This is a genomic window from Candidatus Desulfovibrio trichonymphae, assembly GCF_002355955.1.
In the GTDB taxonomy this organism is placed as follows: Bacteria; Desulfobacterota; Desulfovibrionia; order Desulfovibrionales; family Desulfovibrionaceae; genus Desulfovibrio; species Desulfovibrio trichonymphae.
The window spans coordinates 1005344-1062556 of sequence record NZ_AP017368.1 but is presented as its reverse complement, the minus strand read 5'-3'; the positions used below and the strand labels follow the sequence as shown (position 1 = coordinate 1062556).

Here is a 57213-nt window from a genome sequence, read left to right as displayed (position 1 = left end):
GGCGTGAGTAAAGCCTGTATGGGCCATATCGTCCCAATGACTGTCGTCCTTGGTGATGGCCAAAAATTTGCAGAACGGCAGAGACGCGGCTTTGGCCTGTTCCGTAAACTGCTGCAGCAGGCTGGGCGCCGCGTTGACAAACTGGCCCTGAGCAATCAGCAAAAGCGCGGGATTCGTTTGATGTATCTGAAGCGCTTCGTGTAGACCGCGCACTTCGCTGCTTCTGCAGGGGAGTGATTTCAGCATGTGGGCCAGAAGTTGCCTGTCAACAGCGCCTTCCGCCGTGATAATGACATGGGGCAAATTCTCCCAGGCGAGCTCGGATCCCTCCATTTCAAGATAGTTGAGGTGGAGTGTGAAGGCTATTGTTGTGCCCTGCGGGCCGCATTCCAAGCCAAGAAAGCCGTTGTGCGCGCCGGCCAGTTCCCAAGTGCGCGTCAGGGCAAGACTTGAGCGGTTTTGCGGCGGCATCCCCGCCCCTGTGTCTTGAACGGTAAACAGCAGATGTCCAGCATCTGCGCTTTCCGGGACACGCCGCACGGAAAACTGTACAGCACCGCGCTGTGTGGCGTGGACCGCACTTTCCAGCAGCAGAGAGAGGGTTTCGCTGATCGCCTCCGCCTCACCTTCGTAGGTATGTCCAAGATGCGGAGGCATGTACCAGGCAAGGCCTATGCCAGCGGCTTGCGCCATTGAAGACGTGCTGTCGTGCACTTCACGCATCAGCTGCTGCAGGTTGAACACCCTACGGTCAGTTTGTTGCGCTGTCTGCGGGGTGGCGCTGATAATGCGCGTCATCTCCTTGGCGGCGTCAAGCATGTTTTTTACATATTGACGCACAGCCGGGGGCAGTGCGCAGTGCTCTAGGGCGGCGCCTTCCCGCATCAGGTATTCCAGGGGGATGCGCAGGGTGTCCGATGCGGCCGCGGCAGGGGATGCGCCGCTTTTCGGCGCATCCCCTGTTTGCGGCAGGACGAGCCGCAGATTGGGATCGTCCAGAGGCTCACCTAGATCGTAACGCGTCGTCATTGACGTTGTCGCGGCTCCCGCGCTGGTTGTGGATGCGGATTTTTCCCTGTCGCCCAGGGCGGTTGTCGTTGCAATGAGCATTGCGCCGAGCGCTGTGCCCCAAAGAGGCGCGGCGGCAAGCAGAGTTGCGGAGAATCCTCCTGCAGGAAACAGAACCCCCGCTGCTGTGAACAGCGCGGATAAGAGGCAGGCCAGCAAAAAACGTTTGCCGCCCGGAATGCCCATAATGCAGGCCCTTAGGGCGCTGGGCGCAAAGAGCAGTGTTCCTGCGGGCCAGAGATCAACATAGCGGGCAGTCCAGCTGAACCACGGCAGCAGCGGCAGTATGGCCAGCGCCGTGCCGGGCAGGGAGAGCAGCAGAAACTGTATATCCAACGCCCGGCTTTTACCTCCCAGCAGGTGACGCCCCGCGTGGGAGAGGAGCATCAGGGCTATACCCGGTAAAAGCAGAGCGGCTGCTTCGCTGATGCCCGGACGGTCGTTGCCGAAAGCCGGCATGCCTGCCACTGACTGCGCCAGCGCCGCTCCCACATAAAGGGCAGTCCAGAGGCGCCACTGGCCTTTTTCGGTTAGAGCGCGCAACAGGCAGAGCACCATGACCACGGCAAGGGCCAGCGCGGCGGCGGTGCGTGAAAAGTTGCTCCATGCCTTGTTGGCTGCGTCCTGCGGAGTGCGCAGAGCGGGCGAGAACCATGGCCCCGGCAGCCCTTCCATGCGGATAAAGCAGGTCAAGGCTTCTTTCCTCGCTTCGGGCAGCAGCACCGCAGCACGGCGCGCGATTGGCGTTTCCCCCCATTCCGGCGCGCCGTTCACCGGATTAACAATAGGAGCATACAGGACGGGCGCGCCCGGCACGCTTTCTCCCATATCAAGCAGAACGGCGGTGGGGCGGGTTTTTTCCGGCAGCGGCGCCAGCGTGAAGCGCAACCACATAACAGCGCTTTCGCGCGGGAGCTTCTGAAGGATCAGCGGGTGAAAGGCCTGAGTGTTTCCCGGCGCGGCGACTTCTTCAACGTCCATATCACCGGTGCCGTCCAGAAAATAGTCAAGGCACGGCAAAAACGGCAGATTACCCGCCTGCGGCATCTCCGGCTGCAGGGGCATTGCCGCCGCGGTTGCGCGGGGGAAGAGAAAGATGGCGCACAACAGCAGAATGGACCAATACAGTATGGGACGCATGGTGCTGGTCATATGTGCCGCCTGTAAATAACGTCCTGAAAGATTTGTTGTTCGTGTCATTTTCGTGTCGTCGGCTCCGGCTCCGCGCAGTTGTTTGTCGTCATGTTAGCCTGTTGCCGGGCGAGAAGGCAATCCCGTTTTACGTTCCCGTTACTGCAAAAGCTTGATCATTTCGGAGACGGGATGACCGTCAGGCGCACGGGCGTTGGGGTTTTTGTCCAGCAACTGACGCCAGACGCGCAATGCCTCTTCCTTGTTGTGTATATCATAAAAGAGCACAACGCCTTCGTTGAACAGGGCGTTTTCATGGCCGGCATTGAGGTCGACGGCCTTGCGAAAATTTTCTACCGCCTTGCTGTACTTCCCCGCGTCACGATACATGATACCGAGATCAGTGAGCACATCCGGATTATTCGGGAAGAAGGTCAAAGAGCGCTCATAGGCTGAAATCGCCTGCTGTGTCCGGCCTGTGTCGAAATATAGATTGCCCAGTGCTGTCCAGCTCGCGGCGTCATCAGGATTGCGCAGGATTGTCTTTTCCAGCTCAGTAATTTTGTTCGCTATGGCGGGCGGTATGGGCGGCGTGCCGGGATTCTGCGAAGTCCGCGCGGGCGACGGAATCACATTTTCAGCCTGTATTTTTTTATTTTTGTCAGAGTCGGGGAGCGGCGCTTTCTCCAGTTCCTCGCGAATGGCGCGTTTCATGTCCTCGTCGGCGTTCGCGTCATGCAGGCCGGTGCTCAGGTGCCGCACTCCCCGCGGCGTGTCGCGCAGAAAATAAAGATAGAGCACGCCGAGGCTGTAGCGCAACGCGGCCGTGTCTTTGATAGTCAGAGCTTTTTCCAGTGTTTCGGCCGCTTCCTTGTGATGGCCCAGATTGTGCATCACAATACCCAGCAGATACAGCGGACGATGGTCCTGCAGGTCAAGAGACACAGCGCGTTTGGCAAAAGTTTCCGCAGCCTCCCAGTTCTGGGCTGCAATCAGCGCTTCCACAAGGTGTATCAGCACATCCGTATTTTGCGGCTCTTTCGCGGCCTGTTGCATCAGCATGCCGATATTGTCGCCGGCTCCGTCCGCGTTGACGACTGTCGGATCGGGGGGGCGCTGTACGCTGAGCTGCGGGTTGTGGAAGTTTTCCGTCAGGGCGACAAAAAGCATGGCAGCAAAACCCAGAGCCAGCAAAAGAATCAGGACACGCGTTGAACCGTGCGGCCGTTGTGTGTCAGCCATGACGGAGCGTCTCCCATTGTGTCAGTCGCGCCGCCAGATCGTGTTGCTGCAGAGCCAGAAAAATCAGGTATGCGCCAAGGCCGATCCAGATGACGGCATTGGTTATGATAACCCATACAAGCGTATTATCCATAAATAGATAATGCCTCCGTGCGACGATGTGCCGCGGATGCTTGTTACTGTTGTGGCGCCGCAGATGCCAGCGTATCCAGTCTGTCGTACAGATCAAGCTGCCGTTTGCGCAGCCAGAGCAGCCCTGCCCAGAAAAGGCCGAAAGAAACGACGCAGCCCAGCGCCGTCAGTTTCATTTCCGGTTCCAGACCGCCGCCTTTTGCCGCGAATACAGCGGGATGAATAGACCTCCATATTCTGGCTGAAACAAAGACAAGAGGGACATCTAAAAACGCTACGATACCCACAACCGCGCAAACCAGACTTTTACGCTGCGGCGGCGGATTGAGACCGCGCAGCACCAGATAACCCGCATAAATGAACCACATGATCAGTGTGGTTGTGAGGCGGGGATCCCACGTCCACCAGACGCCCCAGGCTTTGCGGGCCCAGAGCGTGCCGGTGACAAGCGCAAGCCCGCTCAGCAGGACTCCTGTTTCCGCCGCCGCGGCGCAGAGTCTGTCCGCGCCGGGCGTGCGTTTCAAAAGATAGCTGACGGAACCGACAAACACGAGAAAGAAGCTGAATAAAGCCCACCAGGCCAGAGGCAGGTGTATGTAAAAAATTTTTTGCGCCAGGCCCATCGTCGCTTCTGTAGGTGCATAACTGTAAATCAGCCACTGGCAGCAGGCAAATGTAAGGCTGCCGGATAAAACAAGCATTGCCGGCACAATGGAAAGACTGCGCATCTATTCTTCTCCCGCGTAAATGAAGCTGAAAAGCAAAAGGCCTACAGCCAGAAAGATCGCGTCAAAGGCGCAGGCAATGCCCATCCACGCGTCGGGTCCGTTTGAAGAGTGGTTGCCGAAAGTCTGCGCGTCGACGCCTATGCCGGCCAGTAAAAGTGGGGTGAGCAGGGGGAAGAGCACGATGCTCAACAGTGATTCGCTGGCTGCCTGGCCTTGCGCCAGCGCGCCCAAAAGCGAACCCAGCGCGCACATGCCCGTGTCCACCAGCAAAAGAATCGCCACGGCTGGCGGCAGAGGGCCGTGCAGGCTCTGTCCGAGGAAAACAACAGCCGCAGGCAGAAAAAGCAATTGCGCGAACAGAAGCAGGACAAAACCCGCTATGGCCTTGCCGAGCCAGACAGCCAGTATGGGCGCCGGAGAGAGCAGAAGACCAAGGTGGGAGTTGTTGATTTCTTCCAGCGCATATAATTGATTGAAAATCAATACCTGGCAGAAGGTTGAGCTCAACCAGAAAACCGCCGCCGCGCTTTGTGGACTCAGGTTTTCGCCCACCTCCTGTGAAAGGCTGAAAACGAAAAAGAGGAGAAGCCCGAGCAAGAGCGCCTGCATAAGGCCGTTGCCCCGCCAAAGCGTTAGGGAAAGGTCCTTGCGGGCCACGGCAAGCGTCAGGCGCAGCATGTCTGCTCCGTTCCACCGGCAAGTTCTCTGAAGTGTGTGACCGGGCCGTTAAAAGCCAGTTTGCCCGCTTTTAAAAACAGAACGCGGTCAGCAAGCGGCGCGTCGTTGACCAGATCATGACTGACCAGAGTGACGCAGGCACCGCGCTTGCGGGCGGAGAGGATTTCCTGATGCAGGAGCGCCCGTGAAGCTGCATCAAGCCCAGCGCCTGGTTCGTCCAGCAGGAGAATGTCCGGTTCAAGCATGAGCACGCGCGCCAGATTGAGGCGTTGGGCCATGCCGTGGGAAAAAACGCCAGCACGTTCATGAGCATGGGCGGCAAGGTCCACGCGTTCAAGACCGGCCAACAGGTCGGCAGGGACGATGTCCAGGCCGTAAGCCTCACGCCAGAAAGTCAGGTTTTCCAGTGCGGTCAGAGTGGGATAGACAAAGGTGGCATGGGCGAGGTAGCCCACGCGCGGTGCGGGCATTGTAAAATGCGCCGTGCCTGAGCTTGGGCGTGAGAGACCGGCCATAATCCGCAGCAGGGTGCTTTTCCCGGCGCCGTTATTGCCTGCCAGCAGGGTTATGCTGCTGGCCGCGCATGTGCAGCTCACATCCCTGAAGACAACTTTATGGCCGTACAGCCGGGCGACGCGATGAAGCTCAAGCATTGTGCAGGGATCCCCTCAACAGCCGTCGCGTGATTGTCGCCGGTGTTCGTTTTTGGGGCGGCGCAGACACAGCAGGGGGACAAGACACATAATCGCGCCACCTATCCACAGCCAGTTGACCATGGGTTTCACGCTCACCTTGATAAGCGCGTTTTTGTCCTCGTCGAGACCTAGCAGAGAGGCGTAGATTTCATTGCCGAAACTCGGGATAATATCCACTTCCGAGAACTGGCTGTTGCCGAATTTGTCATATATGCGCCGTTCCGGCGCGACAATGCCGATGTTTTTGCCTTCCCTGCTTATTTGCAATTGACCTGCAATGTATTCATAGCCGGGTTGGCGGCCGTTTTTGATGTCAAGCAGGGTGGCGGTATAGCCGCTTGCCTGAGCAGATTGTCCTTTGGCGAGCAGTAAATCCGTGTCCTCGGCGTACGGGCCGGAAAATGCAATGCCCAACGTCACCAGCGCCATGCCCGCATGCGCGCCCACAGACCCAATGCTGGAGGGATGGCGAAAGCTGGCCTGATTTTTGAATATTTGTCCTGTGTTTACCAGTACGGCTATGGCGGCCGCAGCTGCGATTTGCGAGGTCGGCTGCCGGTAGCCGAGAACCCAGAGCGTCGCCGCACTCAGTATAACGCAGCCGAGCATGACATAGAATGCGTTTTTGTTGCGCAGGCCCCCGTTCCAGCCAAGCCACGGGCAGACGGCCATCATGACGATGACAAGCGCCCCCAACGGCAGACAGACACGGTTATAGAAGTTCGCGTCAGGACCACGCGGGGCGGCAGTCCAGATTTTGCTGATTTGCGGCCAGAGTGTGGCGACAAGGATGATGCCGGCAAGCGCAAGCAAGACCCAGGCGGCCAGCGTCAAAAAACCTTCGCGGCTGTCCGGTCCGGCCAGCGGCGTGCCGTTATGCCCGGCAAAAGCGGCTGTCCAGAAGGCGACAAACAGTCCGGCGAGCACAAAGACGCTCAGCGGCGTGCCAACAGTGCCGTCGCCGAAGGCGTGCACTGAATCAATGGCCCCGCTGCGCACCAGACAGGTGGCAAAAAAGGCGGACACAGTGGTCAGAACCATCATGATCACATTGACGCGGCCGAGTTTGTTGCGGCGGTCTTCGATAATCAGCGTATGCAGGGATGCGGTGCCGATAAGCCAGGGCAGCAGAGACGCGTTTTCCACAGGGTCCCATGCCCAGTATCCGCCCCAACCCAGTTCCATATAGGCCCACCATGCGCCAAGCACAATGCCGGCCGTTAAAAAGAGCCAGGCCAGAATGATGAATGGCCGTGTCAGACGAAACCAAGGGTCTTCCGACTCGCTCTTGTCCGCAAGGGCTTGCGCCAGAGCGAGGCAGGCGGGCACGTTGAAACCTCCGTAGCCCAGAAAGAGCAGCGGTGGGTGGAATATCATGCCGGGATTTTGGAGCAGCGGGTTTAAACCGCTGCCGTCCCGCGGCGCCGGGGTCTGCATGACAAAGGGATTGCTCCATGTTGTCAATATCAGTGCGAAAAACGCCATGATTGCGTAAAAAAAGACCCAGTGCCACAGGCGTGTTGACGGGGCAAGGGTTTTCCAAGATCGTGTCGCGGCAAAAAGGGTGCCGCTTATGCTGACTGCCAGCGCCCAGAATAACATGGAACCCTGCTGACCGGCCCAGAAAGCGGTGAGGCGGTAAAAAGGCGGCAGAATCAGGTCGGTGTGGTCGGCGACGTACTGTAGTTGAAAATCATGCCGGTAAAGCGCGTGCAGCAGCATGTCCGACGCCAGCAGCAGCGCGAAGGCAATGACCCCATGGCATTTTTCGATGAGAGGCAGCATGTCGCTGCGCCTCTGCCAGAGCTGGAGCAACGCGATGCCGCCGCCGCCCAGGGCACAGATCAGAACCAGAAATTGCATGGCGTAGGCAAAAACGTACATGGCAAATCCTGTGCGGGTGAAGAACCCGGAGTGATGTCAACATGGACGAAAAATTGTCAGAAAATACGAAACACCCGCAAGGCGTCAGCTTTTGCGGCTTTCCTTCTGATATTTGGACGGGCATTTTGTCATCAGGGTTTTTGCCATAAAACGGCCTTCTTGTCCCAACCCGCCCTCGACAATAACCTCCGCGCCGGCCTTGAAGGTGTCCGGCACGGCGCCGCTGTAGCTGATAACTATGGTCTGGCCGGCATTGTCCCTGTCTTCCAAGCAGAAGGTGACACCCGCACCGGTTCTATGCTTTGCAATACCTTCCTGCGCCACGGTGCCGAAGAGCCGCGCCCTCGTCAGTTTGTCCGGCGAAGCGGCTTTGGCTTCCGCCACGTTCAAAAAGTAGACGCTGTTCTCCGAAAAACCGGAATGGATGAGATAGCCGCCGCCGCCCGCAAAGAGCAGCAGCGCCACCAGATAAAGGGAAGTGTTTGGGTTGCGCGCCATGCGCGAATGCTCCAGCGTTATCCTGTTTAGAGAAGTAGGGTATGTTAGCCCATTTTGTTTTTTCCCGCAAGCTGTGAACGTATTGAAAGGCCGCGCCTGCTGAAAAAAGGAAGAAAAGACGAATATAGGGGTTTGTCAATCCGGGCAAATTGTTATATGGACGAACACCCTCCGGATTTGTCGGGAGCTTGAAGAGTTTTAAAGTGAAGATGTTTTCATGGAAACACAGTCTGTTGCAGGACGGAACTGATCGTGACTGTTCGCCGGCGTGCTGATCATCTGCTTTTTGAACAGGGTCTGACGGAAAGTCGCGAGCAGGCCGCGCGCCTGATTATGGCCGGGAAAGTCGTCATGGCTCCGGCAGTTGGTGAAGACGCGCCCCGTTTGCAGAATGCCCCCGGGCCGGCGTCTGTGGCAAAGCCGGGACATTCCTATCCTGAGGGAACGAGATTTGTGCTGCTGGAGAATGAGCCCTATGTAAGCCGCGGCGCCTATAAACTGTTGACGTTTCTTGATGCGCTGCGGCTCGACGTGCGGGGTTTTGTCTGTCTTGACGCGGGAGCCTCCACCGGGGGCTTTACCGACTGCCTGTTGCAGCGTGATGCGGCGCGTGTGTATGCCGTGGATGTCGGGTGCAATCAGCTGCACGAAAAATTGCGGCGGGACGCGAGGGTGGTCAGTCTGGAGGGCGTCAATCTGCGTTGCGCGGCGCCTGATCTGATCCCTGAACCGGTGGATATGGTGACGGTGGATCTTTCTTTTATTTCTTTAACGCTTGTTCTGCCGTCCTGTATGTTCTGGCTGAAAGACGGCGGGCGTATGGCCGTTTTGATCAAACCGCAGTTTGAACTGGGACCGGGCGAAACAGTCAGGGGCGTTGTGCGTGATGAAGCAGCAAGGCGGCGCGCGGTGGAGAAGATTGTGACATTCTGTATCACCGCGCTTGCTCTAGTCTGTGACGACGTGCTGCCCGCGGCCGTCAAGGGCGCTAAGGGCAATCAGGAATATATGGCGCTGTTTACGCGATAATACCGGCTGTCAGATCGAAAATTCGCCTTGAATGTCGCTTCAGCGCGGCAATGTACATGCGGTTGTGAAGGGCGGCTGTTTTGCTGAACGGCGTGCATGGCTCCGTACAAAGCGTAGGGCCGACTCCCTGTCCGTCACGTCTCCGGCAATCTGCGCCTGCAGCAGGGCCTCGCGGATAATGCCGACCTGCGGGCCGGGGGCCAGATTGGTTTCGTCCATGATTTCATTGCCGTTAAGGAGGGGTTCGAGCATCTGTTCCGGTGTTTCCGCTCTGTCCAGATATTTCATATTGTGATTGAAAGAGGTGCAGCCGCCGTCGCGGGCGCACATGTCCGCCCGCGTCATGGCGATCAGACGTGGGTATTCGTCAAGACTTTTGAAGCGGCGTATGCCCCTGTCCGTCAGCATAAAATGAAAGCGCATGTGATTGTTCACAAGGTGGCAGAGCAGGTCAATGTCTTCCGCATTGAAGTGCAGCCGTCGCAGAATTTTGCGCGTCACCTTGGCGCCGACCCTGTGGTGCTGATAAAACGTCCACTGTCCGTCGAAAAATTCACCCGTATAGAGTTTGCCCACGTCATGAAACAGCATGGCCATAGCGCCGAGCCAGTCGTAATGAAAATTTTCTTCCGGGTAAAGACGCACGCAGTTGAGTGTGTGATCAAAAACGCTTTCCACCTCTCCGTCGTCGTTGCGCTGCTGGCGTATGCAGGAAAGCGCGGCCACCTCGGGAATCAGACCTTGCAGTATATGCGCGTCATGGAGCAACCGCACGAAACGGTACAGAGATTCGGCGGCCACCTTGCGCCATTCGTTCATGATATCTGTCAAGGCCACATAGTCCAGCACGCGTGTCGCCGCGCGCACGATGGCAAGCCATGTGTTGGGCTCAATGGGTATGTCGAAATTGGCCGCAAAGCGTAAGGCCCGGATAGCCAGCAGGTAGTTGTGGCGCAGGGTTTCGTCCGGCAGGCCGGTAAGCTGCACCGCGCCTTCCCCGAAATTTTTAAAGCCGTCGTAGGCGTCGCCGCTCGGCGGCGGGCTGCCGAAATCCGTCAGCCGCAATTGCAGGCGGGTTTTCGGGTCCATCAGGCTTGTCATGCAGGGAGTGATACGCAGGATTGAGAGTTCCGGGTGAGCTGCGTCCGCAATTTCAAGCGGATAGAAACGAAAAGTCAGGCCGTTTTCTTCCATTTCGGCCAGAGCACGTTTTTCCGCTTCCCTGCGAATTCTTGGGAAAAGTTTGGCCAGCATGTCCGCGTCCGGCTCGCAGGCGATAGCGATATCCACAGACGACTGGCGCGTTTTCTTCAGCAGTTGTTCCTGCAGCGGAGCGTTGATCACATACGCGTCATAGCCGTTACGCAGCAGTATTTTACAAATCGCAATGGCTTCCCTGATCGCATTTTGCATGCTTCTCTCCTTGCTGAACTTTTATACTATGCACGGGAGGGGGGCGTAAGTCAATCGTCTGCCGCGTTCATTTTTTACGGGATAACTTTTGAGGGTCATATTTCTGAGAAAGATCTTGACAGGGGACAGTACAGCCATTATACAATAATTGTTTGAATGTTCAACTGTTCAATCGTTGGAGGTTATTTTGATGAGCGCGTATGCTGTTGATCTTGACAGATGTGATTGCAACACCATCCATGAAGAAGTCGTCGCCGGGGCGCGGGTGCGGATGCCGGAAGAAGAAATTCTGCTGGAATTGGCCGACCTGTTCAAGGTGTTCAGCGATTCCACGCGGGTGAAAATTCTTTGCGCTCTGCAGTATTCGGAAATGTGCGTGTGCGATATAGCCGTTCTTCTGGGAATGACGAAATCGGCAATTTCCCATCAGCTCCGGTCGCTTCGGCAAACCAGGCTCGTCAAATGTCGCCGGGACGGCAAGGTTGTTTATTACTCTCTGGACGATGAACATGTCGGCAATATTTTTGCGCAGGGGGTGCTGCATGTCCGTGAAAGACAGTCTGTTTTTTAAGGCTCCCTGCTGCTCGGACCGTGTCCCCGCGCAAGGGAGAAAGGCCAGCAGGCTGGCAGGCGTGGAGCAGGGCGCGAAGGCTTTCTCCCGGAAGCGATGGCTGCTTCGCGCTGGGTTCAGCGTCGGCGCGGCGTTTTTTGCAGTCGGAATGCTTGCTGATTTTGCGTACCCGTATAATCTTGTCATATTTCTTGCCGCGTATTTGCTGGCGGGCGGTGAAGTTCTGTTCCGTGCTGTGAAAAATATTTCCGGCGGACAGGTGTTTGATGAAAATTTTCTTATGAGCGTTGCGACCATCGGAGCTTTTGCCGTCGGGGAGTATCCGGAAGGCGTGGCTGTGATGCTATTTTATCAAGTTGGTGAGGCATTCCAGGAGATTGCTGTCAGTCGTTCACGCAAATCCATATCCGCGCTGATGGATATCCGCCCTGATTTCGCCAATCTGAAAATCGGGAGCGACGTGCGCAGGGTCACTCCGGATGAGGTCGCCGTTGGAGACTGTATCGTTGTCGGGCCGGGCGAAAAGGTTCCGCTGGATGGTGTTGTCGTGGAAGGGCGTTCCGCGCTGGATACGTCTGCGTTGACGGGCGAAGCCTTGCCGAAGGACGTTGCGCCCGGCTGCGGGGCGCTTTCCGGCTCCATCAACAAAAACGGCCTGCTGACCATTGAGGTTTCCAGAGAGTTCGGCGAATCCACTGTTTCAAAAATACTTGATCTGGCGCGAAACGCCGCCGACAGGAAATCCGCAACAGAGCATTTTATCACGAAATTCGCGCGGTATTACACGCCCGCTGTCGTATTCGCGGCTTTTGCTCTGGCGTTTGTTCCGCCATTGCTCGCGCCGGGCGCACAGTTTGCCGACTGGATAAATCGCGCGCTTGTGTTTTTTGTGGCGTCCTGTCCCTGTGCGTTGGTCATTTCCATTCCACTCACTTTTTTTGCCGGCATCGGCGGCGCGTCCCGAAGCGGCATACTCATCAAGGGCGGCAACTATCTTGAAGCCCTTACCAATGTGGACACAGTGGTGTTTGATAAAACAGGCACGCTGACAAAGGGCGTTTTTACCGTGACGCGGGCGGAAGCGCTGAACGGCTGGACAAAGGATGAACTGCTTTGCTTTGCCGCTCATGCCGAAAGCCATTCCACCCATCCCATTGCTCTCTCCATACAAAAAGCCTGGAAAGGGGAGATTGACGCGCAAAAAATCGCCGATTATGAGGAAATTGCCGGGCAGGGCGTTCGCGTTTGGATAAACGGCAAAACAGCGCTGGCCGGCAGCGGCGGGCTGCTTGACGCGGACGCTGTTGCCCGCCCTGACGTTGATGCTCTTGGGACTGTCGTGTATCTTGCCGCTGATGGAATTTGCGCCGGGTATATCGTGATTTCAGACGAGGTCAGGGCCGACAGCCGACAGGCGATCAGGGACATTGAAAGCCTCGGAGCCAGGCGTATCGTCATGCTGACAGGAGACAGCAGGTCTGCCGGCGAAACAACGGCGCGGGAGCTTGGGATTGACGCTGTTTATAGCGAATTGCTGCCTCACCAAAAGGTTGAACGGCTGGAAGTGCTGGCAAAATCTAAAATCGGCAGGGGCAAGGTGGTGTTTGTGGGTGACGGCATCAATGATGCGCCGGTTCTGGCGCGCAGCGATGTAGGCGTCGCCATGGGTGGTGTGGGCTCTGACGCGGCGATTGAAGCTGCTGACGTCGTTCTGATGACAGACGAACCGTCAAAGCTGATTTCGGCTGTCCGCATTGCCAAAAAAACGCGCTCTGTTGTCCGGCAGAATATCGTTTTTGCGCTCTGCGTCAAGGCGGTTGTTCTGGCGCTGGGCGCAATGGGCATTGCAACGATGTGGGCGGCTGTGTTCGGCGACGTCGGCGTGTCTGTCCTTGCCGTTTGCAACGCCATGCGCGCCTTGACATTTCCGCGCGGGGTTTTTCTGACACGACGCGGTGCTCAGTCGCCGAAGTTGTTGGCTTCCTGTTTGACCCCGAGAGCGATCTTCCACAACAGGGACAACACCAGAGCGCCGACTGCATAAATGCCAAATGTGACGGCTGTTTCCCTGAATGTCGGCATATAGGGAGTGATGGTTTCATACATATTCGGCGTAAAACCGCCGATCAGAAGCCCGAGGCCCTTGTCAATCCAGGTCGCCGCCACCAGCATGGCAAGCGCGAAAGGCAGCAGGGCGTGATTGTTGCGTAACGACGGGGGGATCAGCAGCGCAAGGGAAAGAAAGGCCATCGCCACCGCGGCCCACATCCAGCGGCTCACCCAAGCAAGGTGTCCGCCGTGCCCCGTAAAGAGGAAGGAGATGGGCTCCTGATGGCCCGGAATATTGCTGTAGAAGGCGGTAAATAGTTCAAGCAGATAGAAAAAAACATTTATGCACATGGCATAGACAATGATTGTGGAAAGGGTTTTGACGGCATCTTTGCCGGGGTCAAAGCCTGTGAGCCGGCGCGTAAGAAAGACCAGCAGCAGCAAAATGGCCGGGCCGGAACAGAATGCCGAGGAAAGGAAGCGCGCCGCCATGATGGCGGTAAGCCAGTAATGCCGGCCGGGTACGCCGGCATACAGGAACGCCGTAACAGTGTGGATGGAAAAAGCCCAAAGAATGGAGAGATAGATGAGGGGCTTGATCCATTTGGGCGGTTCCACGCCCAGACGTTCCGCTTCCAGGGTGACCCAGCCGATAACGATGTTCAGCATGAGATAGCCGATAAGCACCAACATATCATAAAACATGACGGAATTCGGCGCGGGATGGAGTATGACGTTCAGCAAGCGCTGTGGCTGGCCCATATCAACCACAATAAACAGGGCGCACATGACCACGGCCGCCACGGCCATAAATTCACCGAAAATAATCATGCGCTTGAATTTTACATAGTGGTGGAAATAGGCGGGCAGCACCAGCATGACGGCCGAAGCCGCCACACCGACAAAATAGGTGAATTGCGAGATATACAGCCCCCAAGACACGTCCCGGCTCATGCCGGTGATGGTCATGCCCGTCCGCAATTGCTGCAGGTAAACAAGGCCGCAGCCCGCGATAACGCAGAGCAGGAAGAGCAGCCACGCATAATAGGTCTTGGGACCGGAAAGCAGTTTTTCAAGCATGGCCTGTTCTCCCTAAATGAGGTAATAGACGCCGGGTCGTGTGCCGAGCGACGGCTTGCGGCGTATGCTGTAACCGGTGGCAAGGGCCTGACGCGCTGTTGAATCGGGGTCTTCCAGATCGCCGAAAAGAATGCGGCCCTGCGACGCTTCCACACAGGCGGGCATCTGACCAGCGGCAAGGCGTTCCGCGCAGAATGTGCATTTTTCAACAACGCCGATCATGCGTGTGGGGAATGCGGGATTCGGCACGGGATCCGGCAGGAATTTGCGGGGGTCCTTGAAGTTGAAGGAACGCGCTCCATAAGGACAGGCCGCCATGCAGAAACGGCAGCCTATGCAGCGGTGGTAATCCATCGCCACAATGCCGTCTTCCATTTGGTAGGTGGCCTGTGTCGGACAAACGCGCGCGCAGGGTGGGCGGCCGCAGTGGTTGCACAGCAACGGATAGGCCGATTCACGGACATTTTTGCTTAAATGTTCATTCATGTCATCCGGAAATCCATGTTCGTAGCTGTCAGTCCAGAACCATTTTATTTCCTGGGGGCCTTTGATGTGGGGCACATTGTGCGCCGCGCGGCATGCCTCAACCAGTGGTTCATAGTCTTGCGGTCCGCAAAATTTGCGTGTGTCGATCACCATGGCCCAGCGTTTTGCGCGCAGAGCCTTTTCCCCCTTGCCATAGCGGCCGGGCGCGATTCCGGAGCGCGCCGCGGCGGGAGAACCGGCAACGCCGGCTATCCCGCCGCTCAGGGCGCAAACAGAAAGACCAGCCGTTTTCAGAAAGCTTCGTCTGCTTTTATTCATTATTTGTTCTCCCCGGGAATGATGTGGCAAGTCCAGCAATATGGATCAACGCTGTTGGCCACATGGCATTTTTGGCAGAAATCCTTGTAGTTGCTGTGGCATTTTAAACAGGTGTTTTGCAGACTGATGGTCCATTTCTTGCCGTCGGCCGTAATATACGTGCGGTTTTCCCTGCGCAGGGCCTCGTCTCGCCATTCATTGAGCAACCGCATGTGTTGGGCGCGCATGAAAGTCACATTTTCAACGCAGTTTTTTTCATCCCCGGGCGGCACAATGCCTGTTTTTTTGTAGTCCTGCCCTGTCATAGCCGCCCAGAACGGCGATGTACACAGAACCACAAAGATGATGATGCCCGCGACAACAGCTTTGGCGTTATACATTTTTATTCGTCCTCCCCCGCGGCGCGGACGCATCCGCAGGCTCGTCCCCGTCCGCGCCGGGCAGATCTTCCTGGCGCAGATCCATGGTGCGTTTGGTTTCGCCTTTCATAACGAGGGCGTTTGCCACCAGTTCGTGCAGTCCGCCTACCGTCACGCCGGGTGCCCAGTAATTGGCGAGCGGCGGCAGCGTCGCGCGGTCAATGGCGCAGATGCAGGCCATGTGGTTGACGCCGAATTTTTGCTGCACATAGCGCAGGGCATTGCCGCGCGGCATGCCGGCGCGCATGCGCAGTTCCATAATCTCCTCGGTGTTCAGGCCTGAACCTGCCCCGCAGCAGAAGGTTTGCTCGCGAATGGTGTTTTCGGGCATTTCTATGAAATTATTGCATACGGCCTTGAGCACATAGCGCGGCTCGTCAAGAAGACCCATGCCGCGCGAGGGGTTACAGGAGTCGTGGAAGGTGGTGATAATATGGTCGTTGCGGCCAGGATCAAGCTTGAGTTTGTTGTGATAAATCAGGTCGGCCGTGAATTCCGCTATGTGCACCATTTTTGTTGACGCCGCATTGTGGAACGTCGTGCCTGTGACGGGCGACACGGGGGGAATCATGTTTGCCGGCGTCGGGCCGTTGTAGGTGTCCATATACTGGTTGAGCACGCGCCACATATGCCCGCATTCTCCGCCAAGCAGCCATTTGACGTTCAGGCGTTCGGCTTCCGCATACATCTTGGCGTTCAGTTTTTTGGCCATGTTGAATGTTGTGAACGAGCCGAAGTTGCCGCCTTCCGAGGCATAGGTGGAAAACGTATAGTCGAGGTCAAGCTCATGGAAAAGCATGAGATAGCCCATGAAGGTGTAGATGCCCGGATCCGCGAAGACGTCTCCTGAAGGCGTAATGAAGAGAATTTCCGCATTTTTTTTGTTAAAGGGCGTTTTGGGGCGGATACCGGTGATTGTTTCGCAGTCGTCCGCCAGCATTTCCACTATTTCTACAAAAGAATGCGGCTGAATGCCCAGATGGTTGCCCGTGAAGCTGCAATTTTTTACAGGGTCCATAATCCAGTGGATGCCCAGACCCACTTCATGCAAAAGTTCGCGCACGATCATGGTGATTTCGGCCGTGTCGATGCCGTAGGGGCAGAACAGCGAACAGCGGCGGCATTCAGTGCACTGATAGGCATAGTAGAACAGCTCTTTGACAATGTTTTTATCCCACTTGCGCGCGCCGGCTTTTCTGCCCAGAAGTTTGCCGAGCATGGTGTGGTCGCGGCGATAGAGCGAACGCAGAAGTTCCGCCCGCAGCACCGGCATGTTTTTGGGATCATTGGTGCCGAGAAAAAAGTGACATTTGTCCGCGCAGGCGCCGCAGCGCACGCAAATGTCCATAAAGAGCTTCAGCGAGCGATGTTTTTCAAGTCTGTCGGCAAAGGCGTCACAGAGAATTTTTTCCCAGTTTTCCGGCAGGCCCCAGTCGTCGGCCGTGGGATCCCACTCGTGCGGGTTGGGCATGTGCAGAATTTCCATGGTATCTTTTTTGGCCGGGTAACAAAAGGTGCCCGGCGTAAACTCGGGCTTTACGTCAAGCCAGCGCTGATCCGGAAAGTCCGGTCGACTGGCGATGAGCATTTGCGGCGCAGGTAATTTTGCCATGATGACGACTCCTTACCCGGCTGCCTTGTCGGGTTGTTTTTCCAGCGGCAGGCCGGCTTCGGCCATGGCGTCGCGGTAGGCATCCTCGTACTTGGCGTAAGTAAAATACTGTTTGGGCGGATTCCAGGGGTTGATGCGCCGCGTTCGGCGCGAGTCGGCCCGCAAGTTGCGTGTGGGGCTGAAAAATATGCCGGCCATGTGCGCGAGTTTGGAGAAGGGAAAATAGAGTAAAAGCGTGCAGACAAGGGTAATGTGCACAAAAAAGAGAGGGGCGATGCCTTCCGGCGAGACCGGTGAAAAATGCGTGACGCCCATGATGAAAATTTTGACCGTGGCTATGTCCGTTTTATCAAAATAACGCAGGCAGATGCCTGTGCCAGCGATGCCGATGAGCAGCCAGAGCGGAAAATAGTCATTAAGCAGTGAGAGATAGCGCAGCCGTTCGTTGAATATGCGCCGTCCGAGCAGAAAGAACAGCGCAATGAGCAGCAGGGCGCCTGTCCAGAAAAAACGCGGGGAACCTGTTTGCATAATGCCGTCAAGAGATTCCAGAAAGGAGATACAGGAAGGCGCAGGTTCCATAAAGAAACGGAAATGGCGGATAAAGACCAGCAAGAAGCAATAATGAAAAACCAGGGCGAAAAACCATAACCATTTTGATGAATAATAGACAATGCCGAGCCCGGCCGTCGCGGAGTCTCCGCCACGCACGCTTGCCTGCGTATTGCGGAAAAGAGAGCGGAAACAGGCAACTTCCAGAAACATGCGCGCGAATACGCCGGCTGATGAACTCGGGCAGTCAATTTTTGCCTGTCTGATGAATGCAAGCGACTGTTCCTGCCCCGCTGTGGTGGGAATACAGAAGGGAATCGGCGACATTGCCCAGTACGTCATGCGACGGACCATGCCGGCAATAAAGATGACAGTCGCCGTATACGGCAGCGCCGCGCCGAACAGGGAGGCGAACCCGGTGGCCGCTCCCGCCCAGGCGATGGCCCCTATGAGCAGCACCAGCAGTAATGATGAAAACATTGCCCTACCTCGCTTGACTTTTGTGAAATCCTGAACATGCGGAACGCCTTTGTTCGGGAACTTTGCCGCGACAGGCGCCGCCGACGGCGCGCAGCGCGCGGGCACAGCGCCGGTACGCTGTTGCTGGTTGGTCAGCCCGCTGCAGGCGGATGTGCCTTCAATGTCCGCGCCCAGCGCGCCAGTTGGGCGTACTGGTTGCGTATTTCTTTGATGCGTGATTCCGCGACGGTTTCGCGGGCCTCCATATACATGTCAAAGGCCAGGAGCGTCAGGCTGTCCAGCCGTGATTCCGCCGCCAGATATGCGTCAACTTCGTCCATGGCTGTCAATCGGGGCAAAAGGCGCTCACGCAGAATCGGCTTCATCAGATAAAAAACCCCTATACTCTGCCCCGGTGTTCCTTTTTGCACAGCGCGCAGTCTGACAAAGCGTTCCAGCGCGTTTTTGATGTTTTCAACTGTCACATCCTCTCCGGCGACAGCATTATACACGGCCAGCGCCGCTTCCCGCGTCATGTCTCCCGCCGGATTGCCGAAGGGGTCGTTCAGTGTCCGCGGAAACCCCGTTGTTTCCAGTGGACATGTGGCATACACCGCCTCTGTCCACAGGCGGAGTATTTCATCTTTATGACCGCGAAAACATTCCAATGCGTTCATGGATTCCGTGAAGCCGTAAAACGTGATATGCTTAAATTCATATAATAAGGAAGAAAGCCTGATCACGTCAAGCCCCTCCGGCATTGAGAGTTTCGCCGTCAAGTGCCGAATTGTTGTAAACAATATTTATTGAATATTGATACCCCATTCCAAGTCTGCCGCAGACAGCCCGCATCCACGCCATATGAACATTGGAAGTAAGAATGCCAAAAGATATAGTGTACTCTTAGGCATGAGGCGTAATTTGTTGCTGCAAAGTGTGGCTGGCGTCAGGAAGCCCAGGGGGACATATCTTCTTCGTTCAGAAGAAATTTCGGGGATGACCATATAATTGGTGTCCGGCATGTTCTCAACATGAAACCGCGTCGGCGTATCGGCAATTTTGTTGGTCGGAGCACTTTTACTGGCTTGCCGTAACGTTTATACAGCGGCTACCCGTTTGATGACCTTGGGCATTTTTCTCAATTCTGACGGTGGGCAATCACCCAACCAGAGGCAATAGCGACTGTAACCATTGATAAATTCTTCCGCTCCAAGCCACGGCCTAAAGTATTTTTCCGTGCGCGGTTCGATTTTCAGAAATTCTGTCTTTTCAATTGTTGATGCATCTATCAAATAAGGATTGATATTTTGCGCATCAATCTTCGCGCCGGTACTATCATATATAACTTTGGATTACTGTTCGGCGCGATGCTGAACCCGATGATAACGCAATGCACAGCCGCCTTGCCTTTCGCCTCATTGCTCCATTTGAATGTGCGATAAGCAAAGTCAATTTTTACATTATGATTCTCAAATAACGGCTCCCAGAGAATTGCCGGTTGCTCTCCTTGAGTTATGGAATTTGTAGAAACAAATGCTGTTCTAATAGTGGTTCCAGCCATCAGATCAGCCGCTTTTTTGTACCACGCGGTTACATAGTCCAAATTCCCGACGCCCTTTGTGCCCTTAAATACATTTATCATATTCTCCTTTTGGGCCTTGCTCATAACCCGCGCTCCATTGAAAATTGTTGCCGATTGCGTGAGAGGAAGCCGCGCATAATATGCGCCGAATTGCTCCGCCACCCGCAGGTTTATCTGGTGATCCATGAGCCACATGTCCACCCGCGCTGTTTGGCAGGGAAAATCCTCATGCTCGATACCGTGAAACTGCTCCACGGTCACTTTGAGCAGGGGCGCTATGTCAATCGCTAGGTGGTGTGTGCCGGCTTTCATTTTTAGAAGTTCCAGCTCCAAACGCCGTAATTTCCTGTAGGTGACAATGAGAAAGTTGCCGCATCACGCAGGCGGGGTCAAAAAATTTAAGGCGGCTGATTTTGTCATGGAAAAGGTCAAGCCGACGCGGGTCGGTTTTCACGCGCTCAAACTCCCGCCAAAGCCCGTCCATGAAAAGCGGGTTGATAGAGCTTCAGGATATTTTCCTCGCTTGTGTAATGCGCCCCCAGCTCCCGCCTGTGGTCTTTAGCCCATTACACCCTGGAATATGGCCCCGAATATGGCGGGTGAGATTTTGCTCCAGCCGAACTTGCAGCAATCAATCAGGACGCCGTGCATTTTGCCGTCAAAATCTGGAGACGGCAGCAATGCGGCAAAAAGCCCGCCGTTGATATAGCGAAACTGCTTCAAATCAAGGGAAAGCAGTGTGCGCTTTGCCCTGGCGTCATCCGGCATATTGAGAATTTCAAACAGGCGGCCGATGCGACCGGATAAATCGCTCCCGTCCTCTGAGGAAGCTGTCCGGCTGGAAAATGCCTGTATCATCCGCAAACAGGCAGAACAGCAAGCGGACAAGGTGCACTTCAAGGAGCCGCGCTCTTTCAGCGCATCGTGAAGTCTCGCCATTTTTTCGGCGGCCCCTGACATTCACCTCAACCGGATTTTCATAGGTTCTGGCGGCTTCGTATCCGGCGATACCGGCAAAGCGTTTGATGTGCTTCCGCAAGTCTTTTGTCTTGAATGAGGTTTTCTCGGCGGTGGCGCGGCGGTACACCACGATATTTTCAAAGTCGCTTACCATCAGCAATCCGGCATTTCCTCGGCCGGAAGGTGGATAATATACTCTTTCAACTGCTCATAGGCGCTGTTTAAATCCTTGCCTTTTGTTTTTATCTCAACGGCAATACACCCGGCCCAAAATAATCTATGTAGCCCGTGCCGCCCTCGCGCGGGACGGGCTACTCAAACCTCCCGACCGCCGCGGCGTCGGTTACGCCGAAAACGATATAGCTCTGAGACGGTCGCCCATGCCCCCCTTTGGTAGCGGATTTTGCCCGCATTGATGGAATAAATAGCGGCTCCGGCAGGTGATGAAGGGCTGCAACTCTTTGAGTATGTCCACTACCTGCCGGGCCAGCGGCACAATATGCAGCTCGCGCATTTTCATTCTGGCGGCGGGTATGCGCCACTTTGCGGCTTCAAGATCAAACTCTGTCCATTCAGCCCGGCGCAGTTCCCCGGGGCGCACAAAAATATAGGGAGCCATGCGCGCGCGGCCCGCACAATCCGGCCCTGATAGGCGTCAATGTCCCGGAGCAGGGCGCCGATGGCCTTGGGTTCTGTAATAGTGGCAAAGCCTGCGTTTTTGGCCGGGGCAAGCGCGCCCCGAAGGTCCGCAGCGGGGTCACGTTCGGCCCGGCCTGTCTATGGCATAGCGGAAGATCTGCCCGCAATTCTGCAAGGTGCGCCGCTCCGTCTCCTTGTGGCTCCCCTCGCTTCTATGCTGCGAAGGGCATCAAGAAGCGCCGGCAAGGTTGCGGTTTTCCATGTATCCAAAAGGGTGTATTTGGAAATTAGAAATCCCGAAAGCCGCTAATATCTTGGCTTTCGGGATTTCTTCGGTCATTACCGAACAATCTGATGGTGGAGGCGGGGGGAGTTGAACCCCCGTCCGAGAGCATTCCACGCGAAGCATCTACAGGCTTAGATCAGGCTTGATTTTCGCCATACCGGTAGACCCTGATCAGCCGCGGTACAGCAAGCCCGCCGGTAACATCTCACGAAAAAATCCCGGCAAGCGCCGATTTTCGCCAGCCTGAAAAGTGTCGTTGTTCGGGATTATCAGGCGTGATCCTGAACAACGTGACCGACTTGCGCGGTCATTTGCTCCGTTGCCTAGGCAGCGTAAGCGTAGTCGTAATCGTTGTTGGCAATTACTGTGTTGCCGCTTTTAACGAGGCCAGCGGCGCCTCGGCCTGCCACTCCGGATTCCACGTCCCCGTCGAAACCGGTGCGCCCCCATCTATAAAGTAAAGTTAAGAATGCTCCCTAAAGCGGTTATTGTCAAGGCGTTACTCCGGATTGACCAGGGCAGTCGAATAAAAAACTGTAACATATTTAAATAACATGACTTTTTAAAAAGCGCTTTTAAAATTTATCTTGCTATTTCAATGTGTTGCCGCGCTCGATTGCTTTCATGGGCATGATCACGGCCGCACAAGCTGTTGCTCATAATTGCCTGCCTTGATGCTGCGCTGCCTTGCCCCTTGCGCAAACAGGCGCGGTCTGAAACAATATATCTCGACATATTTGCAGGCATTGGCGGTGAATGATGGGCAGAACAACAGCAATGACAGCTTTTCTGGACGCCCTCGCCTTTTTAACACGTCTTGCGCCGGCGCGACCTTGCTCCCCGGCGGCTTTGACGCGTTGTGTGCCTTGGTTTGCGCCGGTCGGACTTATGCTGGGCTGCCTGTGCACAGCCGCGGCATCTTGCGGGCTTGCCTTTCTTGGTACACTGCCCGCGTATGCAGCGACACAGTCGTGCGGTCTTTTTGTGACAGCCCTTTTGTGGCTAGCCTTGGAGCTTTGGACCACACGCGGCCTGCACTGGGACGGCCTTGCCGATCTGGGCGACGCCGTCGGCGCTGGCGGATCGCGTTTTTGGGAAATTTTGCGCGACAGCCGCATCGGGGCATTCGGCGCTTTAAGCCTGCTCGTTGTCTTTTGCGGCCAATGGGCCGCTCTTGCCTGGCATCTTGGGGCGCTGCACCGGTTTGAACTTGTGCTGGCGCCCGTCTGGGGCCGCGCCTGCGCTATCTGGCTTGCCGCGTCCACGCCCGCGCGCACGCCGGATTCTTTAGGCGGCCTCGTGCAGGCCGGGGCAAGTCCCGCGCTTGCACACCTGCACGGTCTTGCCGCCCTGCTGCTCGCTGGTCTTTTGTGCGTGCGCGGCCTCGGCTTTTACCAATCATTTGTTCTGCTGATCGGCCAATATACCCTCACCCGCACGCTCTCAGCAGCGGCACGGCGTCAGGGCGGACTTTCCGGCGATTTTCTGGGCGCCTCCATAGAACTTGGGCAGTTGTGGTTTCTGCTTGTGACGCTCTAGATGTTTAGTCCCGATGAGTAACTGTACCTTTTTGTTGGAATTGCAGAACATCAAACTTCGCCATACACAAAGCCGCCTATAGAAGCAGCACGAGCAACAGCGAAGAAATTTTCAGGGCATCATCTCATTCTTAAGGGATTGCGACAAGTTGAGGCAGGCTTTCAGAGAAGACACGCCGCAGGAATGCACAAGGCGTACGGGAATATTGCGCGCGTTGGCCAGTTGCACCGCCTTGCGTTTTGCCTCATGTGACACCTTGTTGGTAAAAACGATCAGCGCGTCAGGATAGCCGATTTTATCTGTAAGATTGTGTTCATTCCGGCTGAAGCACTTGAGAGTATGCCCGTCCTGCTTTGCCGCCGCGATATACTTCTGCCTGAGTCTGTCCATGCCGCCGATAAGGGTGAACGACATATCGCCCTCCGTTAAGGTTATCGTTGAACAAAAAATGACGTGAAATTAAAGCTGTGAGGAAGTATATTGAAAATGAATTGCAAAGTCAATAGACATGTGGCTGATTTTTCGCTGGCATATAAAAACAGTTGACGGCGCTTGCCGTTGGGGCTAGACAGAGCGTTACCTCTGAAAATTACAGGAGCGTAGCTCAGGTGGCTAGAGCACTTCCTTGACATGGAAGGGGTCAGCAGTTCAAGTCTGCTCGTTCCTACCATATTTGTTAACCAGAGTGAAGATTGGGAACAATTTTCGTTCTGGTTAACAAGTTTTGATGAAGGAGTTTTGATGGACGTCCGTGTGGAAGGACAGATGGTGGACGCCGGTGCGGGTGAATCTGTTGAAGTTGTTTTGCGCAAAGCGCTGAGTGGCAAAAAATTCAGGGCGTTGGTGGCGGCGAGCGCCGTCTGCGATCAACAGACCGTCATGCTTGATCTCAACGCGCCTGTGCCGCCCAGCTGCGTCGAACTCACGCCCGTCTATGCGGACTCGCGGGAGGGGCTCGGCCTTATCCGCCATTCAGCAGCGCATGTCATGGCCTGCGCCGTCAAAAGGCTTTTCCCGGAGGCAAAGGTCGCTATCGGCCCGGCCATTGAAAACGGTTTTTATTATGACTTTGATGTTCCCCGCCCTTTCTCTGCTGAAGATTTCCCCGCTATTGAAGAAGAAATGCGCAAAATTACCGCCGCGCGTCTGCCTTTTTCCCGCGAAATCCTGCCACGGGATGCGGCGTTTCAGCATTTCCGCGCCGCGAAAGAAAATTATAAGACCGAAATTATTGAAAGCATTGATGCGGACACGGTTTCCTTATACTCCTGCGGTGATTTTACCGATCTGTGCCGCGGCCCGCACATTCCGCACACAGGCTTTGCCTCGACGGTCAAGCTCATCTCAGTGGCAGGAGCCTACTGGCGCGGCGACGAAAAGAACAAAATACTTTCCCGCGTTTACGGAACAGCCTTTGCTGATGAAAGAGCCCTTGCCGCCTGTCTGAAGCAGCAGGAAGAGGCCAAGCGCCGCGACCACCGCAAGTTGGGGCGGGAGCTGAAGCTCTTTGCTTTTAAAGATGCCGCTCCGGGCATGGTGTTCTGGCTGCCCAAAGGCATGTTTGTCCGCTCCATTCTGGAAGATTTCTGGCGCAAGGAGCACCTGAAACGGGACTACGACATGGTGCAGGGCCCGCAGCTTCTGCGTGTGGAAACTTGGCAGAAATCCGGCCACTACGACCATTACTGCGAAAACATGTATTTCACCGGCATTGAGGAAGGCGCCTACGGCATCAAACCCATGAACTGCATAGCGCACATGCTGATCTATAAAAACGATCTGCGCAGTTACCGGGATTTGCCGCAACGCTACTTTGAACTGGGCGTTGTGCACCGCCAGGAAAAAAGCGGCGTGCTGCACGGGCTGCTGCGCGTGCGCCAGTTCACGCAGGACGACGCCCATATTTTTTGCGCGCCGGAACAGCTTGAGGGCGAAATCCTGTCTGTCATCCATCTGATACGAAACCTGATGGGGCTTTTCGGCTTCAACTTCAAAGTGGCTGTCTCCACAAGGCCGCAAAGCAGCATCGGCACGGACGAAGCATGGGAAATGGCTACCCGCGCGCTGGAACAGGCTGTGAAAAAAGCCGGCTTGCCTTACGAAGTCAATGCGGGAGATGGAGCCTTCTACGGCCCCAAAATAGATGTGCGCCTGCTTGACTGCATCGGGCGTGAATGGCAGTGCTCCACCATTCAGGTGGATTTCACGCTGCCGGAACGTTTTGACCTGACCTACACAGCCGGGGACGGCGCGCGCCGGCGCCCGGTTATGGTGCACCGGGCCATCATGGGTTCGCTTGAACGTTTCATCGGCATTTTGATTGAACATTACGCGGGTGCCCTGCCGATATGGCTTGCCCCTGAACAGGCCCGGTTGCTTACAGTCACGGAAGCGGGCGACACGGCGGCACTGCGCATGCGCGACGAGCTTCTGGCGCTGGGCGTCAGAGCTGCGGCCGACACGCGCAATGAAAAACTGGGCTTTAAAATACGGGAAGCCCAGATGGCCAAAATGCCGTTTATGCTGGTGGTGGGAGAAAAGGAAGTACAGGCGGGCGGCGTCAACGTGCGCCTGCGCAATGGAGACAATCAGGGGTTCATGACCGTTGGGGAAGTGGCCGCATTGATACGGGCTGACGCGGAAGAGCCTTTCAAACAAGGAGGGATGCGTTATAGCTTCGCCTAATCTAAGACAACGACGTGACCTGCCGCAGGACAGCGTGCGCCGCAATGAACTGATACGAGCGCGCGAAGTGCGCGTGATCGGCCTTGATGGAGAACAACTTGGGATTTTGCAGCGCGGCGACGCCATCACCTTGGCAAAAGAGGCGGGCATGGATCTCGTCGAGGTGGCCTCAACAACGGAGCCGCCTGTCTGTCGTATTATGGACTACGGCAAGTTCAAATACGAACAGCAGAAAAAGAAGCAGGAAGCCAGAAAAAAACAGGCCGTGGTGCAGATCAAGGAAATCAAGGTGCGCCCGAAGACGGACGACCACGATTATGACACCAAGTTGCGCCATATACGCCGTTTTCTTGAAAACGGCGACCGATGCAAGATATCGGTATTTTTTCGCGGACGCGAAATTGTGCACAAGGATCGCGGCCTGATTATTCTTGAACGCGTCGTGCGGGATCTCGCGGACGTGGCAAAGGTGGATCAGGAGCCGCACGCGGAAGGCCGTATGCTGCAAATGCTTCTGGTGCCCAAAAAATAGAAATGCAGTGTGCGCTATAAGGCCGCGGCGCGGTATGAAAATTCATTTCTTGCGCCGCACGGCGTTTTAGAGCATCATGCTCTTCCCTTTCTGAAATTTGAACACAGAACGCAGTTGTTTTTATCTGTTTTTCTAAGGAGGCTGTCATGCCGAAAATTAAAACAAGGCGCGCCGCGGCCAAGCGTTTTCAACTGACCGGCAGCGGTAAATTCAAGCGCCGCCGTCAGAATCTGCGTCATATACTGACAAAAAAGGCCGCGGGCCGCAAAATGCGCCTTAGTCAGGCCACACTGGTGGACATCGCCAATGAAAAGGCCGTGCGGCGCATGCTGCCGAACGGCTGATCACGACACACCACCCGGCGGGCTTTCCTCCGCCTTGTCGGGCACAAGGAGGATACGCGCATGCGTGTAAAGAGAGGTCTTGCCGGACACCGGCGGCATAAGAAATATCTGAGCGCTGCCAAGGGATTTCGCGGAGGGCGCAGTCGTTTGTACCGCACTGCCCGCGAGGCTGTGGAACGTTCGCTGCAGTACGCCTTCGTGGGTCGCAAGCGCCGTAAGCGCGATTTTCGTGCGCTCTGGATTCTGCGCATCAACGCCGGCTCGCGTTTGAGCGGTCTTTCCTACAGCCGCTTCATGCACGGTCTGAAACTGGCGGGCATTGCCCTGAACCGCAAAATTCTGGCGGATATGGCTGTGTACCACAAAGATGATTTCGCGAGTGTGGCCGAACTCGCAAAAGCCGCATTGCGATAACGCACTCTGAATTTTTTTTCTGTCCTTTGCAGACTGCAAGACGGCGTGGCCGGCTGGAACCGTGCCGTCCGTGTTTTTGTTGAAGGAAACCCATGGATCTCGTAACAGCACTGGAAAATCTGCTCGTCGAACTGGAAGCGGGCCTTCAAAAAGCCTTTTCGCCGGAAGATATGGAGGTGCTTCGGGTGGATGTGCTGGGCCGCAAGGGACGCCTTGCGCAGATCATGTCCCGCCTGCCCTCTCTTGCTCCCGCAGACAGACCCGCCGTCGGTCAGGCTGCCAACAGCGTCAAGGAGCGCTGCAACGCGTTTTTTAAAGCGCGCAGGAGCGCGCTTTTGCTCCAGAGCGAAGCCGCCGCCCTGCAGCGTTTTGATCCTTCCCTGCCGGCGCGCGCGCCGTGGCGCGGCTCACTGCATCCCACCACCCTGGTGACAGAGGAAGTATGCGGTATTTTTACCGAGATGGGTTTTGAGGTGGCTTCCGGACCGGAAGTGGAAAACGACTACTACAACTTTGAAGCCCTGAATATGCCGCCCGACCACCCGGCAAGGGACATGCAGGACACGCTTTATATTTCGGACAAGGTGCTGCTGCGCACGCACACCTCGCCCGTGCAGGTTCGCTCCATGCTTACCCGCACGCCGCCGCTTGCCGTTATTGTGCCGGGCAAGGTGTACCGGCGCGATTCTGATTTGACCCATACCCCCATGTTTCACCAGATTGAGGGCCTGATGGTGGGCGAAAGCGTCACCATGGCGCATTTGCGCGGCACGCTGACGGCCTTTGTGCGCGGCGTGTTCGGAGCGGGCACTGAGGTGCGCTTCCGTCCGAGTTTTTTCCCCTTTACCGAACCCTCGGCAGAGGTGGATATTTCCTGCTGCATGTGCGGCGGCAGGGGCGGTCACAAAGACGAACCCTGCCGCGTCTGCAACGGTACGGGATGGGTGGAGATACTGGGCTGCGGCATGATTGATCCGGAGGTTTTTGCCGCAGTGAAGTATTCTGACGCAGTGAGCGGCTTTGCCTTCGGGCTGGGTGTGGAGCGCGTGGCCATGCTCAAGTACGGCATCGGCGACCTGCGCATGTTTTTTGAAAACGACGCACGTTTTTTACGACAATTTGCCTGAGATGACTGCTATGATGCAACGCCTGCTGTTTGCCGCGGCACTGTGCCTGAGCCTGACGCTGACGACTGCTGCGCCGCAAAACAGTTATGCGGCGTCCGCGTACAGCCCCCGCCATTCAGGCCTTGAACCCCCAGGCGGACCAAAGCCGTTGCGGGGCCTGTCGGGCAACTCCACGTCGCGTACGACGGAAGGCGGCAGGGGCTATACCGACGCCTACGGCAACACGATTGACGACGTAAAACCGGCTGAGAAAGCCCCGCGTCAGCGTCCGCGCCCCGGCGCGTACGGCGGTTACAATGCAAATGAGACAGACAGGCCGCTGCCGAACCCGGACAAAAGCTCTCCGCTGTGGACGTTTCAATAACTGCGATAGATTAACAGGAATGGCGTATGTTGCTTTCTCTTGCGTGGCTGTGCGAATTTACGCCTTACGAGGGCAGCGCCGAAGCGCTGGGCGACAGGCTGACAATGCTCGGGCTGGAACTTAAGGATATTCTGCGCCCTTATGCGGCCATCAGCGCCATTATTGTCGGCGAGGTCACGGCATGTGTGAAGCATCCTGAATCAGACCATCTGCATCTGTGCAAAGTCAACGCGGGGCAGGAAGAACTTCTGGATATCGTCTGCGGTGCGCCCAATGTTGCGGCCGGGCAAAAAGTTCCTGTTGCCCTTGTCGGCGCGCGCCTGCCTGACGGCACTGTGATCAGAAAAGCAAAACTGCGCGGCGCGCCTTCCTTCGGCATGATCTGTTCCGAGCGCGAGCTGGGCATGACGGAGGATCACAGCGGCATTATGGTGCTGCCCGAAGACGCGCTCCCCGGCGCGCGGCTTGTGGACACGCTTGATCTGGACACCGAGGTGCTCGACATTTCCATCACGCCCAACCGTTCGGATTGTCTTTCCGTGCTGGGCCTTGCGCGGGAAACGGCAAATGCGTTTCACCTGCCCGTGACCATTCAGGAACTGCCCGTCACAGAAGACAAAACTCGGCCGGAAGCCCTTGTGCCCATTGACATAGAGGATGCGGATCTCTGCCGGCTTTATTCCGGCAGGATTATTGCCGATATCAGGGCGGCGCCATCCCCCGCGCGCGTGCGCCGCCGTCTGCACGCCATGGGCGTGCGACCCATTTCAAACATTGTGGATGTGACAAACTATATTCTGCTTGAATGCGGCCAGCCTCTGCACGCTTTTGATCTGGACAAGCTCAGAGGCGGCCGCATTGCTGTCAAGACTGCTCAAAACAACGCGAAATTCACCACACTGGACGGTCAGGAACGCGTGTTGACCGACCGCGACCTCTGCATCTGCGACGCGGAACGCATTGTGGGTCTGGCCGGCGTTATGGGCGGGCTGAATACGGAAATAACTCAGACAAGTCGAACTGTCTTTCTGGAAAGCGCTATCTTCAAGCCGGAGAGCATACGCAAAACTTCACGGCGTCTGGGGCTTTCTTCTGAAGCGTCCTACCGTTTTGAGCGCGGCATTGATCAGCGGCGCACCGTCTGGGCGCTCGACCGGGCCTGCGCCATGATGGCCGCCTTCGGCGGCGGCGTGGTGCGCAGGGGGCTTTCCAGGGCGGAACCCAAACCCTTTGCGCCTGTTGCCATCGCCTTCCGGCCTGAAAAGGCCGACGCCCTGCTTGGCGTGACCTTAAACAGGGAATTTTGCGAAACAGCCCTCACGCTGCTTGGCTGCGTCGTCAATAAAGGAACTGTATGGCGGGTCACTCAGCCCAGCTGGCGACCGGACCTCACCCGTGAGGCGGATTTGATTGAAGAAGTGTGCCGCATGCACGGGCTTGACGCCATCCCCCCTGTTTTGCCGCCGATGCGCAAAAGCCTTGACCGTGCGGGCCAGTCCCGGTCAGACTACTTTTTCCGGTCGCGCGTCAAGCACTGGGGTGCCGGTCTCGGCCTTAACGAAGCCGTCAACTACAGCTTTGTCGGCCATAAGGATCTTGACCATCTCGGGCTGCCGCGGCAGGGCAGAATTTCCATAGTCAATCCGCTTTCAGCGGAACAGGACGTTCTGCGGACATCGCTCGCGCCGAGCTTGCTTCAGTCGCTGCGCAACAATCTGGCCCAGGGCGTCCAGGGCTTGCGCCTTTTTGAACTGGCGCATATTTTTGAAGAACACACGGATGCGGACGCCGCGCCAGCACAGGGGCAGTTGCCCACAGCGGCGCGTGAAACCGGCATGCTCGGCATCCTGCTTTACGGCGCGCGGCACGATGTTGCCTGGCCCCATGCCGAAGCGGACATGGATTATGCCGACATCAAGGGCATAGCGGAACATTTGCTGAACTTTTTACATCTGCCAGCCCCCGGCTGCGAGACGGTCAATGACCACCTCTGGCTGCTTCCCTGCGTGGAAATGTGCGTTGCCGGGCGGTCAGTCGGCTGCATGGGCCGCGTCAAACCGGCTCTGGTGGATGCTTTTCACGCGCGCAAGGGCGTGTGGCTTGCCGAATTCAATCTTGATGCGCTGTACGCCATGCACGACGTGGCCTGTGTGCGATTCGCGCCCCTGCCGCTTTACCCCCCGGTGCGCCGCGACATCACGGTCATAGCCGGGTCGGGCCTGCGCGTGAGCCATGTGCTTGACCATATGGCAAAACTTTCCCTGCCGCTGCTTGCCGAAGCCTTTTTAGCGGACGTGTTCGAGCCGCAGGAGGGCGCGGAGCGCCATTTGACCTTTCGTTTGACCTTCCGCCACCCCGGCCGAACTCTCAAAGACGCGGAAGTGGACAAAGAGAGGGGGAAAGTGGCACAATCACTGGTGGAGGCTCTGGGCGTACGCGTGTAAACCGCCATTCGCCCCGGCCGGAGACAAACCTGATCCTGTTTCCTTGAACGGGGAGTGCGCATGTCGGAAAAAATATATCGCATCGGCGAAGCGGCGGAACTGCTCAACCTGAAGACGCATGTCCTGCGCTTCTGGGAAACGGAATTTCCGCAGCTTGCCCCTTCGCGTACAGACAAGGGACAACGTCTTTACACCGAAGCGGATGTGACCCTTCTGCGGCGCATACAGCAATTGCTCCATGAACAGGGCATGACAATTGAGGGCGCGCGTCGCCTGCTGGAAGGCAGCGCCGTGCTGGATGAAAATCTGCCCGCACGCGTGACGGCTGTGCCTGACCCGACCTTCATGCAGATGGTGATACGTGAAATTACGGCTGTGCGGCGTTTATTGGCCGGTCGGTCATGAGGGAAAAGGAAAATGATTCTTTCTCCCTCACTGCTTTCCGCCGATCTTTCCTGTCTTGTCGCGGAACTCTCCGCCTTGGAAGACGCGGGCGTGAGATGGCTGCATCTGGACATTATGGACGGCTCTTTTGTGCCGAACATAACTTTCGGCCCTCCTTTGATCAGGGCCATACGACCTCACAGCAGACTTTTTTTCGACGTGCACCTGATGATTGAATATCCCGCCCGGTATCTGCACGACTTCAGGGACGCCGGGGCCGACATGCTGGTGCTGCATGCGGAAGCAGACCGCAACCCTCGACGCACGCTCGCGGCCATTCGCGACATGGGGCTCAAGTCGGGTCTGGCCTTTAACCCCGGCACAGATATTTCCTCCCTGCGCTGGCTTGCTCCTGACCTGGACATGTTGCTTCTGATGGGCGTCAATCCAGGATTTTCTGGGCAGTCCTTTCTTCCGGAAGCATATGACAAAATCCGCGCCGCCCGCGCGCTGCTGGCCGCCACCGGCGCACAGGACACGCCCGTTCAGGTGGACGGCGGCGTGTGCCCTGAAAATACAGCGGCCATTATGGAAGCGGGGGCGGACATACTGGTTTCCGGCTCGGCGTTTTTCGGCCATAAACCCTATGACGCGCGGCTGGCGGCGTTTATGCGCGCTGCGGAGCATCTGCCTCCGCGCCCCGCATTGGACAAGGCCTGCGGCTGGCGTCGTGAACCGCCTGCGTCATGTTAAGTCCAGGCAGAACTATGCCCACGCGAAGAGAATGCGCTAACGCCGTTCGCGCACTTGCCATTGACGCCATTGAAAAAGCCGGTTCCGGCCATCCCGGTGCGCCGCTCGGCATGGCCGACATGGCCGAAGCCCTCTGGCGGCATGGCTTCAGGCACAATCCGTCAAATCCCGCCTGGCCTGACCGGGATCGTTTTGTGCTTTCCAACGGCCACGCCTCCATGCTCTATTATGCGGTGCTGCATCTTACAGGCTATGACATCTCCCTCGCCGACATAAAGAACTTTCGCCAGTGGGGTTCAAAAACGCCGGGCCATCCGGAAAATCATGTCTGCCCCGGCGTGGAAATGACAACCGGGCCCCTCGGTCAGGGCATAGCCTCAGCCGTGGGCATGGCGCTTGCCGAACGCATGCTTGCCGCACGCTTCAATACGAACGAGCACTGTGTGGTGGATCACCGCACCTACGTCTTTTGTGGCGACGGATGCCTGATGGAAGGCGTTTCGCACGAAGCCTGTTCCCTTGCAGGGATTTGGGGTCTGGGCAAACTCATTGTGCTGTATGATTCCAACGGCATATCCATAGACGGCCGTATTGACGACTGGTACAATGAAGATGTCGCGGCGCGATTTATCGCTTACGGCTGGCAGGTCATCGGCCCGGTTGACGGGCACGATGGAGCAGCCCTGGACGCGGCGCTGGCCGCGGCACGGGCAGAAATAGCCCACCCGAGTCTTGTTGTCTGCCGCACGCACATTGGCTTCGGCTCACCCAAGGCCGACTCGGAAAAAAGCCACGGTGCCCCTCTTGGCGCGAAAGCCGCGCAGGCCGCGCGAAAAACTCTGAACTGGACAGAACCTCCCTTTGTCGTCCCCGAAACTGTCTATGCAGCCTGGAACGCCCGCGCGGCAGGACAGGAGGCTGAAGACAGATGGAATGCGACCTTTGCCTCCTACAAAAAAGTTTTTCCGGAGTCGGCTGCGGAATTTTCCCGGCGCATGGCCGGAGATCTGCCGACTGACTGGTCAGCGTTCATGCAAAATCTGCTGTGCGAAGTGCTGGACGAAAAGGAAAACGCGGCTACGCGCGCGGCTTCCCAAAAAGTGCTGGAACATCTTGTGCCGCGCATGCCGGAGTTGATCGGTGGTTCGGCGGATTTGTCCGGTTCTGTGGGTACTGCCGTAAAAGCCTCACAACGCCTCAATACAGCGACATACAAAGGCAATTATCTCTCTTATGGTGTCCGGGAGTTCGGCATGGGCACCATTATGAACGGACTTGCCCTGCACGGCGGCTTTATGCCCTACGCCGGCACGTTCATGGCTTTTTCGGATCAGGCAAAAAACGCCGTGCGTCTTGCCGCGCTCATGGGCCTTCGCTTAGTATGGGTTTTCACGCATGATTCCATCGGCGTGGGAGAAGACGGTCCCACGCATCAGCCTGTGGAGCAGATCGCGGCCCTGCGCGCCACGCCCAACCTCCTGCTCTGGCGGCCCTGCGACAGCGTTGAAACGGTCGCCGCCTGGAAGTGCGCTCTGGCAAGCCGCCATACTCCTGTCTGCCTTTCGCTTTCGCGCCAGAAACTGCAGTTTATGCCGCGTGACGCGGCGCAGCTTGCCGTTGTCGCGAAAGGCGGTTACGTGCTGCATGACTGTGAAGGCGCGCCGGAGATCATTTTGCTGGCGACAGGCTCGGAAGTCGCCCTTGCCGTGGAGACGGCCGAACGTCTTGCCGCCCCGGAGGAAGGGAGCCGACGGGCTCGCGTGGTTTCCCTGCCCTGCGCCGAAATTTTTGACGCGCAGGATGACGGCTACAAAGAAAGCGTGCTGCCGGACGCCTGCCGCGCGCGCATTGCCGTGGAAGCCGCGGCGCCGGACTACTGGCGCAAATATGTCGGTCTGGACGGCGCTGTGCTGGGCATGGCAACATTCGGCGCATCCGCTCCCGCGTCGGTTTTGTGTGAACGCTTCGGCTTCACTTCTGATCATCTGCTGAATATGGCCAAGGCTCTTCTCAGCGCCACAGACAAAAAGGTCCATCAATAGAACCACACGGAAGAGACCATGCCCATTAAACAATTACAAGAGGTTGATATCAAAAGAAAAACACTTGTTATCCGGCAGGATCTCAATGCCCCTATGAAAGACGGGCATATCACGAACGACAAGCGCATCCGCGCCGCTTTGTCCACCATAGAAACAGCGCTTGCCGGTGGTGCAGGCGTTATTGTGCTTTCGCATTTGGGCCGTCCGACAGAAGAACAGTACGAAGAGCAGTTTTCACTCAAGCCCGTAGCCGAGCGTCTGACGAAACTGTTGGGCCTTGCCGTGCCGCTTGTCGCCGGGTTTGAAGACGCCAAGGCCGCTCCGGGGCAGTGCGTGTTGATGGAAAATGTGCGTTTTCTCAAAGGCGAAAAAAAAAATGACCCGACGCTTGCCGCGAAACTCGCGGCACTTGGTGATGTGTATGTGATGGACGCCTTCGGCGCGGCCCACCGTGCGCACGCCTCTACCGAAGGGGCGGTTCACCTTGCGCCTGTAGCATGCGTCGGCCTGCTGATGGCTGCCGAGCTTGCGGCTTTCGCCAAAGTGATGGACAGGCCGCAACGGCCGCTTGTCGCCGTCATCGGAGGTTCCAAGGTTTCCACAAAACTGGGCATTCTGAAGAATTTGCTTGACAAGATAGATAGCCTGATTGTGGGCGGTGGCATTGCCAATACCTTTCTGGCCGCGGCGGGCTGCAATGTGGGGGCCTCGTTTTGCGAAAGGGATTTGATTCCCGAAGCTGAAAAAATCATGAATCAGGCAAAAACCCAGGGCAAGGAACTGCCTTTGCCGGTAGACCTGGTGACGGCCGCTGAACTGGCGCCCGGCCAAAAGGCCGTGTCACGAGAGGCCGGCGCTGTGCAGGACAAAGAGATGATTCTGGATATAGGCCCAAAAACTGTGGAACGTTATGCCGCGTTGCTGGACAAGGCGGCAACCGTTGTCTGGAACGGGCCTGTGGGCGCGTTTGAAACCGATCCCTTCGGCGCGGGCACAAAGGCTCTGGCAACTATCCTGGCGAATTCAAAAGCTTTTGTTGTCGTGGGCGGCGGCGATTCTGTGGCGGCAGTGGAAGGCTATGGCCTGGCGGACAAAATGGGGTATATTTCAACCGGCAGCGGCGCGTCGCTGGAACTTCTGGAGGGCAAAGTGCTGCCTTCCGTCGCCGCGCTGGAAGATCGCGGATAACGGTCGGGACAACATTTCGGAGGCTTACAGTGCGGCGTTTTTATCAGGAAAGCTGGCAGGGAATACCGTTTACCGCCTTTTCGCACATTTCCTTTTTTCATCTGGCGGAACCGCGCTTTTACGCCATTTTCTATGAAGAACTCTTCCGCCGCTACAAAAACTGGGACTCTTTGCCAGCTGGCTGGCGCGCCAACAAGCGCAAGGACGCCTGCTGGCTTGCCGGGCGCCTGCGCGCCATGCAGAAAAAAACCGGCCCGGTGCGTGTGCTCTCCATCGGCAGCGGCGTAGGCTATATGGAAAAAATGCTGCTGGACGAAATGCCGAAGATAGAACTGCACGTCAATGAGCCAAGCACTGTCGGCATGAAATGGCTGCGCAAGCATATCCCGGTCGAGCGCATATATATCGGCCTGCCTCCCGCCTGTTTGCCTTCTGACGTCTGCTACGACATGATATACCTTTCCGCAGTGGATTACGGCATCCCCACACGCGGAATGGCGCATCTGCTCGGTGAGCTGCGCGCACTGCTCGCCCCGGGCGGCGAGCTGATGTGTCTTTCCGCATCGTTGCTGCAGGAGGATTCCTTTATAGGCAGTCTTGTCAATACACTCAAAATAATTATACGCGGGGTACTGCACTGCCTCAGCATTCGCCGCCAGCAGTTCTGGGGTTGGCGGCGCACAAGGACGGAATACCACCGCCTTTTCCTTCAGGCTGAATTTAAAGACATCGAAGACGGCCGCCTCAACGACGGGTTTGACACATACTGGATTCGCGGCGCGTGACGGGCATTGTTATAGGCATAGAAGCCTGTGGAACGGCACACTACTGGTCTGCCAAGCTGCTTATTCCGGCGGCTCAAGCCGCTGTTCAGGGTATTGGCCGGCCATAAAGCCGGACGGCGTCCGACTCTGAATTTTTTTGTCCCGTTTAGTATGCCTTGCCAATATTTTCAATGACTTTTTGGCCCATAGCCCTGCAGCCGACCAAGGTTTTTCCCGGTTCCATAATATCGAAAGTGCGAAAACCATCGCGCAGTGCTTGGCGAACCGCGTTCTCAACAAGGGAAGCCGCTTCGGGTATGTTCAGCCCAAGGCGCAGCAGCATGGCGCCGGAAAGAATGGCGGCAAGGGGATTTGCCTTGTCCTGCCCCGCTATATCCGGTGCCGAGCCGTGTGTCGGTTCAAAAAGTCCGGGCCCGTCGTCCCCAAGTGCAGATGAAGGCAGCATACCGAGCGAGCCTGTAATCACGGCCGCCTCGTCTGAAAGGATATCGCCGAAAAGATTGCCGGTGAGGATAACGTCAAACTGTGAAGGCGCGCGCACAAGCTGCATGGCCGCGTTGTCCACATACATGTGGCTGAGTTCCACATCGCCGTAGTCTTTGTGCACGGCAATAACGACCTCACGCCACAGGCGCGAGGTTTCAAGCACGTTGCTTTTGTCGACAGAGCATACTTTTTTACGGCGTAGCCGTGCTGTTTCAAAGGCCACTTTTGCGATGCGGCGGATTCCTTCTTCCGTGTACAGCATGGTGTTGACGCCCGTGCGCAGGCCGTCGCGCATGATAATGCCGCGCGGCTCGCCAAAGTAAACATCACCCGTGAGTTCGCGCACAACGATCAGATCCAGCCCCTCGGCGGCTGTTTTGGGGTGCAACAGGCACGCGCCGGCGAGTTCGGGCATCAGCATGGCCGGGCGCAGGTTGGCGAACAGGCCAAGGCTTTTGCGTATGCCGAGCAAACCCTTCTCCGGCCTTTTCTCCGGATTTGCGGCATCCCATTTCGGGCCGCCGACGGCGGCAAGATACACTGCGTCGGCATTGCGGCATGTTTCCACTGTTTCCGAGGGCAGGGGCTCACCTGTGGCGTCCAGGGCCGCCCCGCCTATCAGCGCCTTTGCAAATGTCAGTTCATGGCCGGTCTTGCGGGCGGCTGTCGTGATGGCGTCAACGCCCTGTGCGAGAATTTCCGGGCCGATGCCGTCGCCTTCAAGCAGACATATGTGTTTTTTCATGGTTTGCTCTTCAGGATTTTTGGAGACGTTCTTTGACATAACCCACCAGCCCGCCGGCCGCCAGAATTCCTGACATGGATGCGGGCAGCGGCGGGCAAACGATCTCAAGGCCGCGTGTTATGTCGCGGACGCGCCCTTCTTCGGGGATGATTTCCAGTTCGTCGCCTTCCTGAATTTTGTTTGCCTCATCACCCGCCTCCATAAGCAAGAGGCCCATATTGAAGGCGTTGCGGTAAAAAATACGCGCAAAGCTGTGGGCAATGACCACAGGCATGCCCGCCCCCAGAATGGCTATGGGCGCGTGTTCACGCGAAGAACCGCAGCCAAAGTTGCGCCCGCCCACCAGAATGTCACCTTTGCGTACGCGCTTGACCCAGTCCGGTGCGAGACCTGACATGCATTTTACGCCAAGAATCTTTTCGTCCGTGGTAACGAGATAACGTGCAGGGATAATGGCGTCCGTGTCAATATGGTCTCCCACTGTGTGGGCTGTACCTTTGTAGTTCATGCTGTCCCCCTGATCGTCATGCTGTGGAAAATAATGCCTGCAAGGCCGGCAGATATTGTTCTCTTCGCGTCTACGCGCCTATCTGCTCCGGCCCGGCCACGCAGCCGGCCACAGCCGAGGCGGCGGCCACAACAGGGCCGGCCAGATAGACCTCAGAGGAAAGGCTGCCCATGCGGCCTTTAAAATTGCGGTTTGTGGTAGATACGGCCCGCTCGTTGTCGCCAAGAATTCCCATGTGCCCGCCAAGACAGGGGCCGCAGGTGCAGGGGCCCACAATACAACCCGCATCCATGAAAATTTCTATAAGGCCTTCTCTGAGGCATTGTTTCCACACCGTCGGCGTAGATGGCAGCACAATGCAGCGCACATTTTTGTCCACTTTCCGGCCGCGCAGCAGTTCTGCCGCATCGCGCATGTCGCTGATTCTGCCGTTGGTGCAGGAGCCTATGATGACCTGTTGTATGTGCGTATTTTTGACTTCAGAAACCGGTTTGACGTTGGAGGGCAAATGCGGGCAGGCCACCACAGGCTCACGGCCGGTCACATCTATGGCGACCACTTGATCGTATGGCGCGTTTTTGTCTGCGGTAAGCGAAACGTCAATACCCGAACGTCCGTGTTCGGCGCAGTAGGCGCGGGTCAGTTCATCCACTGGGAAGAGTCCCGCCTTCCCTCCGGCCTCAATTGCCATGTTGGCCATGGTGAGGCGCCCTTCCACCGGCAGTCTGTCAATGACTGGGCCGCCGAATTCCAGAGCCTTGTATAGCGCCCCGTCTACGCCGACGGCGCTGATGAGCATGAGTATCAGATCTTTGGAGCGCAGCCAGCGGGGCATTGTGCCCGTGTAGTCAACGCGAATGGCCGGCGGCACTTTGAACCATGTTTCGCCGAGCGCCATGGCCGCCGCAATGTCTGTTGAGCCCATGCCTGTGGCAAAGGCTCCCAGAGCGCCGTATGTGCAGGTATGGCTGTCTGCGCCGACAACCAAATCTCCCGGCCCGACAAGACCCTGCTCCGGCAGAAAGGTGTGTTCCACGCCGCATGCCCCTCCCTCGTAATAGTGGGTGATATTTTGCTCTTTGGCAAAGGCGCGCGCCGTCTTCACCTGATTGGCGGAGTCAATGTCTTTTTGCGGTGTAAAATGGTCCATGATCAGGGCTATTTTATCTTTATCAAAAACCCGTTTCGCGTTCATGCCGTGAAAGGATTTGATGGCCAGCGGCGCTGTTATGTCGTTGGCGAGAACAAGCGAGACGCGGCATTGCACAATCTGTCCGTCGCGCTCCACAATGTCGTTGCTGTGTTTTTGTAAAATTTTTTGCGTCAGCGTTTTCGGCATGGGTTTCTCCTTACCCTGTTGTAACCATCATTCGGGATGTCAGATTAATTTATAATGATTTAAATAAGATAACGATTTTTTCCTGTATCTACAGGGTGTGCCGAACGTGCAGCAGCGTGTCTTCATCTTCATGTTTTGCCAGTGAATTGAGTGCGTTAACATATGCCCGCGCACTGGCCACCAGGATGTCTGGGTGCGCGCCCCGGCCTATGGCGGTGTATCCGTTTTTCTTAAGACGCACGGTCACTTCGCCGAGCGCGTCTGTGCCGCCGGTGATGGCGTTGATGGAATATTGTTCCAGCTCTGTTTCATGGCCTACAATCTCTGCAATCACATTGAAGAGTGCGTCAATCGGCCCAGCGCCGAAGCCGGCCCCGCTTTTTTCCATGCCGTCCACATCCATGATGACTGCGGCTGCGGGCGGCACGCCGCCCGCGTCGGAGCTTTGCACACTCACATGCCGCAGGCGGAATCGGTCGGGAATGCGATAGATTTCTTCCTGCAGCAGAGCCATAAGGTCGTCGTCATGCAGTATTTTTTTGCAGTCGGCCAGATGTTTGACCGCTTCAAAAAGCACATTGAGCTGATTTTCGTCAAGCTTGCAGCCCATGCTTTCAAATTTGCTGCGCACGGCGTTGCGGCCCGAGTGCTTGCCTATGACAAGGTTGCTCTCTTTGCGCCCCACGGACTGCGGTGTCATGATTTCATATGTTTCGCGATTTTTAAGCATGCCGTCCTGATGGATGCCGGACTCATGCGCAAAGGCGTTCGCGCCGACGACGGCCTTGTTGTCGGGGATGGGCATTCCTATGGTCATGGCAAGCAGACGGCAGGAGGGATAGAGCTGCTCTGTGATAATGCTGTGGCTCAGGCCGAAGTAATCCCTGCGCACGGCAAGTGCCATGACGACTTCCTCAATTGCCGCGTTGCCGGCGCGTTCGCCTATGCCGCACAGCGTCACTTCGGCCTGACGCGCGCCGACCTTGAGCGCGGCCAGCGTGTTGGCTGCGGCGAGCCCCAGATCGTTATGACAGTGCACGCTGAATATGGCCTTGTCGCTGTTGGGCGTGTTGTTGATCACATAGCTTATCAGCGCTGCATATTCCTCCGGTTGGGCATATCCTACCGTGTCGGGCAAGTTTATCACGCGCGCGCCGGCCTTAATGGCTGTTTCCACAACGCGGCAGAGGAAGTCGCGCTCGGAGCGGGAGGCGTCTTCAGCGGAAAATTCCACATTATCCGTGCATGTGGCGCTGCATTTGACGCCGGCGCTTATCATTTTGAGCACGTCTTCGGGACTTTTGCACAACTTGTGTTTCATGTGCAGTGGCGAGGTTGACAGAAACAAGTGGATACGCGGATTTCTCGCGACATTGACGGCTGCCCAGCAACGGTCGATGTCGCTTTCAAGGCAGCGGCACAGGCCCGCTATCTGCATATCCCCAGCCTCTGAGGCAATAGTCCGCACAGCGGCGAAATCTCCCAAGCTTGACGCGGGGAAGCCCGCTTCCAGCACGTCCACGCCGAGCTTTTCCAGCTGATGGGCGAGACCGAGTTTTTCCTGTAAATTCATGGTGGCACCGGGCGACTGTTCGCCGTCACGCAGGGTTGTGTCAAAAAAATAAACGTTGTTTTGCATGATCTCTGGTCTCTTCTGGGAGGAAAAACAGGGCATATTGTTAAAATAAAATATATTGATTTCAGTTGTTGTATGAAACAGACGGGACTGCAACAATGTTTTTCATCGCGATTGTCCCTGGCTTCGGATCAGGTCAATTGTCCGTAAGCGACAGGGCGCGCAAGAGCTGGCGGTTGCGTCGGGGCAATATGAAAAATGTATAGACAAGACCGCCCGTAATGTAGATGATGCACAAAAAAAAGCCCATAAACCTGGGGAAGGAAATCACGAACGCGAGCAGGAAAAGAAAAACAAGCATGGCGCGTACGGGATGGGCGCGCAACAAGGCGTACTCTTTGAAAGAAAAATAACGTACGGAACTGACCATCAGCACGCCTGTGCCGATGGTCAGAAACAGAGCCGCATACGGCGTTGCCGGCGTGAGAAAATTCGGCAGAACAGCGGCGAAAAAAATAAAGCTCACAATAGTGCAGCCTCCCGCCGGAATGGGCAGGCCGATGAAAAAGTATTTACCCACAGCCGTGTTGCTTATGTTGAAACGCGCGAGTCTAAGCGCGCCGCACGCAGTGTAGATAAAGGCCGCCGCCACGCCCAGACGGCTGAAATGCTGCAACTGCCATTGCCAGAGCAAAAAGGCCGGCGCAAGGCCGAAGGCGACCATATCCGCAAGCGAATCGTACTGCACGCCGAATTCGCTCGCCGTGTTTGTCAGGCGGGCGACCTTGCCGTCCAGACCGTCCATGAGTGCCGCGAGCAGAATTGCCATGCCTGACGTTTCGTAGCGGCTCTGTACTGCCCATACCATTGCGAGAAAGCCGAAAAACATGCTCAACGTCGTGATCATGTTGGGCAGCAGGTAAACCCCTCTGTGCGGCTTCTTTTTTTCCATGGCGTTGTTCGATTATCCGCGGCGGACGATGATGCTTTGCCCCGCAAAAACCCGTTCGCCGAGCTGAACCGCACTAACATAGCCCCGTGGCAGATAAAGGTCAACTCGCGAACCAAAGCGTATCATGCCGCAACGTTGCCCGCGCATGAGGGCCTCGCCAGCTTCCGTGCGGCAGACGATGCGCCGTGCGACAAGGCCGGCTATCTGCACCATAATCCATGTCAGGCCGTCTGTATCGCGCAGCAAAAGGGCGCAACGTTCGTTGTCCGTAGATGCCTTGTCCAGGGATGCATTGAAAAATTTCCCCGGCCAGTAGCGTATTTCTTCCACTGTGCAGTCAATGGGAACGCGGTTGACATGCACATTGAAGAGATTCATGAAAATGCTGACGCACTGACGCGTCTGTCCGCTGAAAGGCTCCGGTTTTTCCGTAATATGCAGAATGCGTCCGTCGGCTGGGCTGACGGCAATATTCGCGCCTTGGGGGACGACCCGTTCCGGATCCCGAAAAAAATGTACGCTGAAAGCGCAGGATGCAAGCAAGAGCAGCGCCGCAACGCCAAGGCCGAGAAAGGCGAAAACAACGGCTGCAAGCGCTGTCAGGCATATGCAGGGCCAGCCTTCAGGGGCAATGCCGCTATGTGGTTGACGCATGGTTTCTCCAATTTATTATAAATAGTTATAAGTGAATACTCCACCTGCTGAACATGTGGCCTCAATGAACAGCTAAGGCCGGCGACATCGGCTTCGCCGATACTGAAGGGGGCGCCTGCGCGTCCGCTTCGCGGCGTTTCTCAAAGATATTCTGTGTGATTTGCAGGCGGCTGTGACAGAGGCGGCAAAGTTCTTCCATTTGAATTATCTTGATTTTCAGCCATGCCAGTCGGCGTTGCTCCGCGTCCGAGGTCATGTAGAGAATATCTATTGCTCCGCGTGCGGAGCGCACTTGACCACTTTGTTATGCACTTACTGCCTTTCGTTAGTTTTTGTCAAACTATGAATACGTTTGGAGAGATTCATTTTTGCAATGATTTGACACTGGTAATCAATTGCTTTTGCTTGATAAAAATATCAAAAAATATTACGAAGGTGAAACTCTTCATGCTTGCGGCCAGACGCGGTTTGCCGTTATAAGGCTGGCATGGATCCTCTGACGCATGCCGCTTCTGGCGCAGTCGCCATGCTGGCTCTGCCGCAACGCCCCGCAACCCGTATGGCGCTGCCGCTGGCTGCTCTGGCCGCTGCCGCCCCTGATGTCGATGTTTTTTTAGCTTCTGGGCCGTTGCAGTTTTTGCTGCTGCATCGCGGCATCACTCATTCGCTTGCGGCTTTGCCCTTGCTGGGCCTTATGCTCGCCTGCCTCGCCCGGCCGCTCTGGAGCGGGCAAGCTTCCGGCCACTGGCGTTTTGTCCATGTGTGGCTTTTTATGAGCGCCATGGCGGCGCTGCATGTATGGCTTGATGTGGTGACCACCTACGGCACCATGATTTTTTTGCCCTTTTCCTGCGATCGCGTACGGTTGAACAGCGTTTTTATTATTGATCCGCTGCTCACTCTGCCTCTGGTATGGGCTGCGCTACGCTGGCGTTTGCTGCGCGGACGGATTTTGTTTGTACTTGGCTGGCTGCTGGTTTATCCGGCGCTCGGCACAGGCTTGAACGCGCTGCACACGGCAACAACACAGGAGCGTCTCGTCGCAGAGGGGCGCATGGCAGAGCAGATAACCGTGCTGCCGGACGCCCTTGCCCCTCTGTTTTGGCGGGTGCTTTTTGTCGAGAAAACACCACGGGGAAGGCTGGTGTTCGAACAGAGCCTTGACGTTTTCGGTCGGCCGCGCGGCCCGGAGATCGCGCACAAAGCGGCACCGGAGGATATGGTGCGTAGGCTCGCCAGCGTTTCAACAGTCTGCGGCGCTTTTTTTGACTTTGCCATATTGCCCGTTATTGTCCCGTTGCGCCCGCAGGATGCGCAAACGCCCGGCGGGCGGGCGTATCTGCTGCACGACCTGCGCTTCGACAGCGGCCTTGCTTTTGCGCGCGCGCTGATGGCAATGCGTCCCAATGCCGACATTCCTTTTCAGCTTATGGTTGAACTTGTCGGCGATGGTCAAAACAGTGCTGACGCTGCCAGCGGGCACATATGGACGGCAGGAACGCGCCTTGCCAGTGAACGTCTGCGTTTTGCCGACAGCGGACGCGATTCCGGGTGGCAGGCCCCGCGCGCGCCGGGCCAAGCCTCGTTTGCGGCATGGCTTGTCGGCCTGCGCTGAAGTATATCATGATCCGTCATGCAGTATAATAACAATTTATAATCATTATAAAAATCATATAGTTGCGATTGCCGGCGGCGGCTTGGGTATGGTTAAAAATACAGATGCGTCAACAAAGCTGAACATTCTTTTTTTTATGGAAGACCTTTGCTACGGGGGCACGCAACGCCAGACCCTGGAACTGGCCTGCCGGCTGGACAGGAAGAATTTCACCCCGGCAATGCTGACGCTCACCGGCCCGACAGATATGGACGAGGCTGCCCGTGAGGTCGACATTGTCGTGCATCATCTCGGCAGGAGCCGGAAGCCCGCACCGTTGTTTTTTCTGCGTCTTTGCAGGGCGTTGCAAGAGCGCAAGCCGGATATTCTGGTTCCCTGTACAGCCCTGCCCAATATATGGGGAAGGATCTGGGGGCGCCTTTTGCGTGTGCCGGTTGTTGTCGGCACATGTCGGGGAGGCGGCAGTCCGGCGCGCCAGTACGAGCGGCTGCTCTGGCGGCTGACGCATCATTTAATTTGTAATTCAGCAGCAGTATATCAAAAACTTCAAGGCATTGGCGTTCCTGTGCGGCATGTCAGCTGTGTCGCGAACGGAGTGGACGTTGACCATTTTGTTCCGGGCGCTGTTCCTCCTTCCGGGCGTGAGCCTGTAATTTTGTGTGTGGCGCGTCTGGTGCGCGACAAAGATCATCTGACATTGTTGCGGGCTTTTGCGCAGCTTTTGCAGACACAGCCCAAGGCGCGTCTGCGCATTGTGGGGGACGGCGGGGAAGCCGCAACGCTCCGCGCTTGGGCTGAACGCCATGCGGCAGGCGCACGGGTTGATTTTTTCCCTGGCAGTGCGGATATGCGCGGGCATTATGCGGCGGCCCGCGTGTTTGCACTCTCTTCTGTGCGGGAAGGTCAGCCCAACGTGATTCTGGAGGCAATGTCATGCGGCCTGTCTGTCTGCGCGACGGCGGTGGGCGGCATCCCCGCGCTGGTTCAGGAGAATGTGAACGGTCTGCTCTCGCCTGCCGGCGACGCGGCGTCGTTGGCTCGCAATTGTGTGCGTCTGCTCGCCGACCCGTCGCTGTGTGACGTGATGGGCCGTGCGGGCAGAGAACTTGTGGTGCGGAATTTTTCCTTTACAGCCATGGTTGAGGCGCATCAGCGGATTTTTGTCCGGTTGTGGGAAGCGTATGGACAAGGTTAGTCGGACGAGTTTAATTGCGGCCCGGTTCATGATCACGACATTTTTTTGCTTCGCGCCGGGCGCTGCGCCGGCGGCGGATGCGGCGTATGAAGTGACGGAACTCTGGACGGGCGCGCTTTTTACCTCCACGTACAGAGTTGGTCTGTGTTTTTCCACACAAGGCGCCGTGCGGGGCGTTGTGCTGTTGCGTTTGAGCAGCGGCAAGATGGACGTGTACCATATTGTCGGCACGGTGCATGACAATGATATTGAAGCCGCGCACTCGTCCGGACACAGCTTCAAGGGGCGTCTTGTCGCGCCGGACAAGGCAGAAGGAATCATCACACTGAAAAATGGTACCAAAATAGAACTGGAAGGCAGGCGTGAACAGAATGTCGCGCTCGTGCCGGAAGACTGTGCGCCTGTGCCGGAATAACGGCACGCGCGCAAACAGGCCCATGTCATTGGGAGGGGGTATGATTCTGTTATGGCTGTTGCCGGCTGTTGCGCAGGTTGTTTTTCTTCTGCTTCTTGCCCGCGCAGGGCGCGGGCTGGCTGTGCAAGAGGCGGTGGACCGCGCGGCCGACTCGGCTGTTCCGGAAGACAGGTGGCCGGGCGTCGGTCTTGTCATTCCCGTCGCGGGCGCGCATCCGCGCATGGCCGACGCTTTGAAAAGCCTGCTTGGGCAGGACTACCCCTGTCTGTTGCCCGTGCTCGTGACCGCGACAGAGGAGGAACCAGCAGCAGCGCTGATACACGATCTGCAAAAAAGTTTTCCTGCTGCGCGTCATGTTGTGTCCGGGCAAGCGCAAGGCTGCGGTCAGAAGAATTACAATAGTCTGAGCGGCGTGGCGGCCTTGGGAGGGAAGGCGGACGTGCTTGTTTTTTGCGACAGTACGCATTTGGCCCGTCCGGATTTTCTCCGCTCTCTTGTGGGGCCAATTGCGCGCGGAGAGGCTGAATTTTGCACGGGCTATCATTTTGTGCGGCCGCGCGACGCGCGGCCCGTCACTCTGGCCTATGCGCTCTGCGTGCTGTTGCTGCGTCTTTTGCAGGCTCTTGCGCCCTTCACCCAGCCTTGGGGCGGCGCCATGGCCATGAGCCGTGCCGCTTTTACGCGCTGTTCTGTTGCTGAGCTCTGGGCGCGTAATGTGGTGGACGACTGCTCGCTGGCCGGGGTTTTGCCGGCCTGCGGCGCGCGCGTGCGTTTGTGCCCTTGCGCACTGCTGGCGACAGACGCCATTGCGTACCCACTGCCGGTCTGGCGGGCTTGGATGAACCGGCAAGTGCTTTTTCTCAAATTTTGCGTTCCGGAGCAGTGGCTTTCACTCGGCCTGATGGCTCTGTGCATGCTTTTGCCGCTTTGCTGCGCCGTTGCGGCCTTGTTTGCCGCTTTACTGCATCTCATGCCGGGAGCGGCCATGCCGGCGGCCTTGCTGCATCTGGCGGCGCTCACGGGCATTCTTTATGTCTGGCGGGGCTTTTTGCTTACGCCTGTACCGTTCCTGCCCTGGCTCTGGGCTTTTGTTTACGCGGTCTGCATGTTCGCGTATGTGTATGCGGCTGGCCTGACGGCAAAGGGTATTGTGTGGCACGGCATTGACTACACTGTCGGCCGCGGCGGCACGGTGCTCGCCATGCGGCACGGCCGGCAATAGGGCACGCCTGTGTGAAATCCTGTCGGCAGGCCCGCGACAGTAATGGGAAAAACCGCTTTGCTCTTGCCCACAACGGCACACTGAACGGCGACACTATAGCCACCCTGATATGACTTTCTGGATAGACGAGGAAGGACGTGATTTATTCTCGCGCGGGATTGTTTCTTCTTCGACTTTCTGTTATCTAGAACAGCCTGACCATGTGTATCCCCAAGCCGCTATTGAAGAAGTGCGCATGCCGATACTCCGACATTTTTTTGAAAAATTTCTCGCCGACTTTTTGCAGGTGTTCAAGGTGTTGCCGCGGCCGTTGCGGCACGCCACCTTACGCGTTTTTTGCCATATTATCGTTCTTGCCTGTCTGGAAGTATCCGCCATCCTGTCCATTTCCCTGCTGACAGTCAGCATTGCCGCTCCGGAAAAACTGCGCGATCTGGCGCCCGTCGCCGCGTTTTTCCGCGTCGTTCCACCAATGGACGAACTCTGTGCGGAACCGCGCGGCTTTGCCCTGCTGATTTCCTCCATCGTTGTGGTGCTTATTGCCATAAAAAACGGCATGTCGGCCTTTGTGGGGCTGACCACGGCACGGCTGGGCGAAGAAATAGCCCTGTTCGCCGGCGAAACTGTTTTCCGGCACTATCTCTACAGCCCGTATATAGTCCATCTGGCAGGAGACAGCCTACGGATGTTCCAGGCCTTGTCCTGGCGAACCAATCTTGGGAATTTTGTCATCAACCTCATGACAATTTACAGCTATGCGGTGATCTCCATCGCCATGCTGGTGACGCTGGCTTCCGCGACGCCGCAGATGATATTGCTGATCATCCTCTCCGTGGTACTGGCGTCTGTACTGATCTACAAAAGCCTCAAATGCTCCATGGATAGGGCGGACGAGAGCGCGGCCGAATGCGGCCGCCGGGAAAACGCAGCCACTATGAACGCCATGCACGGCATACGCGAAGCTCTTATCTACCGCCAGCAGCAGGTTTTTTTTGAAGCATTCCGCAATGCCTGCCGGGACGGCATACCCGACAGAACCTTTTTAATCGCGTCGCCGCCCATTCCCACATGGACGTTGGAGACGGTCGGCTTTCTGGTGATTCCGGTGACGCTGTGGGCCATGTACACCCTGCAGGACGCTTCCATGGCGCGTATTACCGGCGTGTTGACCATGATCATGCTGATCTCATGGCGTGTGCTGCCCATGCTCAACCGCTCGCTCTCCGCGTTCGTTTCCGCGCGGGGGATGCGCCATGCGGCTATGGACTGCCTTGCCCGCGTGGAGAACGCGATTGCAAACCCCGCTCCTGAACTGCCCGCGCCGGACCTGAACTTTACGCTGCATGAGGGCATTGCCTTTGTAGATGCGAGCTTTCGCTACCCCGGCGCGCAAGAAGACAGTCTGCACAACCTCAACTTTTACATTCCCTGCGGCGCGCGTGTCGGCATTATAGGCCAGTCCGGCGCTGGAAAAAGCTCCATTGCCGGCATGATAAGCGGGCTCGTGCAGCCCACGGCCGGGGCCATTCTGGCAGACGGGCGCACGCTCGATCCTCCGGCACTCGCGGCGTACACCATGTGCGTGGGCTATGTGCCTCAAACGTCCTACATCATGCCGGGCACGCTGGCGGAAAACGTGGCTTTCAGCCAATGGGGCAAGCCCTGCGACGAAGAAAAAGTGAAAAAAGTCTGCCGCATGGTCGCTCTGGATATTGTACAAACGCGCGGTATAACCATGCGCGTGGGAGAAAAAGGATCGGGGATTTCTGGAGGACAGGCGCAACGGCTTTCCATCGCGCGCGCTCTGTACACCAACCCGTCCCTGCTGATACTGGACGAGGCTACGAGCTCGCTGGACACAGGGGTGGAGACCAGCATCATGAACACCATTTTCTCCCTTCCAGAATCCATCACTACAGTTGTGATAGCGCACCGACTCTCCACAGTCGAACGGTGCAGCATGCTCTTGTGGATAGACAAGGGCAAGCTCGTAGGCAGCGGACCTCCATCTGTTATTCTGCCGAAATATATGCAGTTTCTGACAGCGAAAGAAGAAACAAAAATTTTTTGAAAAAATCGGCCCAAAAGCCTTTACACAGGACAAGATTTTTTATAAATAGTAATTGTTCTTGTTAACAAGAAAATATTTATAAATTATTTTACAAACAAGGAGCAGACAATGGGCAAAACACAGGATAACCTGATGACGGCTTTTGCTGGCGAATCCCAGGCCAACCGCAAATACCTCGCTTTTGCCAATACGGCTGACAAAGAAGGTCTGCCCCAGGTAGCCAAGCTCTTCCGCGCCGTTGCGGCCGCTGAAACCATTCATGCGCACGCCCATTTGAAAAACGCCGGTCATATCGGCGACACCGTCGCCAATCTGAAGGCCGCGCTGGAAGGCGAATCGTGCGAATTCACAAAAATGTATCCGGATATGATCAAAGATGCCAAGGCCGAAGGCAACGATGCCGTAGCCAGATACTTTGATTACGTCAAGAAAGTGGAAGAAGTGCACGCCACTCTGTACAAAAAAGCCATTGCCAACCCCTCCGGCCTGGCAAAAACAGATTATTATGTCTGCAAATTCTGCGGCTACACACACGAGGGTCAATGTGACTCCTGTCCCGTGTGCGGCGCGAAAGCGGCGGCTTTTTTCAAAGTAGAATCCTGCTGTAAATAAACACACAATGCTGCCTGCAAGAGCCGCCGCAAGGCGGCTCAATCGGATGATTAGGACAGGAGGCGGGGTAACCCCGCCTCCTGTCTATCCATTGCCGCCAGATGATGCTGCGCAATTTCTGCCGCAGCCGTTTGTCCAGTTCTTCATTGGAGAGCAACAGCGAAAGAGACCCCCTGTGTCCCACCTTTAAGTTCGTGTGCCTGCAGGGCGCACAGCAGAGAAGGGCGGAACAGTCCCCGCCCTTGATAAAGATTTTTCGGGATGATGTAAATTTACAGCACCTTGAATTTGTGCACCTCGTTTGTTTGCCCGTCTATTACATGTACGGCGCAAGCGATGCACGGGTCAAAGGAATGGATGGTGCGCAGAATTTCCACAGGTCGTTTGGGATCAGCCACTGGCGTGCCGACAAGGGCTTCTTCGGCCGCGCCGGGCACATTTTTGCCGTCGCGCGGCCCTAGATTCCAGGTAGTGGGCACCACAAGTTGAAAATTGGCAATTTTGCCGTTTTCGTCAGTGCGCAGCCAGTGTGAGAGTCCACCGCGGGGCGCATTCAAAAAGCCGACGCCCTTGGCGTTTTTGGGCGTTTCGTAATCTGCCGCAATCTTTTTGTCGCCCTTGCCGATATTAGCCTCGTATTCGTTGAGCCATGTCTCAACCCGCTGGGCAATGGCGAGGGTTTCAATACCGCGGGCGACCGTGCGTCCCAGCGTCGAGAAGAGGGCCCCGTGCCCCACGCTCAGACTTTTGAGCACATGATCCACCAACGGTTTCACTGTCTTGTGGTTTTGCGCATAGGCAACCAGCATTTGCGCCAGAGGGCCTGTTTCAACAGCGCGGTTGTCATAGCGGGGCGCTTTCAGCCAGGAATAACGATCTTTGTCGCCCAATTGGGTGAAGGCTGGCCTGGTTTCGTCCTGATAAGGTGACATGGCTTTATCGCCCTTGTACCAGCTGTGGCGGACGTGTTCAGCGATTTTTGTCGGGTCAAATTTTTGTGCGTCGGTGATCATGCGGTTGTAAATAACGCCGGGCTTGAGCCAGCGGCTGTTCAGGTCGCGCTCGCCGCCTGCAGCGGGAAATTCGCCAAAAGCCATGAAGTGTTGTGTGCCGCCGAAAGATGCCCAGTTTTTATATCCTTCAGCTACAGCGAGTAAATCCGGAATATAATATTGTTCAATGAAGTCTTTTGTCTTTTTGTAAATCTCGCGGAATTCATTGATTCGTGCGAGTGTGAGCGCTTCATAACATGTGACGCCGCCGCCCACGGTAAACTGTGTGTGCGGGTTTTTGGCGCCGAATACCGCCATGCCGCGTGCGGCTTCCACCTGCACGTGCAGCGCTTTCAGATAGTCGGCCGTGGCAATGAGATTGACTTCGGGATCAAGCTGATATGCCGGATGCCCGCCCAGGAAATAGGCGTTCGTAAAGGGGCCGAGCTGGCCGCTGTCAACGAATGCCTTGAGTTTTGCCTGCACGGCTTTGTAGTCGTCCGCCGTTACCTTGCGTTTTGATATGGAGGCGGCGATTTTTGCCGCCTTGGCCGGGTCGGCCTGGAGAGCGGCGGTGACGTCTACAAAGTCAAGCGCGTGCAGATGATAGAAATGCACCACATGGTCGTGCAGAAACTGCATGCCCAACACCAGATTGCGGATGAAGGTGGCGTTAGCCGGAATGGGCTTGTTGATGGCGTCTTCCAGCGCGCGGGTAGAAGCCAGCCCGTGAATATATGTACAGACACCACAGGTGCGCTGTGTAAAATGCTGGGCATCGCGCGGGTCACGCCCTTTCAGAATGATTTCAAGGCCGCGGAACAGCGTGCCGCAGCTCCTGGCTTCTTTGATTTTGCCGTTTTCCACTTCTACTTCCACACGCAAATGGCCTTCAATACGGGTCAGCGGATCCACTACCACCGAACCTGTATAGTTGCTCTGTGCCGTTTTAATAGATTGGCTCATAATTCCAAATTCCCCCTAGTTCTGATAAAATGGCGTCATGTCGTCCCAGAATCCAGGCTCGCTGCAGCCAATGCAGGGATGCCCCGCTCGAACCGGCCAGTTGGTGTCGTTAAAGAGAACCTTGGGACAATTATTATAGGTCTGTGGGCCCTTGCAGCCGACATTATAAAGACACCAGCCTTTTCGGGCTTCTTCGGAATTGAAGGAAGGCGCGAATTCATTGTCGTCAAAGTGCTTGCGGCGTTCACAGAGGTCATGGATGCTCTCGCCGAAGAATATGACGGGACGACCGTTTTCATCTAGATCGATCTTGTCGCCCTTGAGGTATGCCACAATCGCGCCTACGAGATTGAGCGGATTGGGCGGACAGCCGGCAATGTTGATTGCCTTGATGCCAAGATCGGCAAAACAGTCGTTGATTCCCTTGGCCGCGGTGGGATTTGGTCTGGCCGCCTGAACGCCGCCGAAACAGGCGCAGGTGCCCATGCTTATCACGGCCTTGGCCTTGGGAAGAATGCGTTTGCACATATCATGCATCGTGTGCCCGGCAACATAGCCGTATTTGCCGTCCAGAGCTGTGGGGATGGCGCCCTCGACAACACAGATGAAACCATCGGGGTTGTCCACAGCTTGATTCAGGGCTTCTTCAGCCGCTTCACCGGCGGCGGCCATAATGGTTTCGTGGTAATCCAGAGAAATGGTGTCCAGAATCAAAGCGTCAATCAAGGGTTTACAGGTGAGCAGCAGCGCTTCGGAACAACCTGTGCATTCTGCCGCGTGCAGGTACACCACAGACGGTCTGCGTCCTGTCAACACCGCGGCTACTTCTGAAGCAAAGGCAGGCCCCATACCCATGGTTACCGCTATCGCGGTGCAGAATTTCATAAAATCGCGGCGGCTTATGCCTTGGTGTTCCAAACGCTCTTCCCCGCTTGTTTTGCCCAGCCCCACAGCAATACGCATAATAGCCTCCTGGCAATGGTGATGGTGAGTGAAAAGCCGGCACAAAATCCCGCCACAGGGTTTTTGACTGGCAATATTTCGACGGAAATGCTTCAAATGGAAAACTGCTATAAACATTAAACATAACTAGTATCTAATTATTAAAATTTCTGGCATTATTTTCAAGCTGACTATCCTTGACCTCACGCTTTTGCCATACAAAAGACTTTGCGGTTTCGTTGTAGCAAGTTCTTCCGTGCCCCTGAAGCCCTTTCTGCGCAAAGACTTCCGGGACAAAATATCGAACCGTATTTCCACCATGTTGAGCCGTCTTGCGCCTGTCGGCGCGTGGGGATGTTACTTTCCTGCTTATATGCCCACTCGCTGCTTCCAAAGCTGTAAGGAGGCTTATTGTCCCGTTACGTCTGTGTACGTGCCCTTCACGTCCTTGAACCAGTTTCTTCAGCAGCTTGCGGGCAAGGCGGATTCGTTCCATGCGCAACAGCTTCCATACACTGTGCTTTGCCAGTCCCAATTCTTGCGCCAAAAGCGCTCCGTCCCACTGCCCGGATCCTTCCGGCGGTTCTTGTTCAAACTTTTCCAGGACAGCCTTTTTGAAGGCCGAATTCAAATGCGTTGGACGTCCCGTTCGCGGCTTGTCCATAAGGCCGTGTAAGCCTGACTCAATAAATCGTCCTTTCCAGCGCATTACTGTGTAGCTGCACTGGTATGGGACGCTTTACGATGCTTTGTACTGTCTCTCCCGCCATGCAGGCCAGGACTATCCGAGTTCTCTGAACCGTGCCGGATGGTGTTGGCCGACGCGTCGCAAGTTCTTCAAGGCGTACCAGAGTGTCCGCATCACAAGGAATCAACCGGAAAACTTTTTCAAGCATGAATATCATAATAGTTGAAATTTTAGCAATTAGACACTGGGGTCTAAAAATTAAAATTATTGAAAGACACGGATTGCGACGTCATTTCGCTCAGCTCTGTTCTCCGCAAGGACAGTATTTTGGGGGGGATAAAGTGATATGTCATTTCGAGCAGCGACGAAGCCGCGACATAGGGATACCTGCCTTTCCCTTCGGTTTTCATTTATTCGATTGCCATGTCTCCGAACACGCGCACCCTTGACGTCACACACGGAAGCAGTCAAAATATATAGTGGAACATAACTAGCATAACCGACATCACGCCGACAGGCAAGCGTTGAACGCCGGGGCAGGCCGTGATCATTGGACTTGGCATTGATATTGTTGATATTGCGCGACTTGAAGCAATTTATAGCCGTTTCGGGAGGCGTTTTCTGGAAAAAATTTTCACGCCCCGCGAACTCTCGGTCCTGCCCGACAATGCCCTGTCCCATATCGCCGGACGCTTCGCGGCAAAAGAAGCCGCTGTCAAAGCCCTCGGCACCGGTTTCAGCCGCGGCATAGGCCCGCAGGATATTGAAACCCTGCGCAACGAAAACGGAGACCCTCAACTCCATTTTCTGCAGCAAGCTGCGTTGCGCGCGCAAAGCCTTGGCGTTGCGCGCGGGCATCTTTCCATCAGCCACGAACGTTCTGTGGCTGCGGCCGTTGTTGTGCTGGAGGCATAATGCTGTCAAACACCGCTGTTATCAACGCTCTTTCCCCCTTGCCGCTGCCTCATGAAATGCGGGAATGGGACGCACAGACGATTTCCCTCGGCTTTCCTGAAGTCATGCTCATGGAAAACGCCGGCCGGGCCGCCTTTGATGTATTGCGGCGCGCGCTCCCGAATATCGCCGATGAGCGCGTCTGGCTTTTTATGGGCGGCGGCGGTAACGGCGGCGATGCTGCCTGCCTGGCCCGGTGTCTTCTGGATGCCGGATGCCGTGTGCTTGTGTCGCATATAAAAGCCCTCGGCATGTACAGGGGCGGGGCGGCCAAACACATACGCATGGCAAAAGCCGCGGGCGTCGTCTTTGCCCCCTTGAGCCGCCGCATTCAGGACAACGCGCCGGCCATTCTGGTAGACGGTCTGCTCGGCACCGGCTTTGCCGGCGAACTGCGCTCGCCGCTCCGGGAACTCGTTGACCTCATAAACACGCTCGCCCCATCCCGCTTTGTGCTTTCGCTGGACATCCCTTCAGGGCTTCATGGCGTTACAGGCAGACCATCGCCGGTTGCCGTGCGCGCCGACGCCACTGTCAGTTTTGCCGCGGCAAAACCGGGGCTGGTTTTGCCTTGGGCCAAACACTGGACAGGCCGGCTGCATATTCGTCCTGTTGGCATACCCGCGTTTGTGCGTTCAAAAGCTCCGTGCAGCGCCCGCCTGCTGGACGGCCGCTGCCTTGCCTGTCTGCCGAATATCCTGCACGACGCGTATAAAAACAGATTTGGTCATGTTTTGGTGATCGGGGGTATCCCCACATACAGCGGCGCGGCGCACCTGGCCGCGCTGGCCGCATTGCGCGCGGGCGCCGGGCTTGTCACAGCAGCAGCACCGGCCATCTCCGCCTCCGCAATCAGGAACAGCCTGCGGGAAGTCATGACGCTGCCCCTTGGAGAGGCGGGCGGCAAAACATGGCCGACAACTCTTCCCGTCAGTCTGCTGGAACTGCTTGCCCGATCAGACGCGCTGGTTGTCGGCCCCGGCATGGGACGCACCGGGGATGCGGCCGTGTTTTTAACAGCACTGCTGTCGTTGCCGAAGCGCCCGCCCGCTGTATTTGACGCAGACGCACTGAGGCTGCTGGCCGAGCGGCCGGATACGTTACGAACAATCAACGAGCGTGACATCCTGACGCCGCACCCGGGCGAGGCCGCCGCCCTGCTGCATGCAGACACGGCCGATGTGCAGTCTGACAGACAGGCGGCGCTGAGCAGCCTCTGCGACTTGTGTCCCTGTGCCGTCGTTCTCAAAGGCGCGGGCACGCTGGTGGGCCAGAAAGGCATGCCCGTGCTGATAAGCCCTTACGATGTTCCGCAGTTGGCGACTGCTGGTGCAGGAGACGTTCTGGCCGGCTGTTTGGGCGCTCTGCTTGCCTGTGCCGGCACACATGCGCCGGCAAGCCTTGCAGCGGCAGCATTGGGCGTTGTTCTGCACGCTCTTGCAGGACGCGTGTGCGCGAACGCCTTTCCCGCGCGCGGTAACATAGCGGGCGAAGTGGCCGACGCGATTCCCATTGCGCGGGCCAAAGCCGCTCAATCCGCGCCGGACGAGGAAATACTGCCGTGGCCGGAATAATCCTGCATACCATTGAAGACACGGAAAAGGCAGCACGGAGACTTGCACGCTGTCTGCAGCGGCATGCCGCTGTGAGATCCCTGCTGTTGCGCGGGCCGCTCGGCAGCGGAAAGACAACTTTTACAGCGGCACTGGTGCGCTCTCTGCCGGGGTGCGAGCGGGCGGAAGTGGCCAGCCCTTCCTTTACCATCTGCCACCACTATCCGACAACGCCCCCTGTTCTGCACGGCGACCTGTTCCGCTGCAGGAGCTCACTGCCCGAAGAAATTATTGAAGGGCTGGATGATAAGGCCGTTCTGACCATTCTGGAATGGGCGGAACATCTGCCCACTGCCGATCTGCCGGACGAATTTCTGGACATATCGTTTAAGACAGACGAACATGAACGACTGATGATGCTGGCCGCCCACGGCCACAACGCGGAAAAGCTGTTGCACAATCTGTGTGAAGATGCCCAATCTCATAACGACGCCTTCAGGTAAGGGGCATGTATATGCGCTCCGCTGCCGACGGGCAGGAAACATTCAGACAGCACGGTTGCATGAAGGCCGTATTCAATAGTTTTCAGGAAGTTCAGGAATATCTGGCCGGTCTTGGTCTGTTTCATGTTGACTTGAGCCTTGGGCGCGTGCGGCGCGCGCTGGCTGCCTTCAAGATAACCCGGCCTCCCTTTGTGACAGTGCAGGTTCTCGGCACCAACGGCAAAGGGTCCACTGCCTCCTTTTTGGCATCGCTCTGTACTGCGCACGGTTGCCGTACCGGTTTGTACACTTCGCCGCATTTTGTTTCTCCGACGGAGCGTATCCGTGTGGACGGCTGCCCCGTGCCTGAAGACAGATGGGTTTCGGCCGCCAACAAGCTCATGCAGGCCGCCGCGGGCCTGACGTATTTTGAATGGCTGACGGTGCTGGCCTTGTTGTTGTTTATTGAGGATGGCGTTGAAGCCGCCATTCTGGAGGCGGGCATCGGAGGCCGTTATGACGCAACGACAGGCGTGGATGCGGATTTGCTCTGTTTCACGCCGATTGCTGTGGATCATCGGGAGCTGCTCGGGGCGTCCTTGCGTCAGATCGCCGGAGACAAGGCTGCAGCCGTGCGCAGCGCAGCACCTGTTGTAAGCGCCCAGCAATTTCCCGATGCGGCGCGCTGCATTTCAGAGGCGGCGCGCGCGCGCAACGCCCCGTTGTATGCGGCCGAAGCATTGTCTGAGACGTCGCCGCTGAAACCGGACATGGCCGGGCCGCATCAGCTGGTCAACGCCGGTCTGGCTCTTGCCGCGTGGCGTCATTTGGCCCCAATGCTCAAGCGGGAGGCGGACAACACGGCGAGTCAGGCAGTCGGACTCAAAAGCGCTTTTCTTCCCGGTCGGTTACAACGCGTCACCGGCACGCGGGAATACCCGGATTTGCTTCTGGACGGAGCGCACAACCCACACGGCATGCGTGCGCTGCTGAATGCCCTGCATCAGGCAGACATTCACCCGGCCTGTGCCGTGTTTTCCTGCCTTGCCGACAAGGACTGGCGGACGTCAGCGCTGATGCTGAAGCGCTGTCTCGGCAACATCCCGTTTTTTGTGCCGACTTTGCAAAACCCGC

The 57213-nt window shown here is 56.6% G+C and carries 52 protein-coding genes, 1 tRNA gene, 1 other RNA gene and 3 pseudogenes (2 of these 57 only partly in view); 27 read left to right on the top strand and 30 right to left on the bottom strand.

The window, feature by feature from the left end; all coding sequences use genetic code 11:
* From RSDT_RS05105 to RSDT_RS05070, 8 genes are all read right to left on the bottom strand, one after another.
* Window positions 1-2220, bottom strand: the 5' portion of a protein-coding gene (locus RSDT_RS05105; protein WP_231941811.1) for a sensor histidine kinase. Its footprint begins 1272 nt before the window's first position; 2220 of the gene's 3492 nt are visible here — the first part of the coding sequence; it begins with the start codon at window positions 2218-2220; its stop codon lies off the left edge, out of view.
* 138 nt (window positions 2221-2358) lie between these two features.
* Window positions 2359-3441 carry a tetratricopeptide repeat protein gene (locus RSDT_RS07495; RefSeq protein ID WP_231941810.1) on the bottom strand — a complete coding sequence of 361 codons (1083 nt, stop codon included), beginning with the start codon at window positions 3439-3441 and terminating at the stop codon, window positions 2359-2361.
* Window positions 3434-3574, bottom strand: coding sequence for a CcmD family protein (locus RSDT_RS05095; RefSeq protein WP_096399817.1), 141 nt, complete (start codon window positions 3572-3574; stop codon window positions 3434-3436). Before RSDT_RS05095 ends, RSDT_RS07495 begins: the two co-directional genes overlap by 8 nt.
* Before the next feature lie 43 nt (window positions 3575-3617).
* Entirely contained in the window at window positions 3618-4301 is a 684-nt protein-coding gene (ccsA, locus tag RSDT_RS05090) for a cytochrome c biogenesis protein CcsA (protein ID WP_172414417.1), read from the bottom strand.
* Window positions 4302-4979, bottom strand: coding sequence for a heme exporter protein CcmB (locus tag RSDT_RS05085; RefSeq protein WP_096399816.1), 678 nt, complete (start codon window positions 4977-4979; stop codon window positions 4302-4304). It abuts the gene before it with no gap.
* On the bottom strand, window positions 4967-5632 hold the full coding sequence (locus RSDT_RS05080; RefSeq protein ID WP_096399815.1) for an ABC transporter ATP-binding protein: 666 nt from the start codon (window positions 5630-5632) through the stop codon (window positions 4967-4969). The genes RSDT_RS05085 and RSDT_RS05080 overlap by 13 nt, the downstream gene beginning before the upstream one ends.
* A 15-nt stretch (window positions 5633-5647) precedes the next feature.
* On the bottom strand, window positions 5648-7558 hold the full coding sequence (locus RSDT_RS05075) for a heme lyase CcmF/NrfE family subunit (RefSeq protein WP_096399814.1): 1911 nt from the start codon (window positions 7556-7558) through the stop codon (window positions 5648-5650).
* Between the two features lie 84 nt (window positions 7559-7642).
* Complete coding sequence (locus RSDT_RS05070; protein ID WP_096399813.1) at window positions 7643-8056, bottom strand: cytochrome c maturation protein CcmE; 414 nt, start codon at window positions 8054-8056, stop codon at window positions 7643-7645.
* A gap of 252 nt (window positions 8057-8308) precedes the next feature.
* On the opposite strand from RSDT_RS05070, the gene RSDT_RS05065 reads away from it, so the two are divergent.
* Window positions 8309-9085 carry a TlyA family RNA methyltransferase gene (locus RSDT_RS05065; RefSeq protein ID WP_231941809.1) on the top strand — a complete coding sequence of 259 codons (777 nt, stop codon included), beginning with the start codon at window positions 8309-8311 and terminating at the stop codon, window positions 9083-9085.
* A 39-nt stretch (window positions 9086-9124) separates the two neighbouring features.
* Here the strand turns inward: RSDT_RS05065 and RSDT_RS05060 are convergent, their stop codons facing one another.
* Window positions 9125-10498 carry an HD domain-containing protein gene (locus RSDT_RS05060; RefSeq protein ID WP_096399812.1) on the bottom strand — a complete coding sequence of 458 codons (1374 nt, stop codon included), beginning with the start codon at window positions 10496-10498 and terminating at the stop codon, window positions 9125-9127.
* A gap of 190 nt (window positions 10499-10688) precedes the next feature.
* On the opposite strand from RSDT_RS05060, the gene RSDT_RS05055 reads away from it, so the two are divergent.
* Window positions 10689-11069 carry an ArsR/SmtB family transcription factor gene (locus RSDT_RS05055; protein WP_096399811.1) on the top strand — a complete coding sequence of 127 codons (381 nt, stop codon included), beginning with the start codon at window positions 10689-10691 and terminating at the stop codon, window positions 11067-11069.
* A complete protein-coding gene (locus RSDT_RS05050) occupies window positions 11041-13113 on the top strand; it encodes a heavy metal translocating P-type ATPase (RefSeq protein WP_197702098.1) in 2073 nt (690 codons plus the stop codon). Before RSDT_RS05055 ends, RSDT_RS05050 begins: the two co-directional genes overlap by 29 nt.
* On the opposite strand, the gene dsrP is transcribed toward RSDT_RS05050, so the two are convergent.
* The 11 genes and pseudogenes from dsrP to ssrA form a co-directional block, all read right to left on the bottom strand.
* Window positions 13029-14198 carry a sulfate reduction electron transfer complex DsrMKJOP subunit DsrP gene (gene dsrP / locus RSDT_RS05045; protein WP_096399809.1) on the bottom strand — a complete coding sequence of 390 codons (1170 nt, stop codon included), beginning with the start codon at window positions 14196-14198 and terminating at the stop codon, window positions 13029-13031. The two genes, RSDT_RS05050 and dsrP, sit on opposite strands and share 85 nt — an antisense overlap.
* Before the next feature lie 12 nt (window positions 14199-14210).
* Entirely contained in the window at window positions 14211-15002 is a 792-nt protein-coding gene (gene dsrO, locus RSDT_RS05040) for a sulfate reduction electron transfer complex DsrMKJOP subunit DsrO (RefSeq protein ID WP_096399808.1), read from the bottom strand.
* Complete coding sequence (dsrJ, locus tag RSDT_RS05035; protein ID WP_096399807.1) at window positions 15002-15382, bottom strand: sulfate reduction electron transfer complex DsrMKJOP subunit DsrJ; 381 nt, start codon at window positions 15380-15382, stop codon at window positions 15002-15004. The genes dsrO and dsrJ overlap by 1 nt, the downstream gene beginning before the upstream one ends.
* A complete protein-coding gene (gene dsrK, locus RSDT_RS05030; RefSeq protein ID WP_096399806.1) occupies window positions 15375-17033 on the bottom strand; it encodes a sulfate reduction electron transfer complex DsrMKJOP subunit DsrK in 1659 nt (552 codons plus the stop codon). The genes dsrJ and dsrK overlap by 8 nt, the downstream gene beginning before the upstream one ends.
* A 12-nt stretch (window positions 17034-17045) precedes the next feature.
* The gene (gene dsrM, locus RSDT_RS05025) at window positions 17046-18065 is read right to left on the bottom strand and encodes a sulfate reduction electron transfer complex DsrMKJOP subunit DsrM (protein ID WP_096400556.1); all 1020 of its coding nucleotides are present in this window, start codon (window positions 18063-18065) and stop codon (window positions 17046-17048) included.
* A 131-nt stretch (window positions 18066-18196) separates the two neighbouring features.
* Window positions 18197-18805, bottom strand: coding sequence for an RsbRD N-terminal domain-containing protein (locus RSDT_RS05020; protein ID WP_231941808.1), 609 nt, complete (start codon window positions 18803-18805; stop codon window positions 18197-18199).
* A pseudogene (locus RSDT_RS07900) lies at window positions 18789-19336 on the bottom strand (type IIL restriction-modification enzyme MmeI). Before RSDT_RS07900 ends, RSDT_RS05020 begins: the two are co-directional and overlap by 17 nt.
* Window positions 19333-19989 (bottom strand): annotated as a pseudogene (locus tag RSDT_RS05015) (DNA methyltransferase); the annotation flags it as partial. The pseudogenes RSDT_RS07900 and RSDT_RS05015, both read right to left, overlap by 4 nt.
* A 195-nt stretch (window positions 19990-20184) precedes the next feature.
* A pseudogene (locus RSDT_RS07750) lies at window positions 20185-20740 on the bottom strand (type IIL restriction-modification enzyme MmeI).
* 189 nt (window positions 20741-20929) lie between these two features.
* Window positions 20930-21205 carry a tyrosine-type recombinase/integrase gene (locus tag RSDT_RS07070; RefSeq protein WP_096399802.1) on the bottom strand — a complete coding sequence of 92 codons (276 nt, stop codon included), beginning with the start codon at window positions 21203-21205 and terminating at the stop codon, window positions 20930-20932.
* A 375-nt stretch (window positions 21206-21580) separates the two neighbouring features.
* Window positions 21581-21959: a transfer-messenger RNA gene (gene ssrA, locus RSDT_RS04990) on the bottom strand.
* Between the two features lie 308 nt (window positions 21960-22267).
* Between ssrA and RSDT_RS04985 the strand changes: the two genes are divergently transcribed.
* The gene (locus RSDT_RS04985; protein ID WP_231941807.1) at window positions 22268-23050 is read left to right on the top strand and encodes an adenosylcobinamide-GDP ribazoletransferase; all 783 of its coding nucleotides are present in this window, start codon (window positions 22268-22270) and stop codon (window positions 23048-23050) included.
* 111 nt (window positions 23051-23161) lie between these two features.
* Here the strand turns inward: RSDT_RS04985 and RSDT_RS04980 are convergent, their stop codons facing one another.
* A complete protein-coding gene (locus RSDT_RS04980) occupies window positions 23162-23464 on the bottom strand; it encodes a DUF2325 domain-containing protein (protein ID WP_096399800.1) in 303 nt (100 codons plus the stop codon).
* A gap of 179 nt (window positions 23465-23643) precedes the next feature.
* On the opposite strand from RSDT_RS04980, the gene RSDT_RS04975 reads away from it, so the two are divergent.
* The 13 genes from RSDT_RS04975 to RSDT_RS04915 all read left to right on the top strand — a co-directional run bounded on the left by RSDT_RS04975 (window position 23644) and on the right by RSDT_RS04915 (window position 36112).
* Window positions 23644-23720: transfer RNA gene (locus RSDT_RS04975), tRNA-Val, on the top strand.
* 71 nt (window positions 23721-23791) lie between these two features.
* Window positions 23792-25735, top strand: a complete 1944-nt coding sequence (gene thrS, locus RSDT_RS04970) for a threonine--tRNA ligase (RefSeq protein WP_096399799.1) — start codon at window positions 23792-23794, stop codon at window positions 25733-25735.
* Window positions 25722-26267: a translation initiation factor IF-3 gene (infC, locus tag RSDT_RS04965; protein WP_096399798.1), complete on the top strand. Its 546-nt coding sequence runs from the start codon at window positions 25722-25724 to the stop codon at window positions 26265-26267. Before thrS ends, infC begins: the two co-directional genes overlap by 14 nt.
* A gap of 146 nt (window positions 26268-26413) precedes the next feature.
* The gene (gene rpmI, locus RSDT_RS04960) at window positions 26414-26611 is read left to right on the top strand and encodes a 50S ribosomal protein L35 (protein WP_096399797.1); all 198 of its coding nucleotides are present in this window, start codon (window positions 26414-26416) and stop codon (window positions 26609-26611) included.
* 60 nt (window positions 26612-26671) lie between these two features.
* Window positions 26672-27025 (top strand): 50S ribosomal protein L20, encoded by a 354-nt coding sequence (rplT, locus tag RSDT_RS04955; protein WP_096399796.1) that lies wholly within the window; start codon window positions 26672-26674, stop codon window positions 27023-27025.
* Between the two features lie 92 nt (window positions 27026-27117).
* Window positions 27118-28152 (top strand): phenylalanine--tRNA ligase subunit alpha, encoded by a 1035-nt coding sequence (pheS, locus tag RSDT_RS04950; protein WP_096399795.1) that lies wholly within the window; start codon window positions 27118-27120, stop codon window positions 28150-28152.
* Window positions 28153-28162: 10 nt separating this feature from the next.
* Complete coding sequence (locus RSDT_RS04945; protein ID WP_231941806.1) at window positions 28163-28516, top strand: translation initiation factor IF-2; 354 nt, start codon at window positions 28163-28165, stop codon at window positions 28514-28516.
* Between the two features lie 26 nt (window positions 28517-28542).
* The gene (gene pheT, locus RSDT_RS04940) at window positions 28543-30960 is read left to right on the top strand and encodes a phenylalanine--tRNA ligase subunit beta (protein WP_096399793.1); all 2418 of its coding nucleotides are present in this window, start codon (window positions 28543-28545) and stop codon (window positions 30958-30960) included.
* 60 nt (window positions 30961-31020) lie between these two features.
* Complete coding sequence (locus tag RSDT_RS04935; RefSeq protein WP_096399792.1) at window positions 31021-31365, top strand: MerR family transcriptional regulator; 345 nt, start codon at window positions 31021-31023, stop codon at window positions 31363-31365.
* A 12-nt stretch (window positions 31366-31377) separates the two neighbouring features.
* On the top strand, window positions 31378-32097 hold the full coding sequence (gene rpe / locus RSDT_RS04930) for a ribulose-phosphate 3-epimerase (RefSeq protein WP_096399791.1): 720 nt from the start codon (window positions 31378-31380) through the stop codon (window positions 32095-32097).
* A gap of 14 nt (window positions 32098-32111) precedes the next feature.
* Window positions 32112-34139: a transketolase gene (gene tkt, locus RSDT_RS04925; RefSeq protein WP_096399790.1), complete on the top strand. Its 2028-nt coding sequence runs from the start codon at window positions 32112-32114 to the stop codon at window positions 34137-34139.
* A gap of 18 nt (window positions 34140-34157) precedes the next feature.
* The gene (locus tag RSDT_RS04920) at window positions 34158-35327 is read left to right on the top strand and encodes a phosphoglycerate kinase (RefSeq protein WP_096399789.1); all 1170 of its coding nucleotides are present in this window, start codon (window positions 34158-34160) and stop codon (window positions 35325-35327) included.
* Between the two features lie 29 nt (window positions 35328-35356).
* A complete protein-coding gene (locus tag RSDT_RS04915) occupies window positions 35357-36112 on the top strand; it encodes a class I SAM-dependent methyltransferase (protein WP_096399788.1) in 756 nt (251 codons plus the stop codon).
* A 145-nt stretch (window positions 36113-36257) separates the two neighbouring features.
* On the opposite strand, the gene leuB is transcribed toward RSDT_RS04915, so the two are convergent.
* The 6 genes from leuB to RSDT_RS04885 form a co-directional block, all read right to left on the bottom strand.
* Window positions 36258-37343 carry a 3-isopropylmalate dehydrogenase gene (gene leuB, locus RSDT_RS04910; RefSeq protein ID WP_096400550.1) on the bottom strand — a complete coding sequence of 362 codons (1086 nt, stop codon included), beginning with the start codon at window positions 37341-37343 and terminating at the stop codon, window positions 36258-36260.
* Between the two features lie 10 nt (window positions 37344-37353).
* The gene (locus RSDT_RS04905; RefSeq protein ID WP_096399787.1) at window positions 37354-37851 is read right to left on the bottom strand and encodes a 3-isopropylmalate dehydratase small subunit; all 498 of its coding nucleotides are present in this window, start codon (window positions 37849-37851) and stop codon (window positions 37354-37356) included.
* 70 nt (window positions 37852-37921) lie between these two features.
* On the bottom strand, window positions 37922-39190 hold the full coding sequence (gene leuC, locus RSDT_RS04900) for a 3-isopropylmalate dehydratase large subunit (protein ID WP_096399786.1): 1269 nt from the start codon (window positions 39188-39190) through the stop codon (window positions 37922-37924).
* 88 nt (window positions 39191-39278) lie between these two features.
* The gene (locus RSDT_RS04895) at window positions 39279-40829 is read right to left on the bottom strand and encodes a 2-isopropylmalate synthase (RefSeq protein ID WP_096400548.1); all 1551 of its coding nucleotides are present in this window, start codon (window positions 40827-40829) and stop codon (window positions 39279-39281) included.
* Window positions 40830-40962: 133 nt separating this feature from the next.
* On the bottom strand, window positions 40963-41718 hold the full coding sequence (gene pssA / locus RSDT_RS04890) for a CDP-diacylglycerol--serine O-phosphatidyltransferase (protein ID WP_096399785.1): 756 nt from the start codon (window positions 41716-41718) through the stop codon (window positions 40963-40965).
* A 12-nt stretch (window positions 41719-41730) separates the two neighbouring features.
* Complete coding sequence (locus RSDT_RS04885) at window positions 41731-42372, bottom strand: phosphatidylserine decarboxylase family protein (RefSeq protein WP_096399784.1); 642 nt, start codon at window positions 42370-42372, stop codon at window positions 41731-41733.
* 487 nt (window positions 42373-42859) lie between these two features.
* Here RSDT_RS04885 and RSDT_RS04875 point away from each other — a divergent pair, with 487 nt between their 5' ends.
* The 6 genes from RSDT_RS04875 to RSDT_RS04850 all read left to right on the top strand — a co-directional run bounded on the left by RSDT_RS04875 (window position 42860) and on the right by RSDT_RS04850 (window position 49502).
* A complete protein-coding gene (locus tag RSDT_RS04875) occupies window positions 42860-43987 on the top strand; it encodes a metal-dependent hydrolase (protein ID WP_096399782.1) in 1128 nt (375 codons plus the stop codon).
* An 88-nt stretch (window positions 43988-44075) separates the two neighbouring features.
* Window positions 44076-45182, top strand: a complete 1107-nt coding sequence (locus tag RSDT_RS04870; protein WP_096400546.1) for a glycosyltransferase — start codon at window positions 44076-44078, stop codon at window positions 45180-45182.
* 28 nt (window positions 45183-45210) lie between these two features.
* Window positions 45211-45597 (top strand): hypothetical protein, encoded by a 387-nt coding sequence (locus tag RSDT_RS04865; protein WP_096399781.1) that lies wholly within the window; start codon window positions 45211-45213, stop codon window positions 45595-45597.
* A gap of 40 nt (window positions 45598-45637) precedes the next feature.
* A complete protein-coding gene (locus RSDT_RS04860) occupies window positions 45638-46819 on the top strand; it encodes a glycosyltransferase family 2 protein (protein WP_096399780.1) in 1182 nt (393 codons plus the stop codon).
* Between the two features lie 235 nt (window positions 46820-47054).
* Window positions 47055-48890, top strand: a complete 1836-nt coding sequence (locus RSDT_RS04855; protein WP_172414416.1) for an ATP-binding cassette domain-containing protein — start codon at window positions 47055-47057, stop codon at window positions 48888-48890.
* A gap of 108 nt (window positions 48891-48998) precedes the next feature.
* A complete protein-coding gene (locus tag RSDT_RS04850) occupies window positions 48999-49502 on the top strand; it encodes a rubrerythrin family protein (RefSeq protein WP_096399778.1) in 504 nt (167 codons plus the stop codon).
* A gap of 272 nt (window positions 49503-49774) precedes the next feature.
* On the opposite strand, the gene RSDT_RS04845 is transcribed toward RSDT_RS04850, so the two are convergent.
* From RSDT_RS04845 to RSDT_RS07895, 3 genes are all read right to left on the bottom strand, one after another.
* Entirely contained in the window at window positions 49775-51460 is a 1686-nt protein-coding gene (locus RSDT_RS04845) for a nickel-dependent hydrogenase large subunit (protein ID WP_096399777.1), read from the bottom strand.
* A 15-nt stretch (window positions 51461-51475) separates the two neighbouring features.
* Window positions 51476-52423 (bottom strand): hydrogenase small subunit, encoded by a 948-nt coding sequence (locus tag RSDT_RS04840; RefSeq protein WP_096399776.1) that lies wholly within the window; start codon window positions 52421-52423, stop codon window positions 51476-51478.
* Between the two features lie 133 nt (window positions 52424-52556).
* Complete coding sequence (locus tag RSDT_RS07895) at window positions 52557-53111, bottom strand: helix-turn-helix domain-containing protein (protein ID WP_096399775.1); 555 nt, start codon at window positions 53109-53111, stop codon at window positions 52557-52559.
* Window positions 53112-53633: 522 nt separating this feature from the next.
* Between RSDT_RS07895 and RSDT_RS04830 the strand changes: the two genes are divergently transcribed.
* The 4 genes in view from RSDT_RS04830 to RSDT_RS04815 are tightly spaced (at most 11 nt apart) and all read left to right on the top strand, a layout consistent with a single transcriptional unit that may run on beyond the window.
* Entirely contained in the window at window positions 53634-54005 is a 372-nt protein-coding gene (locus RSDT_RS04830; protein WP_096399774.1) for a holo-[acyl-carrier-protein] synthase, read from the top strand.
* Entirely contained in the window at window positions 54005-55618 is a 1614-nt protein-coding gene (locus RSDT_RS04825) for an NAD(P)H-hydrate dehydratase (RefSeq protein WP_096399773.1), read from the top strand. The genes RSDT_RS04830 and RSDT_RS04825 overlap by 1 nt, the downstream gene beginning before the upstream one ends.
* Window positions 55606-56100: a tRNA (adenosine(37)-N6)-threonylcarbamoyltransferase complex ATPase subunit type 1 TsaE gene (gene tsaE / locus RSDT_RS04820; RefSeq protein WP_096399772.1), complete on the top strand. Its 495-nt coding sequence runs from the start codon at window positions 55606-55608 to the stop codon at window positions 56098-56100. Before RSDT_RS04825 ends, tsaE begins: the two co-directional genes overlap by 13 nt.
* Window positions 56101-56111: 11 nt before the next feature.
* A protein-coding gene (locus RSDT_RS04815; protein WP_231941804.1) for a bifunctional folylpolyglutamate synthase/dihydrofolate synthase crosses the window boundary here: on the top strand, window positions 56112-57213 show its 5' portion. Its footprint extends 227 nt past the window's final position; the window shows 1102 of its 1329 coding nt (coding positions 1-1102); the start codon lies at window positions 56112-56114; the stop codon falls past the right edge of the window.

Bases quoted from the DNA above. Each gene is read 5' to 3' on its own strand.
- RSDT_RS04905 (WP_096399787.1), bottom strand. From the start codon at position 37,851: ATGAACTACAAAGGTACAGCCCACACAGTGGGAGACCATATTGACACG.
- RSDT_RS04935 (WP_096399792.1), top strand. From the start codon at position 31,021: ATGTCGGAAAAAATATATCGCATCGGCGAAGCGGCGGAACTGCTCAAC.
- RSDT_RS05085 (WP_096399816.1), bottom strand. From the start codon at position 4,979: ATGCTGCGCCTGACGCTTGCCGTGGCCCGCAAGGACCTTTCCCTAACG.
- RSDT_RS07070 (WP_096399802.1), bottom strand. From the start codon at position 21,205: ATGGCTCCCTATATTTTTGTGCGCCCCGGGGAACTGCGCCGGGCTGAA.
- tkt (WP_096399790.1), top strand. From the start codon at position 32,112: ATGCCCACGCGAAGAGAATGCGCTAACGCCGTTCGCGCACTTGCCATT.
- RSDT_RS04865 (WP_096399781.1), top strand. From the start codon at position 45,211: ATGATCACGACATTTTTTTGCTTCGCGCCGGGCGCTGCGCCGGCGGCG.
- RSDT_RS04875 (WP_096399782.1), top strand. From the start codon at position 42,860: ATGGATCCTCTGACGCATGCCGCTTCTGGCGCAGTCGCCATGCTGGCT.
- leuC (WP_096399786.1), bottom strand. From the start codon at position 39,190: ATGCCGAAAACGCTGACGCAAAAAATTTTACAAAAACACAGCAACGAC.
- RSDT_RS04985 (WP_231941807.1), top strand. From the start codon at position 22,268: ATGATGGGCAGAACAACAGCAATGACAGCTTTTCTGGACGCCCTCGCC.
- RSDT_RS05075 (WP_096399814.1), bottom strand. From the start codon at position 7,558: ATGTACGTTTTTGCCTACGCCATGCAATTTCTGGTTCTGATCTGTGCC.
- RSDT_RS04945 (WP_231941806.1), top strand. From the start codon at position 28,163: ATGATGCAACGCCTGCTGTTTGCCGCGGCACTGTGCCTGAGCCTGACG.
- dsrP (WP_096399809.1), bottom strand. From the start codon at position 14,198: ATGCTTGAAAAACTGCTTTCCGGTCCCAAGACCTATTATGCGTGGCTG.
- RSDT_RS05060 (WP_096399812.1), bottom strand. From the start codon at position 10,498: ATGCAAAATGCGATCAGGGAAGCCATTGCGATTTGTAAAATACTGCTG.
- RSDT_RS05020 (WP_231941808.1), bottom strand. From the start codon at position 18,805: ATGCCGGAGGGGCTTGACGTGATCAGGCTTTCTTCCTTATTATATGAA.
- RSDT_RS04870 (WP_096400546.1), top strand. From the start codon at position 44,076: ATGGTTAAAAATACAGATGCGTCAACAAAGCTGAACATTCTTTTTTTT.
- RSDT_RS04845 (WP_096399777.1), bottom strand. From the start codon at position 51,460: ATGAGCCAATCTATTAAAACGGCACAGAGCAACTATACAGGTTCGGTG.
- RSDT_RS05050 (WP_197702098.1), top strand. From the start codon at position 11,041: ATGTCCGTGAAAGACAGTCTGTTTTTTAAGGCTCCCTGCTGCTCGGAC.
- RSDT_RS04885 (WP_096399784.1), bottom strand. From the start codon at position 42,372: ATGCGTCAACCACATAGCGGCATTGCCCCTGAAGGCTGGCCCTGCATA.
- ccsA (WP_172414417.1), bottom strand. From the start codon at position 4,301: ATGCGCAGTCTTTCCATTGTGCCGGCAATGCTTGTTTTATCCGGCAGC.
- pssA (WP_096399785.1), bottom strand. From the start codon at position 41,718: ATGGAAAAAAAGAAGCCGCACAGAGGGGTTTACCTGCTGCCCAACATG.
- RSDT_RS05095 (WP_096399817.1), bottom strand. From the start codon at position 3,574: ATGGATAATACGCTTGTATGGGTTATCATAACCAATGCCGTCATCTGG.
- dsrK (WP_096399806.1), bottom strand. From the start codon at position 17,033: ATGGCAAAATTACCTGCGCCGCAAATGCTCATCGCCAGTCGACCGGAC.
- pheT (WP_096399793.1), top strand. From the start codon at position 28,543: ATGTTGCTTTCTCTTGCGTGGCTGTGCGAATTTACGCCTTACGAGGGC.
- RSDT_RS04855 (WP_172414416.1), top strand. From the start codon at position 47,055: ATGCCGATACTCCGACATTTTTTTGAAAAATTTCTCGCCGACTTTTTG.
- RSDT_RS07895 (WP_096399775.1), bottom strand. From the start codon at position 53,111: ATGCGCTGGAAAGGACGATTTATTGAGTCAGGCTTACACGGCCTTATG.
- rpmI (WP_096399797.1), top strand. From the start codon at position 26,414: ATGCCGAAAATTAAAACAAGGCGCGCCGCGGCCAAGCGTTTTCAACTG.
- leuB (WP_096400550.1), bottom strand. From the start codon at position 37,343: ATGAAAAAACACATATGTCTGCTTGAAGGCGACGGCATCGGCCCGGAA.
- RSDT_RS05055 (WP_096399811.1), top strand. From the start codon at position 10,689: ATGAGCGCGTATGCTGTTGATCTTGACAGATGTGATTGCAACACCATC.
- RSDT_RS05080 (WP_096399815.1), bottom strand. From the start codon at position 5,632: ATGCTTGAGCTTCATCGCGTCGCCCGGCTGTACGGCCATAAAGTTGTC.
- RSDT_RS07495 (WP_231941810.1), bottom strand. From the start codon at position 3,441: ATGGCTGACACACAACGGCCGCACGGTTCAACGCGTGTCCTGATTCTT.
- RSDT_RS04895 (WP_096400548.1), bottom strand. From the start codon at position 40,829: ATGCAAAACAACGTTTATTTTTTTGACACAACCCTGCGTGACGGCGAA.
- thrS (WP_096399799.1), top strand. From the start codon at position 23,792: ATGGACGTCCGTGTGGAAGGACAGATGGTGGACGCCGGTGCGGGTGAA.
- RSDT_RS04920 (WP_096399789.1), top strand. From the start codon at position 34,158: ATGCCCATTAAACAATTACAAGAGGTTGATATCAAAAGAAAAACACTT.
- RSDT_RS04850 (WP_096399778.1), top strand. From the start codon at position 48,999: ATGGGCAAAACACAGGATAACCTGATGACGGCTTTTGCTGGCGAATCC.
- RSDT_RS05070 (WP_096399813.1), bottom strand. From the start codon at position 8,056: ATGGCGCGCAACCCAAACACTTCCCTTTATCTGGTGGCGCTGCTGCTC.
- dsrM (WP_096400556.1), bottom strand. From the start codon at position 18,065: ATGTTTTCATCATTACTGCTGGTGCTGCTCATAGGGGCCATCGCCTGG.
- RSDT_RS04860 (WP_096399780.1), top strand. From the start codon at position 45,638: ATGATTCTGTTATGGCTGTTGCCGGCTGTTGCGCAGGTTGTTTTTCTT.
- rpe (WP_096399791.1), top strand. From the start codon at position 31,378: ATGATTCTTTCTCCCTCACTGCTTTCCGCCGATCTTTCCTGTCTTGTC.
- RSDT_RS04840 (WP_096399776.1), bottom strand. From the start codon at position 52,423: ATGCGTATTGCTGTGGGGCTGGGCAAAACAAGCGGGGAAGAGCGTTTG.
- RSDT_RS04980 (WP_096399800.1), bottom strand. From the start codon at position 23,464: ATGTCGTTCACCCTTATCGGCGGCATGGACAGACTCAGGCAGAAGTAT.
- pheS (WP_096399795.1), top strand. From the start codon at position 27,118: ATGGATCTCGTAACAGCACTGGAAAATCTGCTCGTCGAACTGGAAGCG.
- RSDT_RS04825 (WP_096399773.1), top strand. From the start codon at position 54,005: ATGCTGTCAAACACCGCTGTTATCAACGCTCTTTCCCCCTTGCCGCTG.
- dsrJ (WP_096399807.1), bottom strand. From the start codon at position 15,382: ATGTATAACGCCAAAGCTGTTGTCGCGGGCATCATCATCTTTGTGGTT.
- dsrO (WP_096399808.1), bottom strand. From the start codon at position 15,002: ATGAATAAAAGCAGACGAAGCTTTCTGAAAACGGCTGGTCTTTCTGTT.
- rplT (WP_096399796.1), top strand. From the start codon at position 26,672: ATGCGTGTAAAGAGAGGTCTTGCCGGACACCGGCGGCATAAGAAATAT.